Source organism: Streptomyces griseobrunneus, from assembly GCF_046713465.1.
Classification (GTDB): Bacteria; Actinomycetota; Actinomycetes; order Streptomycetales; family Streptomycetaceae; genus Streptomyces; species Streptomyces microflavus.
Map to the genome: position 1 here is coordinate 3,570,792 of NZ_CP177080.1, position 54,250 is coordinate 3,625,041.

Below are 54,250 nucleotides of genomic sequence, written 5' to 3' on the forward strand. Positions count from 1 at the left end.
TGAGTAACAGTGCGCACGAAGGCACGTCAACGCCGCTCCACTCCGTGTCCGTAGCCGGAGTGGTCGTGCGCGAGGACGGGCGACTCCTGGCGATTCGCCGCGCCGACAACGGAACTTGGGAGCTCCCCGGCGGCGTACTAGAACTCGACGAGACCCCGGAGGCGGGCGTTCAGCGCGAGGTCCTGGAGGAGACAGGTATCCACGTCGAGGTGGACGAGCTCACGGGGGTCTACAAGAACACCACTCGGGGCATCGTGGCCCTGGTCTTCCGGTGCAAGCCCGCCGGCGGAAGCGAGCGGACGTCCAGCGAATCGACCGCGGTCGGCTGGCTCACGCCGGACGAGGTCACCGAGTGGATGTCCGAGGTCTACGCGGTCCGGCTACTGGATGCCCTCGACGGGAACGGGCCCCACGTGCGAAGCCACGACGGCAAGCGCCTGACACCGGTGCGATAGAACTTTCCCTACTTCATCAAGGCCCGCGCACGGCGCGGGCGCGCGCCGCCTCTGCGGCGCGGCCTGCCTCCTGTCTCCGCCCCGGCTGGCCGCGCCCGGCGGCGCGCTGCGTGCTCGGGCGGAGCAAGAAGGGCATTCACAGGTCAAAGACATGCCTCCGGCGGGGGCGCTCAGACTCCGGGATGGACGCCGGTCCGTTGGCGAGTGCCGGCGGTTTCGTGGTGAGCGTGGTGGGCTCCCATCCCGTCCGCCTTCGACCCAGGCAGAGCCGAGCAGTCGCGGCCCAGGGCGTCAAGGTCGTTCGTACAGTGGCGCGCTCCACCTTGACGCCCTGAACCACGACCGCTCCACGATGTGTGGGTCGAAGGCAGACGGGATGGGAGCTGGGGTGAGTAGCGGATTCCATCCCAAGCCGCACAAACGACTCAGGAATGCGCAGCGGCTAGGCAAGGGCCTTCCTCCTGGAGGAGGTCTTCCAGCGGAAGTTATCCTCCCCGATGATTCCCGCGTACCGCGGCACAGTAAGTCCGTTCCCGAAAATCGCATACTCCACGCCTGTGCGCTGTATCTGAGCGGTATGCAATATGTCGAACTCAGCACACCTGAAGCCCTTATAGAGATCATCAGTGATGCGCTTATCTGCGTCATAAGTCAAGAACCAGTGAAGATTGGTTTCCCGGAGAACTCTGGCTAGCTCTTCATGATCTTCCCGCGCCAGGGAATCAAGGTAGAGCCGATCTCCCTGCACTAGGTAGGGCGGGTCGACATAAAGAAGAACGTCGGAGCCATTAGGTTCAATATCTTTGATGAAGTTACGAGCATCTTGTTGCGAAAGCGTTACTCTCTCGCCGAACTCCCCGAGGTAACGAATTCGACTGGCCAGCGACTGCTTGTTGAATCGAGCATCAATCTTCCAGTCGCCTGCCTGATCAAGACCGCCGATTGGCCTAGCGCGCAAGATACCCGATCGGTTGCACCTGTTCAAAAAGAAAGTGGAGAACCCGAGTTGCAGATCATCAAATCCATCCGGATTTCGATACACCTCCGAATGTTTGTGCCAGGCCGAAATACTCACCTCCGCCTTCTCGACCATCCGCGAGAACATCTCTGAATGCCGAAAGACGCAGCGCCAAAAGGCGGAAATGCCTTGATCCAAATCATTAATGTAAATTCGTTCAACTTCAGCGTCTACCAGCAGACGCAAAGCAGCACCCGCGCCCCCCGCAAATGGCTCAGCGTATGAACGGGGGCGCGGGCGCTGTCGCGCCATCAGTTGTGAAATATATGGCGCCAATCGCGCCTTTCCGCCTGGATAGCGAAGCGGGCTAATGTACCTCATCGCCCCTTCTTCTCCAGCAGTTCATCCGCGAGAAGCAAGAGAGGCCCGTACGCCATGCTCAACTTCCTTACATCAGATGTGAGTGGGGTACTCGCCCAGGTATGAACAAAGGAGTGCAGTGTCCTCAAAACTAGAGCCCCATCTTCCTGCTGCGAAAACCGCCAGGCATTTGCGAGCTCAGGGTTGTCCTTGCTGGGGTCGACCTGGCTAAGCACAGCCCCGATCCTACCCTTGAGCGTGTCCTGGTTCCGCCGCCAACTCAGCTTCTGAGCAACCTCAGTGACCACGATGTCGACTACAGCTCTGACCATGATCGCCGCAACGTTGGGCATCTCGTCTATCCTCAGCCGCTTCGCCTCGTCCAAGACCTCGGACGTCCTGAGACTAACGTGCCGGAGCACAACACCCTGGAATAGCCTCTTTTCAAAGTCAGCCCGCCGCCGCTTCGCTGGCTTCCCGTCCGAGCCGCCGTTTTCTACAGCCTCCTCGGAAGAAGCAGGAGGGCCGGCCTCTGCTCCCGATTTGGAGTAGGCCTGAGGGATTTCGAGCCTGTCAGCGAGCCGAGGGAGATCATCTTCGACCTGCTGAAGATAGTCCTTCCTTTGCTCCTTGCTCTTGATTTGATCCACAGTCACGGATCCGGCAAGGTCAGAGAATAGCCGCCTAATGAGGGGCTTCATTTTTTCCCGACTGTAGCCACTAAAAACTACATCACCTTCAAACGAGAGACCGAGCCTATTCCTGACGTACGGGTCGGCGAGCATCCGACCCAGGTTGGTGATCCGACCATTCCGCACCGCGTGCGCATCCTTCACCAGATGCACGTCGTCAGCAAACCACTCAGATGCGGCATCGATGAAGAGCAGCGCTTTTCCCGTAGGGGTGGACCTACCGCTAAAGCGAATCTTTTCCGCAGCACTCCAGGGGACGATTCCCACGCCTTTATTGTCACCATCATGCCGGAGCATGATCCAATGCTCGGCCTGCAATCTACTCTCTGCAAGAACGCACGCCACCCTCCGAGGGATGACGTTATCCTTCGAGATCGCCGCAAATTGCTTCTTCAGCTTTTCGGTTGGCGCAAGGCCGGGATTTCCAAGCAGCTTAAGCGCAGCGACTCTTCTATTTCCTTCCACCACAACATTCCGATCGCCTTCGACAACGACGATAGGGAGTTCGGTCGGATTGATGCCGTGCTGGGCGATGTCTTTCGCCAACCGGAGCAACTTCTCGGGGTTCTGACCCAAGAGAGCTGCTAGCGATTCTTCCAGGCTCGATGTCTTTTTCTCATACCGAGGATTTGTTTCATCCAGGACGAGAGAAGTTACGTGCATACTTGTCTGCTTCATGGCGCCCATGGTCCCCGCCAGCCCCCCTGGCCCGCACCCAATTTTTCAGGAACTAGATCATACGTAGTCTCGACATGGTTTGCCTAGATAGGCGAAAACTAGCCAGTGGCTGAATTTCGAGACGGGCTCGCGTGACTGTGGCGAGAGGATGACAGCAGCAGCGACCTTCCGAGTCGCGGCAGGAATACCCAGGTCGGGGTCTCAAGAAGTGCGGATCTACTCGGCGCATAGGCAGCCTCACGACGGGCGGTTGGCACGGCCCCCTGCTCCCGCACCTCTTCGGCTGGAGTGCTTGGCCGGCACAGCATCGATCGGGCTGACTGGCGACGCTGCAGCCATCCTGTTCGCGGACGCGGCCCGGGAGCTGCTGTGCCCCATGCGAGGGACCAGCTCCCGTGTGCTGGCCCCGGCCGTCGAGGCAAGCATATTGCCTGTGCCGGAGGTCGTGGGATGCAGCTCGGCCGTGGCGCCCGCGGCGTTCCGGGCCTTGACCCAGTCGTCCCGAAAGTTGCTCCGCCACGGCTGCCCTCCCTGCGGCACGACGAAGACGTGCCCGTCGCGACCGGGAGCGGCGAAGCGCTCCAGATGATGACCGAATCGCTGAAGGATGATGACACGGGGTTTCGAAGTGTGTCAGATTTGACCCCTTGGGCCTACCCAGTAAGGGGGAGGAATGTTTTCTCAGTCGGTCAGCGAACGAGTGAGTGCGTCTGCTGTAATGCTAATTCTAGGCACGATCGCAGACGTAACTGCCGCCGTGCTTTTTTTGATTTCTTCGGATACAAGGAGCTGGCTGCGTGAACATTACATGGGCCTTACTATTTTTAGCCTGCTACTAGTGGCCGTGGTGCTGGCACTTTCAAATGTTCTAGTATCCCAGCGAGCTAGGATATCCGATCTTGAAGCCCGTTTGGCAGATCCATCCGCCCACGACTCCGACATGTTCCAGGCCTTCAATCAGTACGCATCCCCTCAAAGTAATCTGCTCACCTGGCTACGAAGTGGATTTCTGGTGACTTCCTATGAAGATACTCAGCTCAATCTGCTAGGCCAGTTCATCGATTTTTACGACAGGGATCCCAGGGGATTCGATGATGCCGAACTGAATGCGATGCATACGGAATTGATCCAGAGATTTCGCACTCTTCGCGATCGAATCGGCCCAAACATTTTTCCGGTCCCTCATAGCAACCGATATACGATTCCGCCGGAATGGCGGGATGAGCGCCCTGAACTGCATTGCGAGGCAGTTGAGCAGATCAGCACCGCACATGACGAACTTCTGGAGGCATACGACGCCTTCATTATTTCGGCTCAACGCAAGCGGTTCAAGAGTCACCTGGAGGCACGCAACTAGCGTGGTAGCGGGTCCGGGTGCGCACCCGCAGGGTTGACTACGTACAAACTTCGATATCGCAGGGGAAGCAGCGAAGCGACGGTGAAAAACGCAGTCAGGCCGTCCGAGACCGGCCCTCTCCAAGCTCAGAGGCGGTGCCCGCCGCGTCGTCGCACCTGCCCAACCCCCAAAGCAGAGTTGAGGAACACCAGGGCTGCTACGGGACGGCGGCCCCTTGCGTGCGGTCCCCCGCGGGAGGAAAGTCCTCCTGCCGATCAAGGGGGATGTAATGCTCAGGCTCATGGACTGGTCCGTAGCCGCGATGGGGTGCGCGCTGGTCCTCGCCAATCTCGGCGGCCAAGGTGGGAGCGGACCAAGGCTCAAGAGGGTGCAAGTCGCGATCAGGGCACGCGTTGCTTCTGGGCCTGGCTCCGCCTGTTTATGCAGTGGGAATGATCGGCGCAAAGGTACCCAGCCTATTGCACGCCCCACCCCGAGGTCATGGTCGTGAACACTCTCGACGTCGTGCTGGCGGTCACGGTGGTGGTCTTGGTTCTCCGGACGGTTCGGACACGCGGTCTTCGCACCCTCGGATGATGGCCTTGACCGAGCCGCTGCGGGCAGCCCGGCGTGAGTGTCTAACTGCGTGATAACACCGGCGGACGAGCGCGGACGCCTGCGGAACATCAGTGCAGGTGGCGGGCACTTCAACCCAAGGCGCGACTACCGCCCAAGTTGCTTCGGGACGAAGCAGTCTTCAGGCCGTCCAAGGTTGACGGAAGTCAGCCGGCAAAGCCAGAGGCCCATAGCACCTGATCTGGTCAGAGCCATGGGCCTCTCTTGCCGTGCAGGTCGGCGGGCCGTAGATCAATAGGCGGACTCACGCGGATCGCTCGTTGCCAGGAGGCGACCGCGGCTCGTTGCGATGCGGACGACGTCTCGCAGAGCCCCGGTCAGCTCTGTGATCAGGCACTGCATCTCGTCGAGCGACGTGCCCCGGTCATCGAGAGCTTCTGCGGCCTCTTCCAACAGTTCCCCTGCCGTCCCGAGTTGGATCGCTTCGATGCTGTCCGCGAGGCGGGACATGTAGCCGTCCGGGTCGTCAGTGCTCAGGTAGCAGGGCTTGTCCCCGGGGCCCGACCACGGGAGGAGCCGAAGCTCGTTCGGTGTTGTCATCCTTGGGTTGGCCTCTCGTTGACCACGTGGTGGGCGGTGAAGACGGCGTCGACTCGGTCTCCCGGGAAGGCCAGGAGCGCGGCTTCAACGACGCGACCGGTGGCGTCGGTGGCGATGCGCGTGATCGAGAGAACGGCCATGTTGTTGCCGATGCGGAGGGCCGACGCTTCGTCTGGGGTGGGAGATCGGGCGCAGACCGTCTCTCGGATGGTGGCCGACAACGGGCCGAGGACGGCGAATCTCGTGGCTGCCTTCCGGCACACGGAGTCGTTGTCGAGGACTCCGGCCGGGGCCAGGTCGCGCGGGATGTAGATGCGGGCCAGGCCGTGAGGCGAACCCTGTTCGAGGCTGAGGCAGGTGTACTCCGCAAGAGGGCTGCCCGTTGGCACCTTCAGCAACGTCGTCAGCTGCACGGAGGCCGGAACCGTGCTGCTACGAACCGTGATGCGCAACCTCGGCTCAGCGGCGGTCCAGGGGTCCAGCGTGCCCCAGCCGCTGACGTACATGATCTTGCGGCGGGGGCGACGAACATAGTTCCCCTTGCCGTGGATCTTCTCGACGAGTCCTTCGCCCTGGAGCACGGCGAGAGCACGTCGCAGGGTCACCGTGCTGACCCTGTACTGAGCGGCTAGGCCGGCTTCGGACGGGAGGCGTTCGCCAGGCTTGATGCTGCCCGTTGTGATCTGGTGGCGTAGGTCGTCGGCGATGTCGTGATGGCGTCGGTGCACGGAGCGGGTCACCGCCTTCTCAGCAGTCGCAGGGCGGTGAGTCGGGTGCGGGCGTGTATGGCCAGCAGTTCGCCCGACTCGAAGACCAGTTGCTTGGCCCCCTGGGGAAGCTGGAAGAGGTCTCTCACTCGGCAGGCCTGACCGCCGAGTTGGATGATGTCGCCGCGCTGCACGGTGGCCGCAGTGACCTCGACGGTGGAGACCAGCGCGCCGCCGGGGGCTGGGGTCCTCACGCCATCGCCTCCACGGGCACGAACGGGTCGGGGGCCGAGTGGCACGGGCAGACGCACACCTCGTAGATCACAGGCACGTCCTCCGTCGCCTCAGGCGGGGACGGCTCGGTGCAGGAGTGGTGCGTCCCGATCCAGCAGGCGATCGAGCGGTAGGGGGCGGAAGTCCTGCCCGCCGGGTGCAGTTCTCGGCGAGGAGGCATCAGTGGGCCCCCGCGAGTGCCGACCAGGCATCGGTCGGCAGGTGCGGGGCGACGAGCACCGTGCGCGTCCGTGCACGCTCTTCCCACGCCAGCAGGTACGGCCGGACAAGCGCGACGTCCTCTCCCCTCAGCGGGTAACGGTGGACCGTGCCGACCGGAGCCCGACCCAGGGTGACGGTCGAAGCGTCCGCGGGCGCGGGGTAGGTGGGAGGGGCCAGCGGCCGGGAGGGCGTTAAGGGGCGGCGGTGCCGACCATTGGGGAAGCACCGCGCTCTGGTGCGCGAGATGGCTCGGCGGATACGGTTGAGCATGCTGTTCAGCTCCTATCGCTGATAGCCCGGTCCCCCGACGTCGCGTGTCGTGGGGACCGTTTTACGTACGACCGCCCATAAGGTGCGGCCGTTCAAGCTGGTGGCCACGAGCCCGAATCGATCGGCATCAGCCACCGCGTCCAGGACCTCCCGCCATGAATCGTCGGGGAGCGTGTCCGGTACTTCTGCCTCGACCGTCGTGAACCGGGTGTGCTCCTCAACGCGCGGGCGGAGGCCAGCGGCAGACAAGCGGGCGGCGAGAGCCGCCGCGGTCACTCCCGAAGCGGACACAGCACACCCTCCGTTGCCAGCAATCACTTTCAGTAAAGCTAGTTAACTAGATTAGAGCTAGTGGACTAGATTTTCCATATGTCTGAGCAACCGCCGTACCTCCGCATCGCCGACGAACTCCGGCAGCGCATCGCGGAGCACGTCTGGGAACCGGGCGACCGCCTCCCATCCCGCGCCCAGATCGGCCAGGAGTGCGGCGTGGGCGAGAACGTGGTGCGCAGGGCACAGGAGTTGCTGATCTCCCAAGGCGTCCTGGAAGGCCGGGCCGGATCGGGGACCTACGTCGCCGAGCCCCGGCAGCGCGTGAGAGTCGTCCGGTCGTCGGCACGTGAGCAGCCCAGTGGATCCCCGTTCCGCCAGGACATGAAGGCCCTTCGCCGACAGGGCGACTGGGAGAGCCGGACCGACGCGAAGGTGCCGGCCCCGGCGGAGATCGCGACGCGGCTCGGGATCGCCGAGGGCGAGCTGTGCGTGCGGACGACGTACGAGTTCCTTGCGGACGGGAAGCCGGTTCAGCTGTCGACGAGTTGGGAGCCGTACGCCGTCACTGGCGGCACCCTCGTCGTTCTCCCCGAGGGAGGACCCCACGCCGGGGCCGGGGTCGTGAACCGCATGGCCGCGATCGGAGTCATCATCAGCCACGCGGTGGAGCAGCCCGAACCCCGGCACGCGACCGCCAAGGAAGCATCACTACTCGGCATCCAGAAAGCCGCACTCGTGACGCACATCCGGCGGACGTACTACAGCGACGACGGCCGACCCGTGGAGACAGCGGACATCGTGGTACCCACAGCGCACTGCGAGATCGTCTACGAGATCCCGATCAACCGCTGACGAGCAGCCCCGGCAGCTCAAAAGCCGTGGTCCAGCCGTGCCCCAGCCGTGCCCCTTCCGTGCCCGACAGAGCGGTAAACCAGGGGGAACAGCGGTACCTGACAGGGAACGGGCATGGCAGAGGCCCCCGACCATACGTACTGGTCAGGGGCCTCTCGCCTGCGGTGGGTGTGGGATTTGAACCCACGGTCACATCGCTGCGACGACGGTTTTCAAGACCGCGCAGCGGGAGCAAACCGAGCGGCGCTGACCTGCACTGGTATTGGCAGGCCATCTTATGTCCCACGGGCACAGCAGCAGTCCAGCCGAATCGCATACTGCGCCCGTACCACAGAGCAACCGGCAGGTCGCCCATACTCTGAGCTTGGGAATCGCCTATCAATATGGGAGGTATGGATGCTGAGCGGTGACCATGGCATTCCGGGATGCCGTTGCGATACAGGCCCTCGGAATCGTATTGACCGTAGTCTCCCGGGCGTATGATGCGTATGGCGCGGAGGACGGAACTCCCCTTACGCAGTCAGCTGCCTTCGGCCCTCGGCGGCGAACTGGTCGACCAGGAGGAAGGCTCGGCCTAGCCTATTTAGTGTCAGTTCTAGCCGGTAGAAGTCCACCTCGTTCGCGGAATTCATGTATGGATGCAACTCGCCCCAATCATGACGATCGAAAGGATAGTCGTCATAGTCTGCGTCGTCGTAGGTCTCTGCATGCAGACTCACATCCGCCCATGCGAACATTTTTGGTACTACGTCCACGTAACTCGACAGTCCTAGGAGAACGGTCCAGCTGGCAAGTTGCTCCGGACCTCCACCGTCTTCGTGGTCCACGCCCAGGGAGATCGTACCTCGACCTGAGGACTTATTGACCCACTCCTCGATATCGATTACTAGTCGCGTGCCCTCGGCCAGTCTTTCCATCCACGGTCTAGCAAGCTGTAGTTCGCGAATTCGGAGTGTGTAGGGATCGCCTCCGGCGGCCTGGCTCAACGTAGTCCTGGCCCTCTCGTCGAGCACTTGGGTCTCAGGAACTAGCAACTTCCACCCCCCGCGCGAAGTTTCGGTGAGTGTCTTGCGGTTGACCAACTGCCAATAGCAGCGCTCTCTTTCTGGATGATAGAGAACTACCGCGACTGGCAATGAGTGATTTATCCAGTACTGCACATGCTCGACATCTGGCCTGAACCACCACCCGTCTGGGCTCTGCTCTCTGAACCAACTGGATCCGCTCTTGATCTGGAGGGCCAGCAGCCTGCCTCTGACCTGCTCTGCGTCGACAACCTCAGCGTGCGCGTCGATGCCGTAGTCCTCGGTTGGTTGCTCACGAAAAAGCCAACCAAGCTCGGCCTCGACTGCGAGCTGTGTCCGCGTTACCCCAATGCTGCCGATCTTGGCGGCCGGCTTACGGTGCATCATGCGTCAATCCTGGCCGACGACTACGGTGGGTGTCTGCCGGATGGGAGTGATCGGCTTGCGCCGTCGAGAGTCTGTACAGCAGCCGAGTACCGCAACCACAGCAACCGCCCCCGCCCGCCACCGTCTCTTCGAAGCCTCGTAGCGGCCGGTAAGACAGCCGCTGACCGATCCGGCTAGAGCTACGGATCAGAAGGCAGCGGCGCAAAAGCCAGGCCAATACGCGCGGCGAACAGCGGTCAACCGGGCCGCCTTCCGGGCAATCCCCTGGGGTCTCGCCCTTGTCCTGCCGACCTCGCGCGCGTTCGAGGCACGCGAGAGAGCCAGGGCATTTTGTCAGCGGCTACCAGTACCCTTCGACGGTCAGGCCAGCCATGCTTGGAGGCTTCGTGGAAGCTACCACCCTCATCAGTCCCAACCGGTTGTGGTCGGCACAAGAGCTCTTGGTGCGCCCGAGCCCTCTCCCGACGGTGGCAGGGGTCTACGGGTGGCAGTTCAAGCAGCCACCACGCCCGGACTTGGACGCCGGGCGCCTGCTCTACGTCGGGATAGCCCCGCGGTACATGGCGAACCGGACCAGCGCCCAGAACCTACGCAAGCGGGTGCGCTACCACTACCGGGGCAACGCCGCCGGCTCGACACTGCGACTCACTCTGGGTTGCCTGCTCGGACTTGAGCTGCGACGCGTAGGCAGCGGTAAGCGGATGACCTTCGGCAAGGCAGGCGAAGCCACCCTGAGCCAGTGGATGGCGGACAACGCCCGAGTGTGCTGGATCGAGCAGGACAAACCGTGGGAGCTGGAGTCACAACTCATCTCCCAACTCGACCTCCCACTGAACCTCGACCAAAACCGCCACAACGCGTATCACAGCCGCCTGAAGGAACTACGGGCCCAAGCACGGCAGCGAGCTCGAGAGTTGCCCATCAGCTCCTGAGGTGTGGGGGCTGTCTGGGCCGTCCCTGGGCCGTCCGAGGTTGCTCAAGGGCACCCGATGACGACCAATGGCGACCGCTCACCCCAAGTCGATCAATGCCCCCACCTGCGAAAGCCCTGGTAGGCGAGATCTCTCACAAGACCCAGGGCAAGAAGAAGTAGCTTTCGCGATCATGCCCCCGACCTGCGCATACGGCGCGGGGCGGGGGCATTTTCACGGGCTGGGCGTGCTGGGGACTGCCAAGTTCCGGCGAGGAGCGACCTCACCTGTTTGCGAGCACAGGTATTGACGATCACTCACCGAACCCGGTCTACGTGTAGGAGCGGATGGCCACCGTGACATCCATGGTGAAGGCGTTCGCCCCCGCCGCGGACGGCAGACCCAGGGCCCGGTCGAGCACGCGCCCCAGGGGGCCGCAGCCACTGGTGCGCGGGGCGGTGAACTCCGTGTCCTGGGCGCCGAAGGCGACGATCAGGGGGTCCCTGGATATCACCCGGGTGGGATCGGTGTCCTTGAGCACCAGGTGCACCGCTTCCTCATCACTGCCCACCGAGCAGCCCGACGACGGCCGGGCCGGCAGCCCGTGCGCCCGGCCCAGGGCGAACTTGATGTCGAACTCGCCGCGCCGGGTGTCGTCGGACAGGAAGTCCGAGTAGCCGCCGTACTGCGGGGTGAGCGTCAGCGGGGTGCCTCCCACCCGGATCGGCGCAGCGGTCATCTTGCCGAAGACCTGGCGGAATTCACCGTCCACACGGCCTTCCGCAAAGGTGATCTTCATCGGTTCGGTGAGCGGCTCGTCGATGGCGCCCATGCGCAGGTGCCCCGTGGCGTGCATGACCTCGCAGCGCCAGGTCCCGGGGTCCGCCCCCGCGGGCAGCTCGTCGACGGTCGGGCAGGCGGAGAAGTCGAACTCGGGCAGAGCCGGATCCCGTTCAGCTCCATGTGCGGGTGCGGCAGCGAGGGCAAGTCCGGCAAGCAGGGCTCCCGCGGCAGCACTTGCGAAGCGGCGGACTGTGCGATTCGAGGTCACTCGGTTCGGTGTCATGCATCTCAGCATTGCAGAGATTTCTCTGCAGAGGAAGCTCTGCAGAGAAATTGCTGCTGTCCGGATAGGCTGGCCCCATGACGAAAGAGCGGAGAGCGGAAGCCGCAGAGCGGCGCACGGTCGACAGCCCCGAGGTGCTCAAGGCGCTCTCGCACCCCCTGCGCCTGCGCATCCTGCGCCACCTCGGCGCGGCGGGCCCGGCCACCTCGACCACGCTGGCCGCCGCCCTCGGCGAGAACACCGGGACGCTCAGCTACCACCTGCGCATGCTGGAGCGCAGTGGCCTCATCGAGGACATCCCCGAGCGCTCCACCGGGCGGGAGCGCTGGTGGCGCGGGGTGCGCGGGCTCGACATCCGCAGACCGCCGCAGGGTGAGCTGACGGAGGCCGAGCGCGCCATGGCGGCCGAGCTGGACCGGATGAGGATGGACGAGGACGTAGAGCTCGCCCGGCAGTTCACCGCCGGACAGGCGGAGTCCGAAGGCTGGATGCGGGGTTCACGCAGCCTCACCCACCTCACGAAGGGTGAGCTGGACGCCTTCCATGACGACTATCTGGCCCTGCTCGCGCGCTATGCCCGAGGGCCCGAGGACGCCCCCGCCGACGCGCGACCCGTGCTCCTCCGCTGGTTCGGCCTGCCCGCCGACTGACCGGCCGCCGGGCGGCATGTTCGTCGGCCGGGGGGCTCGTTCGCGCCGCGGGCCGGCGGCTTCGTCAGTAGATGACGACCCTCCAACGCTCCACCCACACCAGCCACATCCCGCCCGACCCCCGCACCTGGACCCTGTCGTCCTCCACCTCCCAGGCGGTGCCGTAGAGCGTGGCCTCGGGGAGGTTCACCCTGACCACGTCGTGGACCACCAGGCCGTCCGGAACCGGGTAGCTCCAGGTATGCGCACATCGGTCGCAGGTGTAGCCCACCGCGTCGGTCCTGTCCGATCCCGGCGCGGACAACGGGGTGCCCTCGCGGACCGCCCGGACGTAGCAACGCGGGCACGGGTCGGCGGTGTGTGCTCCTGCCGATCGGGACATTGTTCGATTCTGTCCCATCGCAGCCCATAACGTTCCGGCACAGAGGGTCGATCTCACGCCCTCGGTTCGGCATCATGCGGAGGGCGGGCGAGCCCGGGGTGGGTCTCGTGGGGCGGGTTGCCCGGTCGGGCGGCCGGTGGACCGGATGATCTGCCACCTTCGAGGAGCTCTCATGGCCCTGGAAAAGTACTCGTACGACCCGTCGTTGCACCGCGCGGGCACCGTAGGACATAGCCGCCGCTGTTCATGGCACGGCCTGAAGGCATGCGCGGAAGAGCCGACCAGCAGCTACCTGACGCCGATCGGGAGGATGGCCGCGTGCCCCCGCGCAGAGCGTCAGATCGAGGACCTGTACGGCAGTCCGTCCTGAGACCGGAGCCCGGACAACTACCGGCCGGCAGGGGGAACGTGGCAGCGGGGCTTCCCCGCCGTCCGGCAGTGGCCGAGGCGCGCACCCCGAGGCCGAACTCCGGCCCCCACGCACTACGGTGACCCTCAAGCGCAAGGGCAAGGGAGATCGGGGAGAGCGATCATGGGCGAGTCTCTGAAGACCTTCGTCGGCGGTGCCGAGGTCGAGGTGCCCAACAGCATCCCGGGCATCCGGGCCGCGCTGCCCGAGGAGAGACGCGAGGAGTTCGATCTCGCCATCAACGGGGCCGGGGTCCATGAGATCCAGGCCGTCATGCGGCACTGGATGCTGGAGGCCGTTCCCGATCCCGAGGCCGAGCAGATCCTGGACCGGCTGGCACAGGACGAGGCCGAGAGGCGGAGCGTCGCTTGAGCTTCCGCATCTCCTACGCGCCGCCCGCCGACGACACCCTGGCCAAGATGCGCGACGGCCTGTCCTTCCGGGACGAGATGGCCCGGACCCTGGGCAGGGAGCCGTACGGGCACGCCTCCTCCGCCGTCAAGAGCGAGCGGGACCGGCGTGAGGCCACCGTCTCCGGGGCCATCGTCCTCTACTACGTATCCCGGTCCGTGCTGACCGTCACCGTCGTACGGCTCGTCCCCCTGCCCTGACCCCGAAGCGCCCGGACAGGGGTGCGCACAGCGGCGGATCGGCGAAGCGGATCAGCCGAGCTTCTCCGCCTGCGCCGCCACGACCTCCGTCGGCACGGTGAACTTCACGCTGCGGCCCCCCATCGCCGCCAGGTTGACCGAGTAGAACGTCGCCACGGTGCCCTCCTTGCGGAGCGCCACCAGCTTGGTCGGGACCTGGTCGTCGCCGTCGCCCATGGCGGTGACCGTCCACGCCGCGGACTCGTCGCCGCCGGTGACCTTCTCCTCGGTGACCGAGACGACCTTCTGCGGTTCACCGGCGATCGTGGCGGTGAAGCCGCTCGCGCAGTCCGCCGCGGCCTTCTTCAGCGCGGCGAACGTGTCCGGACCCGCCGTCCCCTCGTACGAGTGCAGCGCGATGAACGTGGAGGTCAGGTCGAAGGCGGCCTTCAGCACGTCCTCGGCGTCGCCGTCCGTCAGGTCCTCCACCGACTTCTTGGCGTCGGTCTTCTTCGGCTCGCTGACGACCTTGCGCTTGGCCGTGGCGGCCGAGCCCTTCTGCGCGACGCCGTACATCGCGTGGGCGACCGGGAGGCAGGCCTCCTTGTCGACCGTGACGCCACCTTCCGGCATCTCGTCGTCCGGGCCGGTCTTGGCGATCTTGTGGCCCTCGACGTCGCCCTGCTTCAGCGACGCGGTCTCCAGCTCGGCGGCGCTGAGCGCCTTGGCCGAGGTCTTCGGGGCCGAGCCGGCGCCGTTCGCGGCACCGCCCTTGTCGTTCTTCCCGTCCTCCGCGTCGGACGAGCCGCCGCAGGCCGTGACCAGCAGGGTCAGCGAGACCGCACAGGCGGCGAGGGCGGTACGGCGTACGGCAGTGGCGCGCATGGTTCTTCTCTCCGGTTCGGGGAGCAACCGCCCCTCCCCCCGTGCGGCACTTCGACGCCGTCTGGGACGGACCGTCGCAGTGATCCACACTTTATGGTCGAACCTGTGAGCGATGATCGGTCCGGCGGCCCCCTTCCAAGATCGTGATTCCGCTGTGATCATCCTGTGAACGCACTGTGCGGTGCCGCCGCACCCCTCCCCCTCATCCTGCGCACCCTCGGGGTCCGCGACCGCGACCGCGCCTCCTGCACGCCCCTCACCGGCGGCACGTACAACACCGCCACCCGCGTCACGCTCACCGACGGCCGCGACTGGGTGGTGAAGACGCCTCCGCCGCACTCCGCCGGCCTGCGCTACGAGCGCGGCCTCCTCGTCAACGAGGTCACCTTCTACACCGCCGCCGCGCAAGCAGGTGGTCCTGCCGTCCCCCGCGTCGTCCGCAGCGAGCCGGATCCCGCGGCCCCGACCGGCGCATACCTGGTCATGCCCGCCTGCCCCGGCCGCCCCTGGAACGAGTTCGACGGTACGGAGATGAAGGGCGACGAACCCCGGCTGCGCACCGAACTCGGGCGTATCGTCCGCCGATTGCACACCCTGACCGGGCCCGGAGGCTTCGGCTATCCCGCCGAGCCGTTCGGGCCGCTCGCCCCCACCTGGCGTACCGCGTTCACGGCGATGACCGACGCCGTGCTCGCCGACGCCGAGACGTACCGGGCCACACTCCCGTACCCCGTCGACCGCATCCGTACGGTGCTGGCGCACGCCGCCCACGTCCTGGACGACGTCACCCGGCCCGCGCTCGTCCACTTCGACCTGTGGCCGGGGAACCTGCTGGTGACCGGGGAGCCCGGCGCGCGCACCATCGGCGGGGTCGTCGACGGGGAGCGGATGTTCTGGGGCGACCCGGTGGCCGGCTTCGTCTCGCTCGCGCTCTTCGGGGAGCTGGAGCGGGACCGGGACTTCCTCGATGGGTATGCGGAAGTCGGCGGTCGGGGAGTGGAGTTCACCGATTCCTTGCGTCTTCGGCTTGCCCTGTACCGGAGTTACCTCTACCTCATCATGCTCGTCGAGACCGCACCCCGGGGCCTCGGCGCTGAAGCCGCCTGCGAGACACGGGAGTTGGTGGTGCCTCATCTCCTCGAAGCACTGGACGGCGTTCGCGTCGGCAGTGGAGGAGGGGTCTCCCTAGCGTGCGCGTACACCCCGCTGTGCCTCGTACAGGTTGGCCGGCCTGACCACCTCCGGAGTGCCGTACGCCGCCAGCCTCGTGTGCAGGTCGCCGGTGAAGTCGGGGACGTCGATCTGGCCGAACTCCCGCACCTCACTGATCCCGACCGTCGCGCTGTACGGGGCGAGACCGTCGATCCTCATCAGCCCGGCCCGGCCGTTGGTGACCCGGATGTTCCAGTGCGTGAAGCGCGCCCCGAACAGCGGGCCGGCGCTCGCGTCTCCGCCGTGGACCCCGTTGTTGTTCACCGTGATGTCGGTGCGGACGTTGGCGAACGGCATGCCCCGGTGCGAGTCGAACGTGCCCATCTCCATCCGCCCCCGCGACCAGACGTTGCAGCTGGACAGGCCCTCGACGTTGATGCCGTGGAGCTGGGTGCCGGAGGGCGCGGGGGTGGTGCGCTCCGCGATGGTGAAGTCCTCGATCAGGTTGTCGTGCGAGCCCTCACGGCAGTAGTACGGGTGGTGGGCGCCCCGGCCCTCCACCTTCGTACGGCGCAGGGTGCAGGCCGACGCGCCGATCAGGCCGAAGCCGTTGTCGACGTGCCGGACCGTCACGTCGTCCGCCCAGCAGTCGTACGCGCACTGGAACGCGAGGCCGTTGTACCCCTGGTCCAGCAGGTGCGGGGCCTGCGGCTTCTCGACCGCCTCCAGCGTCAGGCCCGCCACGCCCGAACCGGTGAGCGGGGTGACGAGGGTGGTGAGGCGGGGGTCCCACGCGGCGCGGATGTCGAGCGGGAGCGGGCGTTCCAGGGTGATGCGGCGGCCCTGTACGGCGGTGATGCGGACGGGCCACTCGTAGGGGACGTACGAGGTCAGCTTGGTCTTGTCCGCCCAGGTGTACGCCCGCGCCCCCTCGCTCCCGCCCGCCATGTGCTGGAGCAGCGTGTGCCCGGAGTCGTCGGCGAGGCGGAGGAGCACGAGGGCGCCGGGCGTGAGCCCGCGGGCGTCGTCGACCGTGACCGTACGGTCGCCCCGGCGCGCGGGGGCCGGGACGGCGAGGGTGCGCCATGCGTCGCGGCGGTTGCCGGTCCAGCCCTCGAAGGGCCATTCCTTCGCCCGGATCGCGCCGGTCAGCGAGGCCCAGCGCCTCTTCGGGCAGAGCCAGATGAGCCCGCCCGCCCAGGACCAGCTGGACTTGTCGCCGCCGTACCGGCTGCCGTAGACGCCGATCAGCTCGGTGAGGCTGCGGGTCGCGAGCAGCTTCGTGGCGCCGCTGCCCGCGCCGCGCACCACGACGTCGCTGTGGCCGATGCGGATGATGTCGTCGACGCGGTACGTCCCCGCCGGGATGGTCACCGTGCCGCCGCCGCGCTCCCCGGCTGCGGCGATGGCGCGGTTGATGGCGGGGGCGGCGTCGGCCGAGCCGTCGGGGCGGGCGCCGTGGTCCCGTACGACGTCGGTGACGAAGCCGCGGGATCCGGTCGTGCGGGAGCGGCTCGGGAGGGCGGATCCGGCGCGGTAGCCGGCCCGGCCGACGAAGGGGATCTGGGGGTGGGCGAAGGGGGCCGCGGTGAACTCCCGCCAGAGAGCGGCGGAGTCGGCGGGGGCCGGCGCCCCGTGGGTCGCGGCCGCCGTGCCGCTCATTGCGTGCGTCGCGGCCGCCGCCACGACCGCCGCCGCGCTGCCGAGCAGTCCGCGCCTGCTGATGTTCCCGTGGGTCGCCATGATCCGAACCACCTTCTGTTCGCATATCTGAACATGGTTCACGTCTGCGTTGGCGGTGAGCATGACATGGCCCTGCGGCACAGGGAAGGCCCTGTGCCGCAGTGCTGTCCGGTACAGCTTGTGGAGCGGACCCGGTCTCAGCCGTCGGAGGAGCGCTCGATCAGATGGCTGAACGCGTCGAGGTTGCGCGTGGACTCGCCGCGCGAGACCCGCCACGCGTACTCCTTGCGGATCGAGCTCGCGAAGCCCAGTTCGAGGAGGGTGTTGAACGACTCGTCGGCCGCCTCCAGGACCGTGCCGAGCAGCCGGTCCAGCTCCTCCGGGGTGACCACGGAGAGCGGCAGCTTGCCGGCCAGGTAGACGTCACCGAGCGAGTCGATCGCGTAACTCAGGCCGAAGAGGCGGAGGTTGCGCTCCAGGAGCCAGCGGTGCACCTCGGCCTCGTTCTCGTCCGGGTGGCGGACGACGAAGGCGTTGAGGGAGAGGGAGTGCTTGCCGACGATCAGCGAACAGGTCGTCGACAGCTTGCGGGTCCCCGGCAGCGTCACCACGAAATTGCCGGGTGCGGGGCTCTCCCAGGCGAGCCCGGCCTCGTTCAGCGTCGCCTCGATGACCTGGGCCGCTGCTGTTCCATCGGGTACGTCAGCCATGCAGCGAGCGTACGTCAGCCCCCTCCGCGGGGCAGGCGCGGGCAGCTCCTCAGCCGTGGTGGGTACGCGCCCGGCGGCGGTGGTCGGCAAGTGCGGCCGTGTACACGTCGGCCGTCGCCGAGGCCGCCGTGTCCCAGCCGAAGCACTGCGCGTGCGCCGCGGCCGCCGCCCCCATCCGCTCGACGAGCTCCGGCGCGTCCGCGAACCGCCTCAGTGCGAGGGCGTACGCCTCCGGGTCATGGCCGGGTATCAGGAAACCGCTCACCTCGTCGCGCACCGCCACCGGCAGCCCGCCCACCGCCGCCGCGACCACCGGCGTACCGGCCGCCTGGGCCTCGATGGCGACCAGGCCGAAGGACTCGCTGTACGACGGCATGACCAGCACGGACGCGGCGCGGAACCAGTCCGCCAGCCGGTCCTGGCCCACCGGCGGGTGGAAGCGTACGACGTCGGCGATGCCCAGCCGGGCAGCCAGCTTCTGCAGCCCCTCGGGCTTGGCGAGACCGCTGCCGCTCGGCCCGCCGACGACAGGTACGACGATCCGGGATCGGAGGGACGGGTCCCGGTCCAGGAGGACGGCGACCGCGCGCAGCAGCACGTCCGGGGCCTTCAGCGGCTGGATGCGCCCCGCGAAGAGGGGGATCAGCGCGTCCTGCGGCAGCCCCAGGCGGGCCCGGGCGGCGGCGCGGCCGTCGGCCGGGCGGAAGCGTTCCAGGTTGACGCCGGGGTGCACGACGGCGACGGCCGAGGGGTCGGCGTCGTAGAAGCGGACCAGCTCGTCGGCCTCCTCGGCGGTGTTGGCGATCAGCCGGTCGGAGGCGTGGACGATCTGGGTCTCGCCGATGACGCGCGCGGCCGGCTCGGGGGTGTCGCCCTCGGCGAGCGCGGCGTTCTTCACCTTGGCCATGGTGTGCATGGCGTGCACGAGCGGGACGCCCCAGCGCTGGGCGGCGAGCCAGCCGACCTGGCCGGAGAGCCAGTAGTGGGAGTGCACCAGGTCGTAGTAGCCGGGGCGCTGACCGGCCCAGGCCTGCATCACACCGTGCGTGAAGGCGCAGAGCTGCGCGGGCAGGTCCTCCTTGGCGAGCCCCTCGTACGGCCCGGCGTCGACGTGCCGGACCAGGACACCGGGGGCGAGCTCGACCTCGGGGGGCAGCGAGCCGGTGGTCGCCCGGGTGAAGATCTCGACCTCGATGTTGATCGCGGCGAGGCGCTTGGCCAGTTCGACGATGTAGACGTTCATCCCGCCCGCGTCGCCCGTGCCGGGCTGGTGGAGCGGGGAGGTGTGCACGGAGAGCATCGCGATGCGCCGCGGCTTGCGGGAGGACCCGGGGAAGCCGCCGGGGAACCTGATGCGGGGGCCGGTCCGGGTGGAACCGAGCCGGGAGACGTACTGGCTCACGTCGTCGGTCCTCCTCACTCAGGGCATGCCTCGACGGGGCGCGGGGCCCTCCGAAGGGCGAGAACAGCGGAATTCCGCCTTTCATTTCCTCTTTGCCAAATCATTACGGACGCGCGGGGGGAGGCGGCATCCTGCGGACGCCCGCCCTTCCCGGTCGCATACGCTCACCGCATGCGCCAGCGCCCCATCGGCACCGCCACCCGCGGGACCACCAACCCGAACCGGCTGCGCCGCATGGACCGCTGGATCGCCGCCGTGCACGGCCCCGCCCTGCGCCGCGCCGACGCCCCCGTGGCCGTCGACCTCGGGTACGGGGCCGCCCCCTGGACCGCCGTCGAACTCCTGGCCCGGCTGCGTACCGCCGAACCCCGCACCGCCGTGGCGGGCATCGAGATCGACCCGGAGCGGGTCGCCGCGGCGAAGCCGTACGAGCGCGAGGGGCTCACCTTCGTCCACGGCGGCTTCGAGATCCCGCTGGAGGAGCGGCCCACGCTCATCCGGGCCGCGAACGTGCTCCGGCAGTACGACGAGGACCAGGTCGCCGAGGTCTGGGCGCGGCTGTGCTCCCGGCTCGCCCCCGGCGGGCTCCTGGTCGAGGGGACCTGCGACGAGATCGGGCGCCGGCACGTCTGGGTGGCGCTGGGGCCCGAGGGGCCGCGCACGGTCAGCTTCGCGACCCGGCTCGGCTCGCTGGAACGCCCCTCCGATCTCGCGGAGCGGCTGCCGAAGGCGCTGATCCACCGGAACGTTCCGGGCGAGCCGGTCCACGCGTTCCTGCGCGACTTCGACCGGGCCTGGGCGGCGGCCTCCCCCTATGCGTCGCTCGGCGCCCGGCAGCGCTGGATCGCCGCGGTGCGGGCGCTGTCGGCCGACTGGCCGGTGACGGACGGCGTACGGCGGTGGCGCCAGGGCGAGGTCACCGTCGCGTGGGACGCCCTGCGGCCCGACGGCCGCTGAACGATCACCCGACAGGGCGAAAGTATGCTCTTCCGGGGAACGACGGGAACGCCGACTGCGTGCCGTTCGTCCTGGGGGTGGGGATCGCGAGGCGCCGGACACCGACTGCCTCTGTTGCTTTACGGGACGACATGGCACGATCGCGACGTCGCCTGAACGTTACTGATGGTAAGTCAGATGCACGCTATCCGGCTTCTGTTGCTTTTGTCTTGATTTCGTTCTTGCTGGGGGAGCTCGTGAACCGACGCCACTGCGCCGCCGCGGCCATCACGCTGGTCTGTGCGCTGAGCCTGCTGACCGTTCCGGTCCAGGCGATGGCCGCCCCGACGCCGGACTCGACACCGTCCCCCTCCGCCTCCGCCCCCTCTTCGCCGGGGCCGTCGTCCGAGAAGGACCTCGAAAAGGTCCGCGAGCAGATCGAGACGCTCTACCGGCAGGCCGCGGCGGCGACGGACGCGTACAACCTCGCCGAGGAGCAGACGAAGAAGCAGTCCGGCGAGATCGTGAAGCTGGCCAAGGCGATCGTCGACGGCCAGGCCCGCATAGCCGAGCTGAAGGACCGCGCCGGCGCCCAGGCGCGCGAGCAGTACCGCAACGGCGGCCTGCCCCCCGGCGCCCAACTGGTCCTCAGCGACGACCCCCAGCTCTTCCTCGACGGCGTCAACAAGGTCCGCACCAGCCAGCAGGCGAACAAGACGGTCCTGGCCGAGCTGAACCGGACCCAGGAGGACCTGGAGACGTATACCCAGGACGCGAGCAGCAACTGGCACAAGCTTGAGACGAACCGGGTCAAGCAGGCCAAGGCCAAGAAGAAGATCAACGCCCGGATAGCCGCGGCGGAGAAGCTCGAATCGGAGCTGGAGACGGAGGAGCGCGCCCGGCTCCGCCAGCTGGAGCAGGAGGCCGCGAACAGGGCCCAGTCCGCCTGGCTCGCCACCCGCCCGGTCCAGGACGTCGAGGCCATCAGCGGCGAGGCGAGCGCGGCCGGCAAGGCGGCCATAGCCTTCGCGACCGCGCAGATCGGCAAGCCGTACGTATGGGGGGCCACGGGCCCGGGCTCGTACGACTGCTCGGGGCTCACCATGAAGGCCTGGGCGGCGGCGGGCCGGCCGATCCCGCGCACCTCGCAGGAGCAGTGGCGGCTGCTCCCGCGCATCGACATCAAGGACATGCGCCCCGGCGACCTGATCATCTACCACGCCGACGCCAGCCATGTCGCGATGTACGTCGGCGACGGCACGATCGTGCACTCCCCGCGCCCAGGCCGCCATGTCACGCCGGCGGGCGCCGGGTCGATGAAGATCCTCGGTGTGGTCCGGCCGGACAAGTAGGGGCTCGGCCTCCCTGCTCCCCTCGGCCGAGGGACCCTCTCCCCCGGCCCGAGGGATCTTCTCCTTCCTCTCCTTCCCTCACGCACTCCCTCCTGAGGAACGTGAGCGGCGCCACGCGGCAGGGGTGGGCGCGGGCGTGCGCGGGTGATGTTTGTCATGGCCTCTCCCCCGCCCCCGCCGTGCCCCATCCCGCCGGATCCGTGCCAGGACGCGGCTTATGACGGCGCATATGACAGGGGCCGATCCCTGTGCGCCATTCCGTTCCCCCGCCGTCGACCGCTATCGTCCCCGTCTGGCGGATCGTCGATCGTCGTCCCGCCGCGCCCTCGGGGGGAGGGAAGGAAACCCGAACCGATGCCCGTACCCGTGCCCGTACCGCAGCAGCGCGACGTTCCCGCTGCGGAGACCAACCATGGCGGCGACCTCACCGTCCTGGTGATCGAGGACGACCCGGCGGGCAGCATCACGGGACCCGAACTCTCGGCAGCGGCCGGAACCCGGGTCCGTATCCGTACGGCCCGCAACCTCACCGAGGCGGGGCGGCTGCTCACCGACGACGTCGACTGCATCCTGCTGGACCTCGCACTGCCCGTGCCGGCCAGCTCCACCACGGCCACGCCCACCGCCGCTTCCACCACCGCCGCGCCCGGCGCCGAGCACCGCCCGGTGCCCGCCCCCGGCCGGGCCGACGAGCTGGCCGTCCTCACCCACGTACTGCGGATCGCCCCGCTCCACGCGGTCCTCGTGCTCACCGCGCAGGACGACACGGAGCTGGCGGCCGAGGCGGTACGGGTCGGGGCGCAGGACTACCTCTTCCGGGGCGAGCTGGACGCGCGGGTGCTGAGCCGCGCGATCCGGTACGCCGTCGAGCGCAAGCGGGCCGACATCGCCCAGCACCAGCTGACGGAGTCCGGGCTGCGCGCCCAGGAGAACGCCCGGCTGGAACGCGGCCTGCTGCCCACCCCGCTCCTGGAGGGCTCCGACCTGAGCTTCGCCGCCCGCTACCGGCCGGGCCGCAGCCGTGCCCTCCTGGGCGGCGACTTCTACGACACCGTGCGCACCCCGGACGGCACGGTCCACGCGATGATCGGCGACGTCTGCGGGCACGGCCCGGACGAGGCGGCGCTCGGCGTCGAGCTGCGGATCGCCTGGCGGGCCCTGACGCTGGCCGGGCTCTGCGGCGATCAGCTGCTCTCCACGCTCCAGCAGGTGCTGGAGCACGAACGGCAGAGCGAGGAGATCTTCGCGACGCTCTGCACCGTCGACATCGCCCCCGACGGGCGCCGCGCCGGACTCTGCCTGGCCGGCCACCCCGCGCCGCTGCTGGCCCGCCACGGCCGGCCGGCACGGCTGCTCCCGTACGAGGACGGCGGCCCGGCGCTCGGGCTGCTGCCGCGCGCCCGGTGGCCGCGCCGCCAGGTCGAGCTGGGCGGGGAGTGGAGCCTGATGATGTACACGGACGGGCTGATCGAGGGCCGCGTCGGCGCGGGCAGCAGTCAGCGGCTCGGCCAGGACGGCATGGTCGCGATGGTCAACAGCCGGCTGGAGCAGGGGCTGACGGGCGAGGACCTGCTGGAGGCCGCGGTCGCCGAGGTGCGGGAGCTGAACGGCGGCGAGCTGACGGACGACGTGGCGGTGCTGCTGCTGGGCCGCGACCCGGAGCGGATACGGCGACGGGGCCGGAGCGCCTCGCGCCCCGGCCCCGTATCGACCGCTCCCGCTACCGCTCCTGCCGCGAGCGCTCAGCGCCCGCCGTTGTACGGCCCGTAGGGCCCGTCACTGCTGGAACCGTCCCGGCGGCCTCCGCCGCCACCGCCCGAGACCTCCTTGAGCGCGGGCCGCACGTCGACCATGAACACGATCGACGCGACCACACCCGCGAGCTGGAGGAAGAGCATGGGGATGAGCAGGTTCACGGCGACGGCGACGCCGAGGATGACCAGCCAGAAGGACTTCTTCTTCTTGTCGGCGGCACGGTACGCGTCCTCCCGGGCGGTCGCCGCGAAGACGAAGGCGACCACGGCCAGCACCAGCATGCCCAGGTAGAGCAGCTGGAGGAGTGTGCCGAATCCTGAGAGCAACATGGTGTGTACCGCCTAGTGAGTGGATGAGCGCCCTGCGGCCAAGGTACCGGGACAACGAACCGGCCACCGGTAAAGGTGCCCGCCCCGCGCCCCGGTCACTCGTACGTACCGAACAGACCCGTCGGGTTCACTTCCCGGCGGGCGGCGTGGTCTTCCTGGCGGCGGGCTTGCGCGGGGCGGGAGCCTTCTTGGCGGGCGCGGCCTTGGCCTCGGCGGGCGCGGGCTTCGTCCCGGCGGGAGCAACCTTGGCCGGCGTGGCGGGCTTCGCGGCGGGCGCGGGCTTGACCGCCGTCGGCTTCACGGCAGCAGCCGGGTTGGGCTCGCTCTTCGTCGCGGGCTTCGGGGCGGGCGCGGCCTTCGGCTCGGCCTCCACGACGGCGGCGATCTCGACGATCTCGTCGGCCGTCTCGCCGCGCCAGGTCCGCACGGCCTGCTCGCCGTGCTCGGCGACCTTCTCGTACGTCTCCCGGGCCCGGACCGCGTACTCGGCGGCGATGCCCACGCTGCGCAGCGCCAGGTCCTGAGCACTTTCGCCCAGCTTCTTGAGGTCGGCGGCGTCGAGCGAACCGAACACCTCGGTGACCTTCGCCTGCACGGTGGCCTGGGCCTCCTTGGCCTGCGTGGTCACCTTCTCCTGCACGACCTTGGGGTCGGTGTTGCGTACGGCCTCGAACCGCTCGGGCGCCTCGGCCCGCAGCTGCTCGATCAGCGCCGGGACCTTACGCGCCTGCTGCACGGCCAGGTCGGCGGTGCCGGCGGCGAAGTAGAGGGGGGTGCGGTCGGCGAGGGTCTTACGCAGGTCATCGGTGATGGCCATGACTGTGGTCCTCCCGGATCATCAGAACCAGCTGCTAGCTGTGAGGGTTGTCGTCTTTCCTGGCATCTGCCTTGAGCGTCTCGTCCACCCCGGGCGTCTCGTCCGTCCCGTCCGGCTCGGGCACGAACCCGTTCTCGCGACGGAAGGAGTCGTAGATCTGCAGCAGGACGTTCTTCTGCCGCTCGTTGATCGACGGATCGGCCAGAATGACCGCCCGCGTCTCCAGCTCCTCCCGCTCCCGCTCGTCGAGGATTCCCGCCCGTACGTAGAGGGTCTCGGCCGAGATCCGCAGCGCCTTGGCGACCTGCTGCAGCACTTCCGCACTGGGCTTGCGCAGGCCCCGCTCGATCTGGCTGAGATACGGGTTCGACACCCCGGCGGCCTCGGCGAGCTGCCGCAGCGAGAGCTGCGCGGCACGGCGCTGCTCCCGGAGGTACTCACCGAGATTGCCGACGTTGAGTGATGCCATGACTCGATACTGCACACCCATGCTAACTATTGCAAGCACATGCTTGCAAAAGTGTCGCGTGCCACGCAGGATGCGGCTGCATGACTCTCTCCTCCCGCGTCGCCATGCCGGGCCAGGTCCGGTCCGTGGCCGCACAGGATGCGTCCGGCCGCTGTATGTGACCAGCTACGGGGTGAGCCCGCTGGAGACGGTCGTGACGATGGTGGACCTGGGGGCGCGGCGGCCTGGCAGCGCGCGTACGCCGGGACGGGGCGGCCTCAGTCCCGGCTTTCGGCGGACGGCACGCTCTGGGTCGCGTACCCACATCAGGGCGGCCGGACTCTGGAGGGCTTCCTCCCCGACGGATCCACCCACCGGAGTGTCGTCCCGGCGCGCAAGGCCGGGGAGGAGGTCAGCGCGTTCGTCCTGCTCGACGACGGGTTCTGCATCACCTGGGCCGGCGCGTCCCGCATGCTGCGGATGTCGGAGGACGGACAACCCGCTTCCCCCTCACCCCGCGTCGCCCGGTACACGTGGGAGGGCGACTGCCTGTGGTCGACGCCGATCGCACTCGGCGCCGTATCTCATCCAGGCGTGCTGGGGGTGGGGGTGGAGACCGGCTGGGAGGTACGTCCTCTGCGGCCCTGGGTGCCGGATGAAGTGGGTGTCGATCACTGGGAGCCGCTGCTGGTCTCGGGCGACAGGGTCGCGGTCAGTTTCGCCGATGCCCGGGGAGGACTCGGGAGAACCTTCTTCCTGGACCTGGCCGGTGGCGCGATCGTCTCGGCCACCTCACCCGCTCCCACGGGCCGGAAGGCGATAGCCGGTCCGGGCGAGTTCTTGATCGGGTCCCAGGGATATGGAGAGTTCACCACAGGTCGCTACGACCGTGATGGCGGCACGACAGCCCGGTGGGCCAGTCATGGCGCGATGCTCGCGGACGGCCGGGGCACCATCTGTGGCCCTGAGCTGGCGAACCACCTGCCGTCCACGTCCCGGTTCCGGCGGCTGGCGCCGGACAGCACACTCGTGGACGGGCCTCCGCTGACGGGGTACTGCACGTCCTTTCCGGCGATGGACCGCGAGGGCACCGTGGTGTTCTGGCGTGACGGCAAACTCCTCGCCGTCGACGCGGGCCTGAAGGCACACGAGTTGTTCGCGATGGATGACAGCCGGGACGCCATGGGCCGCACCCTGCTGTTGAGGGAGGGGCGCGTGGTCGTGTCACTGGGCAGCGAGGTTCTCACCTTCCACAGCCCGCTGGGACCCCTGGCAGAGGGGCCCTGGCCTTGCGGGGACGCGAATCTCCTGGGCAACCCCGTGCTGGGCTGACGCTCTCGGCCATCCATGCCGTCGCCCCCACCAACTCGCAGCCCAACGGGGCCAGTCGTGGTCCGTGGGCGGTAGCCACCTTTTTGTGGGTACTGGGCAACGGCCGGCGGCGGGCCGATCCTGGTGGAGGGCGGTCGGAGGGCTGCCGGGGCGGGGTGAGGTGAAGGAAGGGGGCTTGGTGCGTCAGGACGCCGACTGGGGTTCGGTGAGCCTCTCCAGGCGGCGGTGGCCCCAGTCCGAGAGGGCGTCCAGGAGTTCGGAGAGCTCTTGGCCGTGCGCCGTCAGGGAGTACGTCGTCCTCAGCGGCAGGACGTCGTGCACCTCCCGGTGCACCAGCCCGTCGGCCGCCATCAGCACATCACTGTCCACCTGCGGTTCCGGCCGGATCGCCGGGCGGTCGACTGCGGTGACCCGGAGGGTGTCGACGCGGTGGCGCAGCCGGGTGGGCAGGACCTGGCGGACCGTGTTCAGCGCGCGGGCCGCCGCCTCCTCGATGCCCGCGCCGGTGGTGGTCGCGATCTGGAGCGCCACCGCCAGGGCCACGGCCTGCTCGTCGTCGAAGAGGAGCGGCGGCAGCTCCGTACCCGCGTCGAGGCGGTAGCCGCCGTCCGGGCCCTTCATGGCCACGACCGGGTAGCCCAGCTCACGCAGCCGGTCCACATCGCGGCGTACGGTACGCGGGCTGACGTCCAGCCGTTCGGCCAGCAGCGCACCCGGCCAGTCCCGGCGCGCCTGGAGCAGGGAGAGCAGCGACAGCAGCCGCGCTGAAGTCTTCGGCATGACATCCATGGTGCACGGAGTAGCGGACACAACCTGTCCGCTTCTCTTGGGATGGTGGATCCGTGCCCGAGAAACGCGTACGAGCCGAGAACGCGTACGAAGCGAAAGGTCCGATCCCGATGACTTCCCCCGAGCCCACCTCACCCGCCCTCGCCCACGACGACGAGCGCGCCGACCTCCTCGCCGAGCTGGCCGACGCGCGCGGCGCCCTGATCGGTACCGTGCGGGGGCTCAGCGACGAGCAGATCGCCGAGCGGCCGACCGCCAGCGCGCTCTGCCTGGGCGGGCTGGTCAAGCACGTCGCCTCCACCGAGGAGAGCTGGCTGCGCTTCGTCGTCGAGGGCCCCTCCGCGATGTCCTTCGATCTGCCCGAGGGTGTGACCTGGGAGGACTTCGGGGCCGGTACCGCGCGCGCGTACCCGCAGTGGGCCATCGACCGGCAGAACGACTTCCAGGTGCTGCCCGGTGAGACCCTGGCCGGCATTCTCGCGCGGTACGAGGAGGTCGCCACCCGAACCGAGAAGGCCGTCGCCTCCCTCACCGACCTGTCCGTCACGCATCCGCTGCCCGAGGCGCCCTGGAACGAACCCGGAGCCGTACGCAGCGTCCGCCGCGTGCTGATCCACGTCATCGCCGAGACGACCCAGCACGCCGGGCACGCGGACATCCTCCGCGAGGCGATCGACGGGCAGACCTCGACGTGAGCCGTTCGCCCGCCGGCCGCAAGACTGCCGGCCGAGAGCCTGTCAGTCGAAAGCCCGCCGCCCGTACGCCTGTTCTCGACGGCCGCGCGCTCAACCGGGCCACGCTGGCAAGGCAGTTGCTGCTCGACCGGGCCGACCTGCCGGCTCTCGACGCCGTCTCGCACCTCTGCGGGTTGCAGGCGCAGGAGCCGCAGGAGCCTTTCACCGGGCTCTGGTCACGGCTGCGCGGGTTCCAACCGGGCACGCTCAACGGCCTGTTGACCGGACGGCACGTCGTACGGACCCACCTCATGCGCCGGACCGTGCACCTCGTCACCGCGGAGGACGTCCTCGCCTGGCGGGCCCGCCACAACGCCATGCTGCGACAGCGGGTGCTCGGGGTCTACAGCCACGAGCTCGCCGGGGTCGACCTCGACGAACTCGCGGCGGCGGGGCGGGCGGTACTGGCCGACGGCGAGCCCCGCTCCATGGCCGAGCTCGCCCGCGCGGTCGCCGACCGCTGGCCGGAGCCGGGGACGCGGCCGCTCGGCGAGATGCTCGTCGCCGGTGTCCTGCCGATGGTGCAGCTGCCGCCGCGCGGGATGTGGCGGACGAAGGCGGGGGTGCGCAACGCCCTGGTCTCCTCCTGGCTGGGGCGCGAGGTCGACCCGCTGCCCCCGGACGACGGTTCGGACCCGGTGGGGCAGGAGATCGTACGGCGCTACCTCGCGGCGTACGGGCCCGCCGCCACCGCCGACGTACGCGCCTGGTCCGGTCTCGCCGGGCTGCCGGGCGCGGTCGCCGCGCTCCGCGGGGAGCTGGTCACCTTCCGCGACGAGCGCGGCCGGGAACTGCTGGACCTCCCCGACGCGCCGCGCCCGGACGGCGACACTCCCGCGCCGGTACGGTTCCTGCCGGCGTTCGACAACGCGATCCTCGGCTACGACGACCGCACCCGGATCATCGACGACGCCGACCGGGGCCTGTCGGTCGCCGGTATCCGGGTCGTCCTGGTCGACGGCCGGGTCTCCGCGACCTGGGACGTGGAGGCGGAGACGGGCGCGGGCCCTCGCCGGGACACCGTGGCGGTCACTCCGCTGCGGCCGCTGTCCCGCGCCGAACGGACCGCTGTCGGCGAGGAGGCGCGGGAGCTGGCGGGCTTCCTCTCCGACGGCGAGAGCCATCGCGCACGGGTGGACTCGTCGGCGTAGCTCAGTCGGTCCCCCGGAATATGTGCTGGTCAGGGGCGTCCAGATCCTCCCCGGCCAGCAGGGCGGGCCGCACGGTCCCCGACGGACGCGCCGGGCGCGGGGGGCCCGCGGCCGCCCGCGGCGGATACGCCGGCGGGTCCGGTGCCAGGGGTTGCAGCGGCGGCAGCGGTTGCCGTGGTGGCCGCAGCGGGGTGGGGTCGTGGTCGAGCATGAGGTACTGCATGGCGCCTCCCGTGTTCATACGGCCGCCCCCGCAGGCCGACGCTGCGGGAGAGCCGCGTCGCGTGCGAGGAGGCACTCCTCCAGGAATCCGCAGACCCGCAGGTGGTACGTGCGGGCCGCCCAGCCGAGGCTGATGTTGTGGCCCGCGTCGGGCTGGCGGTCGACGCGCACCGGGGCCGACGCGAAGGGCCGGGTCAGGTCCGCCACCGCCTCCTCGTCGTGCCGCCACCACTGCTCCTGCTCGGCGAACGTGAACCGGACGGGGACCCGTACCCGTGCGGCGAGCTCCGGATACCGCTCCGGCCACGACGGCCCCTGCGCCGCCTCGGTCTCCGGGACCGGGGAGAGGAGCGCCTGCCCCAGCCGGAAGGCGTCCGGCGGGTAGAGACGCAGGGCGCCCCAGTGCTTGCGCCACTCGCCCTGACCGCCGGGGCCGGGGAGTTGGTGCGGGGCGACGGCGAGGCGGTTGCCGAGCCCGGAGATGTCCAGGCCGATCAGCGCGTCACCGAATGCGTCGCCGGGCGGGCCACCGGTCGGGCCACCGGACGCGTCGGCGGCCGCCAGCGCGAGCTTGCCCCCGTAGCTGTGGGCGACGAGGAACAGCCCGGCCCCGGTGGCGTACCGCGTCGAGAAGTCCGCCAGCGCGGCCCGCAGTACCGGTGCCGCGTCCTCCAGGGCCATGCCGCGGGGCAGCCGTGCGGCGGAGAGTCCGTAACCGGGGCGGTCGACGGCGAGCACGGTGTAGCCGAGCTGGGCCCCCAGGGCGAGGAGCGAGAGACCGGGGCGGGCCCGGCTGTCGAAGTAGCCGGCGCGCATGCCTCCCCCGTGCAGGGCGACGAGGACGGCACGCGGCGCCACGTCCACCGGCTCGGCGAGCAGGGCGGACAGGGTGAGGCCGGCGGCGTGCAGGGTGGTCGCGCGGATCTGCGGTACGGGGGTGGTGGGGGCGGAGACGATGGCAGGGTCGGGGCCAGTGGCTGGGGCGGGGGCCGTGGCAGTGGCTGGGGCTGGGGCGGGGGCGGTCGGCGACAGCTGGGGCATCGGAACTCCTTTCGCACGGAAGGGCGTTGGGGGAGGCGGAGGGGCGGCCCGTGGTCGGGGTCCGGCTCAGCCCGTACCGCTCCCCGACGCCCGCCAGCCGCGCGGGTCCCGGTGCGGGGCCGCCCGCTCCGGGCGCCGCCAGCCGGCCGTGCGCGAGGGGCCCGCGCAGTCGTCCCCGTACGGATGCGCTGCCGCCATCCGGCTCAGCAGGACCGCGGTCAGGGCGGCGAGGTCGGCCGCGGTGGGCTGCCCCCGCACGATCCGGAAGGTGGTGGCGGTCTCCCCGCCGGGCACGGTCAATGCGGCGGTCCCTACGCCGGGCGCGGTGACCGTGGTGGTCTCCTCGCAGTGGGCACTCACTGCGGTGGACTGTCCGCCGGGCACGGTGACTGCGGTGGCCTGGCCGCCCGACGCCCTCACTGTGGCGGTCTCCCCGCCGTACGCGCTCACTGCGGCGGGTTGCCGTGCTTGCGCGACGGCAGGTCGGCGTGTTTGTGGCGCAGCATCGCCAGCGACCGGATGATGATCCGCCGGGTCTGGCGCGGGTCGATCACGTCGTCCACCAGCCCGCGTTCGGCCGCGTAATAGGGGTGCATCAGCTCGACCTGGTACTCCTTGATCTTCTGCTGCCGCACCGCCTCCGGGTCGTCGGCGGCGTTGATCTCGCGGCGGAAGATGACGTTGGCCGCGCCCTCCGCGCCCATGACGGCGATCTCGTTCGAGGGCCAGGCGAGCGCGAGGTCGGTGCCGATGGAGCGGGAGTCCATGACGATGTACGCGCCGCCGTAGGCCTTGCGCAGGACCAGGGAGATCCGGGGGACCGTGGCGTTGCAGTACGCGTAGAGCAGCTTCGCGCCCCGCCGGATGATCCCGTTGTGCTCCTGGTCCACGCCCGGCAGGAAGCCCGGCACGTCGACCAGCGTGACCAGGGGGATGTTGAACGCGTCGCAGAACTGCACGAACCGCGCCGCCTTCTCGGAGGCGTTGATGTCGAGCACCCCCGCCGAGGAGATGGGCTGGTTCGCGACGATCCCCACGACCTCGCCGCCCATCCGGGACAGGGCGCAGACGATGTTGGTGGCCCAGGCCGGGTGCACCTCGAAGTAGTCGCCGTCGTCGACGAGTTCCTCGATCACGGTCCGGATGTCGTAGACCCGCTGCGGATCGTCGGGCACCAGCTCCAGCAGCCGGTCGGTGAGCCGGTCCGCCGGGTCGGTCGTCGGTCCGCCCGGGGGCAGGTCCCGGTTGTTGGCCGGCAGCAGCGACAGCAGGTGGCGGACGTCCTCCATGCAGGCGCGGACGTCGTCGTACGCGAAGTGCGCCACGCCGGAGGCCGACGCGTGGACATCGGCTCCGCCCAGCCCGTTCTGGGTGATCTCCTCGCCCGTCACGGACCGCACGACGTCCGGACCCGTGATGAACATCTGCGAGATCCCGCGGACCATGAAGACGAAGTCGGTCAGCGCCGGCGAGTAGGCGGCGCCGCCCGCGCACGGGCCGAGCATGACCGATATCTGCGGGATCACGCCGGACGCCTTGGTGTTGCGGAGGAAGATGCCGCCGTACCCGGCGAGCGCGGAGACGCCCTCCTGGATCCGGGCGCCCGCACCGTCGTTGAGCGAGACCAGCGGGGCCCCGGCGGCCAGGGCCATGTCCATGATCTTGTGGATCTTGGCCGCGTGCGCCTCGCCCAGCGCCCCTCCGAAGATCCGGAAGTCGTGCGCGTACAGGAAGACGGTCCGCCCGTGGACCGTGCCCCAGCCGGTGATGACCCCGTCCGTGTAGGGGCGCTTGTCCTCCAGGCCGAAGCCGGTGGCCCGGTGTCTGCGCAACGGCTCGACCTCGTTGAACGTGCCCTCGTCGAGGAGCAGGTCGATCCGTTCTCGGGCGGTCAGTTTGCCCTTGGCGTGCTGGCGCTCGGTGGCCAGCGGATCGGGGCCCTTCCTGACCTCCTCCTTGATCAGGCCGAGCTCCTCCAGGCGCTCCATGGCCGTCCAGTGGCCACGTGCGGGCGGACGGGGGGCGGTGGCCTGGGAGGTGGCGGCCTGGGGGGCAGTGGTCTCGGGGGTGGTCTTCTCGTCGGTCGACATGGGTGCACGCTCCTCAACGTGAGCTTCGGGTGATCGTGCTGCCGGAACGTGGGCTTCGGGTGACCGTGCTGCCGGGGTTCGCGCCCGGGGCGCCTTCGCCGTACGGGAGTTCGGCGGGCAGCCACCGGACGGTGACGTGGTCCGGGCGGTCGCCGGGCACCGCGATCGCCGCCGCGTGCTCCGGCCCGGCGGGCAGGTCCAGGACCGCCCAGCGGGCGGGCCTGCGACGGAGGTCGGAGCCCAGGTAGTCGGTGCGCGGGTGGCGGGACAGGCCGGTGCCCAGGGCCTTGAGGTACGCCTCCTTCCGGGTCCACAGCCGGCCGAAGTGCGCCCGGCGCTCGCCCGGCGGCGCGGCTGCCAGCTCCGCCTGCTCCCCGGGGTGCAGTGCGCGGGCGCACGCCTCGACGGTCTCCAGGGACGGCAGCCGTTCGACGTCGACCCCGATCACGCGCGGGGCGACCGCGACGGCGATCAGACCCCGGCTGTGCGCCAGGGAGAAGTGCAGGGGCGGTCCGCCGCCGGCCTGGACCACGGCGGGGCGGCCGTGCGGCCCCGCGCAGCCGGGACAGGGCTCCCGTACGAACGTGAGGGCGGAAGGCGGCCGGTCGAGGTAGCCGCCCAGCAGCTGCCGCAGCGCCGTGTGCGCGGTCGCGTAGGCGGCCCGGTCGGCAGGACGCGCGAAGGAGGCCGCGCGCCGGAGTTCGGCGGCGCTGAGTCCGGGGGGCCGGAGAGCGGTGCTGAGTCCGGGGGGCCGGGGAGCGTGGTGGTCTGCGGGCGGACGGCCGGGCAGCGGCGGGCGTACGAGCCAGACGTCCACGTGACCGGGGGCGGGACGGGTGGGGACAGGATCGGGGGCGGGGGCGTGCGCGGTGTCCATGGGTGTCCCTGGGGTCCGAGGGCCGGGGCGGGGGCGTACGTGCGGTGGGCCCGCGCTCCCCGCGGCCGGTCAGGGCGGTCCCGTACTCCGGGAGCGCAGGCCGGTGAGGGCGGTGAGCAGGCCGAGGCCGCCGACCGCGGCGACCAGGGTCAGCGCCGGGCGGCAGGCCTCGGCGAACTCGGCCGGGGCCGCCCCCGCCGGTGGCGCGGACCCGGTGATCAGCGCGGCCACGAGGGCCACCGAGAGCGCGGCGCCCACCTGCACGGCGGTCTGGTAGAGGCCGCTGCCCGCGCCCCTTTCGGCGGGCGGGAGCTGGGAGGTCGCCTGGCTGTTCAGCGCGGCGAAGGAGAGCACGAACCCGGCTCCCACCAGCAGCATCGTGGGCAGGATTCCGGTGGCGTACGCCGGTGGCCAGGGCGTGCGCAGGAGCAGCAGGTACCCGGCGAACGGGAGGAGCGCCCCGGCGGCGATCAGACGCGGTGCGCCGAAGCGGGCGACGATCCGCCCGGAGAACAGCGCGGTCACCACGAGGGGAGCGGCGGCCGGCAGGAAGGCGGCCGCGGTCCGCAGCGGGGACCAGCCCGCCAGGCTCTGGAGCTGGTGGGTCAGGACGAACAGCAGCCCCAGGTAGGAGCCGTTGAGGCAGGCCGCGCCGAGCGCCGAGCGGATCATCGCGCGGCTGCGGAGGGCTTCGAAGCGGATGAGTGGGTGGGCAGAGGCACGTTCGAGGGCGACGAAGAGGGCGAGCAGTCCTGCGGCCGGGGCCAGCAGCCCGGTCGAGCGGAGGTCGGCCCAGCCGTGCGCGGGTACGGAGGTGATGCCCTGGACCAGGGCGAGCAGGCCGGCCAGGAACGCGGCCGCGCTCGCGAAGCCGTAACGCCGGAGAGGTGGGCGGGGCGGGCGGCCCGACTGGTTGCCGGCCGTGGTGCCGGGTGGCCGGCCCGCCCCGTCGCCGGGAGTGATGCCGGGTGGCCGGCCCGCCCCGCCGCCGGGAGTGATGCCGGGTGGCCGGCCCGCCCCGCCGCCGCCCGTGCCCGGTGGCGGCCCCCCTCCGTCCTCCTCCCCCGCCCCCGGGATCAGCCGCAGCCCCAGGACGAACAGCACCAGGACCGCCGGGGCCGGGAAGGCGAATGTCAGCCGCCAGCTGAAGCCGGTCAGCCAGCCGGAGAGCAGAAGTCCTGCCGTGAATCCTCCGGCGCCGAAGAGGGTGTACACGGAGAGGGCCCGGTTTCGCTGCGGGCCCTCGGGGAAGGCGGTCGCGATGATCGCGAGCCCGGTCGGAGCGGTCAGCGCCGCGCAGAAGCCCTTCACCACCCGGGTGGCGGTGAGGAGCGAGGGGTCCTCGGCGAGGGCGCCGACCAGTGAGGCGGCGGCGAAGCCGACGAGGGCGGCAAGGTAGACCCGGCGCCGCCCCAGCAGCGCCACGGCACGGGCGCCGAACAGCATCAGGCCGCCGAAACCGACGGCGAATCCGGTGATGGTCCACTGCATCGTGGTGAGGGGCGCACCGAGGTCCGTGCCGATCGCGGGCAGCGCCACGAGCGCCACGGACACTTCGAGCGCGTCGATGAGCATGTTGCCGGCGAGCACGACCAGCAGCCCCCACATCCGGGGGCTCCAACGGGCGTGCGCCGGAGCGGGTGCGGTGTGCGAAGGGAGGAGGGGAGAGCTGGTCATGATCCGGCGGCTCCTGCGGGTCGGCAGAGGCGGAGACGGGAAAGGCGGGCAAAAGGGGGGACGGTGGGGGTCAGCCCAGCAGGGTGCCACCGCTCGCGTCGACGAACGAACCGGTGACCCAGCGGGCGTCGTCGGAGACCAGGAAGGCGATGACGTCGGCGACGTCCTCGGGTTCGCCCACCCGGTTGAAGGTGGAGAGCCCCGCCATGGCCGTGACGGCTTCCGGGATGTCGAAGACCGGGTTGCTGTTGCGGGTGATGCCGGGCGCGACGGAGTTGATGGTGATGTTGCGCGGGCCGAGGAGCTTGGCGAAGTGCAGGGCGAGCATCTCGACGGCGCCCTTGCTCATCGCGTAGGCGATCTCGTCCGGGTTGGCGAACCGGGTGAGGCCGGAGGAGATGTTCACGATCCGGCCGCCGTCGGGGATGTTGGTCAGCGCCCGCTGGATGATGAAGAAGGGCGCCTTCGCGTTCACCGCGAAGATGCGGTCGAACTGCTCGGGGGTCGTGTCCTCGGCCGCGACCCCGCCCATCACCCCGGCGTTGTTGACCAGGATGTTCAGCTCCGTGGAGCCGGTGCGCTCCTTGAGGCCCTCTTCGAGCCCGAGGAAGAGTTCGTGGACGCCGCCGGGCGCCCCCAGCTCGGCCTGGACCGCGAAGGCGCGTCCGCCGTCCTTCTCGACGCGCTCCACGGTCTCGGCCGCCGCGTCCGCGCCGGTCGCGTAGTGGACGGCGACGAGCGCCCCTTCCCGTGCCAGCCGTTCGGCGGTGGCCCGGCCCATGCCCCGGCTCGCGCCGGTGACCAGCGCCGTCTTTCCGGTGAGCTTGCCCATGTTCTCTCTCCTGACGATGTGTGACCTGGTGTGTGGGGTGGTGCGTGGGGCGTTGTGTTGTTGGGTGGGCGCGGTCTTCGAGGTGACCGGCGGGGGTGGGGAGGCCGGGGACTCCGGGGAGGGCTGCGCGCGCTGGGCGTCCCGTACGAACCAGGTGGCGAGCGCCGCTTCGAGGCCCGCTGCCGATGTACCGGCCCAGGCGACGTATCCGTCCGGCCGGACCAGGACCGCGTCCACGCCGTCGAACACCTCAGCCGGATCGCCCGGTTCCCCCGGCCCGCTCGGATCTCCCGGCCCGCCCGCCGGCCGGAACACCGTCACGGCGTCCACGCTCCGGCCGAACGGCCCGGCCACCCCCGTGAGCAGCTCCCGCCGCTCCTCCTCGTCCGCCGTCACCAGCAGCACCCCGCGGGCGCCCCGCAGCAGGGCCGCCGTATGCACGGGCGAACCCTCGGATTCGGGGCCGTACACCGAAAGGCCCCCGGACGGGCGTAGGTTGAGGGATATCGGCGGCAGCCTCCACCCCGCCGACCCGTGCGGGCCGCCGCCCGGCCGCCCCGCGTCCGTCAGCGACCCGCCGTACCGGATGTCCAGGCCGCTGACCATCCCGGCCAGCCTGGCCCGTACCGCCTCGTACGGGAGCAGCTCGCCGATCACCGAGCGCAGGCCCGTGACCTCCGGTCCGCCGAGCAGCAGCCGGGCCTGGGCGCGGATGTTGGAGAGGACCTGGCGGCCCACCTCGTACCGCTCCTCGTGGTACGAGTCCAGCAGGCGGGCCGGGGCCCGGCCGCGGGCCGCCGCCGCCAGTTTCCAGCCCAGGTTGACCGCGTCCTGGAGGCCCAGGTTGAGGGCCTGGCCACCGATCGGCATCTGGGCGTGGGCGGCGTCCCCGGCGAGGAGGACCCGGCCGTGGCGGTAGCGCCCGGCCTGCCGGGAGACATCGCCGAACGCGTTGACCCACAAGGAGGTTCCGGCCGACAGGTCCTCGCCGGTGACGTTGTGCCAGGCGTCCACGATGTCGGCGAAGCAGGCCTCGGCGGCGCGGGGCGTACGGCCGAACTCGTGGACCATCACCCGGGTGACGCCGTCGGGCCTGCGGGCCGCGATGGCCAGCCCGCGCGGCAGCCGTTCGAAGCGGCGGCCGCGGATGTCGATTCCGGCGATGTCGGCGCGGATCAGCTCCCGTTCGGCGTCGTTCCCGGGGAACGCGATGGCGGCGAGCCGGCGCACGGTGGACTCCTCGCCGTCGCACCCGACGACGTACGGGGCCGTGATCCGTACCGGCACACCGCCCGGCCCCGCCGCCTCGACCACGGCCCGGTCCGGGTGCTGTTCCAGGCCGGTGACCCGGTGGCCGCGCCGCACCTCGGCGCCGAGCCGGACGGCCCAGGCTCCGAGGACAGCTTCGGTACGGGTCTGCGGGACCTTCCACTGCCCCGGGTACGGTCCCGGCAGCCGCAGGTCCAGCGGGAGGCCGCCGAAGTGGCCCATGGGCTCGTCCGGCGGGGTTCCGATCTCGTCCAGCAGCCCGCGCTGGTCGAGGATCTCCATGGTGCGGGCGTGCAGGGTGGAGGCGCGGGACTCGGTCGTCGGGGCGCCGAGCCGGTCCAGCACGATCACGTCGGCGCCGCCGAGCCGCAGCTCCCCGGCGAGCATCAGCCCGACGGGGCCCGCGCCCACGACGACGACATCGGTGTCCATGACCGCTTCCATGTCGGCGTCCGCGGTGATGACCGCGTCCGCTTCCGTGGTGACGGGGGCCCGCACGGCGTCAGCGCCGCGCTTCGGCGTAGTCCTTGGCGTGGCCGAGAGTGGCGCGGCTGTTGGTGCTGAGCGCCGCCTTCACGTACTCCCGCGCCTGCGCGACGTCCGCCTCCGGCCCGAGGATCTTCTCGATGTTCTCGGCCCGGATGACCACGGTGTGCTGCGAGGTGGCGGCGACCCCGGTACCGGTCTCCCGGAAGGTCCAGACACCGGTGTGCAGGTTCATCAGGGCGGGCAGGGTGGTCTGCTTGTACGCGATCTTCTCGCCGTTCAGGCAGACCCGGTACGACTTCGTCGTGTGCACGGAGCCGTCCTTGGCGCGGGTGTCCATCTCCAGGGTCTGGAGGCCGGGGCTGTCCTCGGTGAGCCGGACGACCGCCACGTGCGGCAGCCGCTCCGACCAGAGCCCGGCCTCGTTGATGAAGTCGTAGGCGTCCTTGGCGGAGCCGGCGATCTCGACGGTGTCCTCGAAGGCGAAGGTCAACTCCTCCGAAGCGGTGGCCAGTTCGACGTTGGTCTTCAGGGCGGCCAGCTCGGAGAGCGAGTTGCGGTCGACGGCCTCCTCGATCCAGGCGAGCCCGGCCGGGTCGTCGTCCACGGCGGTGTAGTCGTGCTGGAGCCGGATCCGCGACTCGGTGGCGGAGAGCGGCTCGATGATCCAGGTGCCGCCCATCGTGGCGACGGGCGGGGTCGAGACCTGCTGGCGGAAGGTGATGCGCATCGCCTCGCGGTCCAGGAAGCGGCGCGAAGTCCAGTTCTTGGCCTCTCCGTTGGCCGTGGCCCAGATCCGGATGAGCTCCTCGCCCTCGGAGCGCTCGATGTGGTCGACGTAGATGGTCGGCGGGAAGATCCGCGGCCAGTTCTCGACCTCGGCGATCAGCCGGTACACCTCCGCGGCCGGGGCGGAGACCGTGATCTCGTGCTCCACCTCGCGCGGTCGGGAGTCGGTCATGCTCTTCATCTCCTCGGGGGTCGTGGAACTCAGGTCGTCTTCCGGGTGGGGGCGCGGCTCAGAAGTTGCCGAGGCCGCCGCAGACGTTGAGCGCCTGCGCGGTGATGGAGGCCGCCGTGTCGGAGGCGAGGTAGCCCACCAGGCCCGCCACCTCCTCGGGCGTGGAGTAGCGGCCGAGCGGGATCTTCGCGGTGAACTTCTGCATGATCGCGTCCTCGGACGTGTCGTACGCGGCCGCGTAGCCGGCCCGTACACGCTGCGCCATCGGCGTCTCGACGTACCCGGGGCAGACCGCGTTCACGGTGATGCCGGTGGGCGCGAGCTCGTTGCCGAGCGCCTTGGTGAAGCCGACGACGCCGTGCTTGGAGGCGGAGTAGGGGGCGCCGAGCACCACGCCCTGCTTGCCCGCCGTGGAGGCGATGTTGATGATCCGGCCGCGGTCCTTGTGGCGCATGCCGCCGGTGTTCAGGGCGGCCCGGGTCAGCCGGAAGACGCTGGTGAGGTTGGTCTCCATGACGTCGTTCCACAGCTCGTCGTCCAGGTCGGCGGTGACCCCGCCGCCGCTGCGGCCCGCGTTGTTGACGAGGACGTCGACCGTGCCGAACCGTTCCACCGCCGTCCGCACGAAGGTGTCCACGGAGTCCGGCGAGCGCACGTCGAGCACCGTGCCGTCGGCCTCCAGGCCCTCCTCGCGCAGGTACTTGACGGTGGCGGCGACGTTCTCGGCGTCACGGGCGCCGATGAAGACGCGGTGCCCCTGGGTGGCCAGCAGCCGGGCCACCGCCAGGCCGATGCCGCTTGTGGCGCCGGAGATGAGGGCGACGGGTCGGTCGTTTCCGGGCATGACTGCTCCTTCGGAGATGCGAGGGGTACGGGATGGGTTCAGGAAGTGCGGGTGCGGGCGCCGTGGAAGGTTCCGGGGGCCGGTCAGGCGGGTGCCGTCTGCCCCAGGTGCTCGTTCACGACCTCGACCATGCGGCGCGGCGTCCGCACGTCACTGACCACCGAGTCGTCCAGCGTGATGCCGTACTCGCGCTCGATCCGCCCGCACGTCTCCAGGATCGCCAGGGACTCGTACCCCAGCTCCTCGAAGTCCGCGTCGAGGATGTCGCCGTCGAAGTCGACGCTCTCGTCGGCGCCGGCCCCCTCGCGCAGGATGCGCTTGAGGCTCTCCAGGGTGAAGGTCTGGTTGTTGTCCATGTCTGCTTCCGCTTTCTCTCTCAACTGCTGGGACGGGAATTCAGAGCGCGCTCGCCACGACCGCCGAGTTGAACCCGCCGTGCCCCCGGGCGAGCACCAGGGCGTTGCGGACCGGGAGCACCCGGGGCTGCCCGGTGATCAGGTCGAGCTCGTGGGCGGGGTCCGGTTCGACGTTGACGGTGGCCGGGACGAGCCCCTCCCGCATGGCGAGGAAGGCGGTCGCCACATCGAGGGGCGCGGCCCCCGAGTAGAGGCGCCCGGTCATCGTCTTCGGCGCGGTGACCGGCACCCCGCGCGGCCCGAAGACGGCGTTCAGAGCCTCGGCCTCCGCCCGGTCGAGCTCCGGGACCGCCGCCGCGTCGGCGAACACCACGTCGATGTCGCCCGGCACCAATCCCGCGTCGTTCAGGGCCAGTTCGATGGCCTTGCGGAGCCCCGGCGGGCGGCCGGAGCCGGGGGCCGGGTCGAAGGTGGAGCCGTACCCGGCGATGTGTCCGTAGACCGTGGCACCGCGCTCCCGGGCCGCCGCCTCGTCCTCCATGATCAGGATGGCGCCGCCCTCGCCGGGGACGTGCCCGGCGGCGGCCGCGTCGAAGGGGACGTACGCGGAGTCCGGGTCGTCCCCGGTGGCGAGTCGGCCGCCCGCGAGCTGGGCGACCCAGCCCCAGGGGCAGATCGAGGCGTCCACCGAACCGGAGACGACCAGGCTGGTCCCCTTACGGATCTGGCGCCGGGCCTGGGCGAGCGCGTCCAGGCCGCCCGCCTGGTCCGAGACGACGACCCCGCTGGGGCCCTTCATGCCGTTGCGGATCGAGATCTGGCCGCTGTTGACCGCGTAGAACCAGGCGAAGGACTGGTACGCGGAGACGTACTGGCTGCCTTCGGCCCACAGCTTCTGCAGCTCGCCCTGGCCGAACTCGAAGCCGCCGGAGGAGCTGGCGGTGACCACGCCCATGGAGTACGCGGGCAGGTCGGCCGGGACCACCCCGGCGTCCGCGAGCGCCCAGTCGGTGGCGACGAGGGCCAGGCGCGTCATGTGGTCGGTCTGGGCCATCAGCCGGCTCGGCAGATGCTCGGACGCGGTGAACCCCGGCACCTCCCCGGCCAGCCGCGCCGGATACTGCGAGGGGTCGAAGCGGGTGATGCGGCCGATGCCGCTCTTGCCGACCCGGACCGCGTCCCAATAGGCCTCGGTGCCGAGCCCGTTGGGGGCGGTGATGCCGAGCCCCGTCACCACCGCACGCGGGGCGCCCGTACGCGTGCCCGTACTCATGACTCTCTCCTCTCCGGCCGGGCCAGCACCATGGCGCTCTGGAAGCCGCCGAAGCCGCTGCCGACGGTCAGGACCGTGTCCGTACGGTGCTCACGCGCCGTCAACGGCACGTAGTCCAGGTCGCATTCGGGGTCCGGGGTGTGCAGGTTCGCCGTGGGAGGCACCACGTGGTGCTCCATGGCGAGGACGGACGCGGCGATCTCGATCGACCCGATCGCACCCAGCGAGTGCCCGACCATCGACTTGATCGACGAGACCGGGGTGCGGTACGCGTGGTCGCCGAGGCTCTTCTTCAGCGCGGCCGTCTCGTGGCGGTCGTTCTGCTTGGTGCCGGAGCCGTGCGCGTTGACGTAGTCGACGGCCTCGGCGTTCAGCCGGGCCTCGGACAGCGCCACGGTGATCGCCTCGGCCATCTCCGCCCCGTCCGCGCGCAGGCCCGTCATGTGGAAGGCGTTGCAGCGCGAGGCGTACCCGGCGATCTCGGCGTAGATGTGCGCCCCGCGCCGGCGCGCGCTCTCCAGCTCCTCCAGGACGAAGACCGCCGACCCCTCCCCCAGCACGAACCCGTTACGGGTCCCGTCGAACGGCCGGGACGCGTGCTCGGCGTCGTCGTTGCGGGGGGTCGTCGCCTTGATGGCGTCGAAGCAGGCCAGGGTGATCGGGGAGATCGGCGCGTCCGTCGCCCCGGCCACCATCACATCGGCGGAGCCCTCACGGATCAGCTCCACCGCCTGCCCCACCGCGTCGATGCCCGAGGTGCAGCCGGTCGAGACGACGGTCGCGGCGCCCTCGGCCCCGACCGCCCAGGCGACCTCGGCGGCGAAGGAGCTGGGCACCAGGTAGTTGTAGAGGTGCGGGACCGCGTAGGTGTGGTCCACGTGCGAGAGCCGGCCGCCGTCGCTGACCACCCGGTACTCCTCGTCCAGGCCCATCGTCGCGCCGACCGCGCTGCCGATGGTGACGCCCGTGCGGTACGGGTCCAGCGCGGTCAGGTCCAGGCCGCTGTCGGCGACCGCCTCCCGCGTCGTGACGACCGCCAGCTGCGCGGCCCGGTCCATCCGGCGGATCTCCTGCGGGCTCAGCCCGTGCGCCTCCGGGTCGAAGTCGATCTCGGCGGCGACCCGGGAGCGGAACGCGGAGGGGTCGAAGAAGGTGATGCCGCGGGTCGCGGTGCGCCCCTCGCTCAGCAGGCTCCAGAAGCTCTTGGCCCCGATGCCGTCGGGGGCGGTGACGCCGACCCCCGTGATGACCACCCGCCGGGCCCCGGTGATGACCTCGCGCCGGGCGTTCACCCTCGTCCCTCCCAGTCGTAGAAGCGGGTGGCGAGGGCGTCGGCCGGGGACCGCCAGGTCGCCGGGTCGTACGCCTCGATGAACGGCTTGAGGTCGTCGCTGATCCGCTGGAAGCGCGGGTCGGTCTTCGCCGCCTCGATCAGCTCGCCGCCGTTGTCGGTGTCGAAGTCCTGGAGGTGGAAGTAGAGGTCGCGGTAGGAGAAGAGCTGGCGGCGGCGGGTGCCCATCAGGTGCGGCATGTCGCTGCCGTCGAAGTCGCGGAAGAGCCGGGCTACCTCCTGGCTGGAGCCGGGGTTCATCCGGGCCACGATCAACGTGCTGTGCATGGGGTCTCCGTAAGGTGTCGGGCGGCCCCGGGGGGCCGTGGAGGGTTCAGCGCGCGGGGCCGAACCAGCGGTCCAGCGCCATCGGCAGATCGGCGAAGCTGCCCGGCGCCGCCCACGCCACATGGCCGTCGGGGCGCAGCAGCAGGGCGCTGGTGTCCCCGAGGCAGCCGGCGGTGGGGCCGGGCACGGTGGCGGTGACGAGGTCGACGCGGTCCACCCAGGGGGCGGCCCGGCGGCGCAGCTCGGCGTTGTCGGCCAGGTCCAGCAGCACGCCCCGGCCGCGGCGCAGGGCCTCGGTGCTCGACGCCGGCTGACCGGGCCCTTCGAGGGGGACGTGCGGCAGCCGCAGGCCGAGCAACGGGTGCGCGCCGCCGTCGAGTTCGTAGTGGATGTCGAGGCCGCCGACCATGGCCGCGAAGTGCTTGCTGACCTCGGGGTAGCGGATGAGTTCGTGCAGGACGTCGCGCAGGGGCTGTACTTCCGCGCCGCTGAGGAACAGCAGCCCCTGGGCCTGGGTGTTCATCAGCAGCCGCTTGCCGACGGGGTGCCGCTCGGCGTGGTAGGTGTCGAGCAGCGCCTCCGGGGCGCGGCCCCGGACGACCGCCGCCAGCTTCCAGCCGAGGTTCACGGAGTCCTGGATGCTGGTGTTCATGCCCTGCCCGCCCGCGGGCAGGTGGATGTGGGCGGAGTCGCCGGAGAGGAAGATCCGGCCGCGCCGGTACTCGGTGGCGTGCCGGGTCGCGTCCCCGAAGGAGGAGACCCAGACCGGCTCGGCGTGCGAGATGTCGTCGCCGGTGAGCCGCTGCCAGGCGTCCGCGACCTCCTGCCAGCTCGGCGGCGTCTCGCGGCGCTGCGGCGGGGTGCCGCGCTCGCAGACGATCAGCCGGGTCGTGCCGCCGGGCAGCGGGCCGACCATCACCATGCCGCCGGCCAGGGTCTCGCCGATCATGCGCGGGGCGAGGGTGATGCCCTTGACGTCGGCGAGGAACATCTCCATGGTCGCGGCGGTGCCGGGGAAGTCGAACCCGGCGGCCTTGCGTACGGTGGATCGGCCGCCGTCGCAGCCGACCAGGTAGTCGGCGCGCAGGGTGTGGACGCCTTCCGGCCCCCGCACCTCGACCTCGACGCAGTCCTCCTTGTCGGTGACGGAGAGGAGTTCGTGGCTGCGGCGGATGTCCGCGCCGAGCTGGGTCGCCCACTCCTCCAGCACGGTCTCGGTGGCGGACTGCGGGATGGTCTTGGCCGCCTGGTGGGCGCCCCTGAGGACCCCGAAGTCGACGGGCAGGCCACCGAAGTGGCCCACGTTGCTGATCTCGATGTCCCCGAAGCGGGAGAGCAGGCCGCGCTGGTCGAAGATCTCCATGGTCCGGGCGGTGAAGCCCAGGCCACGGGATTCCCCGGTGCGTGCCGCCAGCTTCTCCAGCACGATGACATCGGCGCCCGCGAGGCGCAGTTCACCGGCCAGCATCATGCCGGCCGGGCCCGCGCCCGCGACGATCACTTGTGCGTCCATCGGTCCTCCTCGTGACATCCCGCCGAGGGGCGGGGGGACGGGTCCTGCGGTGCGCGTGAAGAGAGGTGTCCGCATCACCCGCGGAAACGGGTCAGGGGGTGCCCGCCCGGTTCACCTGCGGAAGCGGGCCAGCCCCTGGTTCGCCGCGTGGGCGGCCGCCGCGAGGCGGGGGTCGGGGGCGAGTGCCTGGTGGCGTACGGCGACCTCGGCGAGCTTGATGGCGTGCTCGTCGCCGATGGCGACGGCGGTGGCGAATACCTCGCCGAGGTCCGGGACGCCGCCGAACCCGACCGGGCGCGGTGTCAACGGAGTTGTGGAGAACCAGTCGAGCATCGAGGCGCTGACGTCCCGGGCGACCAGGTACGAGGGGCGGCGCTGGGCGGCCGGCAGATGCTCGACGACCAGGCGGACGGCCGCCGGGGCGGTGATGGAGTGGATCAGCGGCACGGGGTGGCGCTGGGGTGCGGAGGCGTAGATACCGGCGTACTCGGCCACCAGCCCGTCGAGCGCGGCGGCCGCCCTGTCGGTGTCGCCCGTAAGCGGATCCCCGCCACCGTCGCCCGTACGCGGATCCTGCTCGCCGTCTCCCGTACGCGAATCCCGGTCGTCGTCGCCCGTACGCGGGTACTCATCGCCCTCGCCCGTGCTCGGGTACTCGTCGCCCGGCCGGATGCCGTGCGTATGGCTCGCGTACCGCGCGGCCCAGTAGCCGAGTCCTTGCGCCAACTCCTGCCGGTACGCCAGGTTCTCCTCCCCAGACCTGGAGATGGCCCGGACCGCGTGGGCGGTCCTGATGACCCCGTGGGTGAGGACGCCCGACATCCCGGGCAGCAGCCGCGGCCACCACCGGGCGAGCACCTCCGGCCAAGGGGCCAGGGCCAGTTCGCGCTCGAAGAGGGCGGTCCAGTCGGCCACCCGGCTGAAGTCGCCGAGCGCTGACCGCCAGTCGTCCGCGTCCGCCGGGTCGATCGCCCACCGGGCGTCGGGGACATCGTGGTACGTGTGGGTGCGGAGGTTCCGGTCGACCCAGCGGGGTACGTCGTCGGCGTACCCCATGTAAGCCAACGCCTCGGCCGCCATCGGCGCGTGGTTGACGAACCGGGGCCCGTGCTCGAACCCGACTCCGCGCAGCCGCTCCAGGGCTCCGCCCACGGCATCGGTGTAGGTCAGTGGGGACATGGGGTGTGCCCTCAGTCCTTGATGTCGCAGATGGCGGCGCCCGTCGACACGGTGGACCCGGTGGCGGGCAGCCCGCTGACGGTGCCGGAGCGGTGGGCGGTGAGGGGCTGTTCCATCTTCATGGCCTCCAGGACGACGATCAGCTCGCCCTCCTCGACCTTCTGGCCCTCCTCCACGGCCACCTTGACGACGGTGCCCTGCATCGGGGAGGCGAGGGTGTCGCCGGAGGCCGCTGCCGTACGCGTTCCGCCGCCGCGCGGCCGGGACCTGACGGGTCCGGCCGGTGCGGGGGCGGTCCGGGCGAGGGCGAGGAAGGACGGCAGGACCACTTCGAGGCGCTGGCCGCCGACTTCGACGACGATCCGTTCACGGGCGGATTCCGTGTCGGTCGCTTCGGCCGGTGTGCCGAACGGCTCGATGGTGTTGGTGAACTCGGTCTCGATCCAGCGGGTGTGGATGGTGAAGGGGGCGGAGGTGAAGGCGGGGTCGGTGACGACGGCGCGGTGGAAGGGGATGGCGGTGGCCATGCCCTCGACCTGGAACTCTGCGAGCGCGCGGGCGGCGCGTTGGAGTGCCTGCTGCCGGGTGGCGCCGGTGACGATGAGTTTGGCGAGGAGGGAGTCCCAGGCCGGCCCGATCACGGACCCGGTCTCGACGCCCGCGTCGAGGCGGACACCCGGGCCGGTCGGCGGGGCGAACGTGGTCACCGTGCCCGGGGCGGGCAGGAACCCGCGGCCGGGGTCCTCGCCGTTGATACGGAACTCGAAGGAGTGCCCGCGCACGGCCGGGTCGCCGTAGCCGAGCTCCTCACCGTCGGCGATACGGAACATCTCCCGCACGAGGTCGATACCGGTGACCTCTTCGGTGACGGGGTGCTCGACCTGGAGGCGGGTGTTGACCTCCAGGAACGAGATCGTCCCGTCCGCCCCGACGAGGAACTCCACCGTGCCGGCGCCGACGTAGCCGGCTTCCTTCAGGATCGCCTTGGACGCCGCGTACAGCTCCTCGTTCTGCTCGGCGGACAGGAAGGGGGCCGGGGCCTCCTCCACCAGCTTCTGATGACGGCGCTGGAGCGAGCAGTCACGGGTCGAGACGACCACCACGTTGCCGTGGGTGTCGGCCAGGCACTGGGTCTCCACGTGCCGGGGCTGGTCGAGATAGCGCTCCACGAAGCACTCGCCCCGCCCGAACGCGGCAACCGCCTCGCGGACGGCGGAGTCGTACAGCTCCGGGATCTCCTCCAGCGTCCGGGCCACCTTCAGCCCCCGCCCGCCACCACCGAAGGCGGCCTTGATCGCGATCGGCAGCCCGTTGGCCTCGGCGAACGCCACCACCTCACCGGAGCCGGACACCGGGTCCGGCGTACCGGCCACCAGCGGGGCACCCGCACGCTGCGCGATATGACGGGCCGCGACCTTGTCCCCCAGGTCCCGGATCGCCTGCGGCGGCGGCCCGATCCACGTCAGCCCCGCATCCAGGACGGCCTGCGCGAACTCGGCGTTCTCCGACAGGAACCCGTACCCCGGATGGATCGCGTCCGCCCCGGAATCCTCGGCGGCCTGCAGCACCTTGGCCATGTCCAGATAACTGGCGGCCGGGGTGTCACCGCCCAGCGCGAACGCCTCGTCGGCCGCCCGGACATGCAACGCGTCCCGGTCCGGATCGGCGTAGACCGCCACGCTCGCGATCCCCGCATCCCGGCACGCCCGAGCAACGCGGACAGCGATTTCGCCACGGTTGGCGATGAGCACCTTACGCATGTCAGCCGGCCCGGGCCGGGCTCGCTGCCGGGTCCTGGGGTCCGGCCTGGCCGAAGCGGCCGCCCATGGACTCCAGGGGCCCCAGGGTCCCGTCGAAGAAGATCAGCGGTTCCTGCTCGCTGCCCGGCGCGGCCAGCTCCAGCACCTCGCCGACCACGATGTCGTGGTCCCCGCCGGAGTGCACGGCCACGGTGGAGCAGGTCAGATACGCCAGGGCCTCGCTGAGGACCGGCGGGCCGTCGGGGGCGAAGTGGTGCGGGACGCCGTGGAACCCCTCCGGACGGCGGGCGGCGAAGGCCCGGGCCAGCTCCTGCTGGCCGCCCGCGAGGAAGTTGACGGCGAACGTCCCGTGCCGGCCGATCACGGCGTGCATCCGCGATTCCTTGTGCAGGCAGAAAAGGACCAGGGACGGGTCGAGGGAGACCGAGGTGAAGGAATTCACCGTCGTTCCTTCGGCTTCGCCTTCGGTTCCGGCGGTGATGACCGTCACCCCGGTTGCGAAAAGGCCGCAGATCCGGCGGAATTCCTTCGGTGCTATCGGCTGTTTCACCTGGCTGTGGGTCAGTGAGCGCGCTGCGGACATGGGCAATCCCTTTCCTGATCGGCTGCTGGTCTCGGAGCGTGCGTGCGCGCGTGCCTAGAGAAGCTTTCGCACCTTGGACCCGGCCTTGACGATGCCGAGGAGGAATTCCCGTCCGACGCTGTTCATCTCCGGGGGAGCCTGGACCGACGCCCAGTAGAGGAAACGGGCCATGGTCGCGACCGACGGATGGATGAACCGCTTGTTCTCGTCCTTCCAGCCGAAGACGGGATTGACGATGGGCGATTCGTCGAGGAGCTTGAAGATGATGTCCGCGGCCTCGTCCCCGGTCAGGGCGCCCGCCTCGTACTTCTCGCAGGCCTCCGCCGTCGTTTCGAGGAGGATCTTGAACTTGTCGCTCTGCGGCCACCACAGTCCGGGGTAGTCGTTCTGCTCCAGCTCCCGGAAGTGGCGCTGGTCCTTGTCCTTGAAGTGCTTCAGCCGGGCCCGGGTCAGGCGCATGGTGCCCGGGGTGATGAAGGAGCCCCACACCCGGAAGACGGCGTTCCAGAGGCGGAAGTGGGAGAAGGCGATGAACGAGCTGTTGACGATCTCGTCGTTGTACTGGAGCAGGCCCTGCTCCAGGCGCTCGACGTACTCGAAGCGCTCTGCCGAGTAGTCGCCGTCCTTGAAGGCCTCCAGCAGCCGGGAGGTGAGGGCGTCGACCACTTCGAGGGTGTTGGACAGGCCCCGGGAGAACAGCGGGTCCAGGAAGCCGGCCGCGTGCGACATCAGGCACCAGCGGTCGCCGATGGTCTGCTTCGAGGAGTACTGGAGCCGGTCCGTCGACACCCACTCCCGGACCTTGCTCGCACCGACGAACTGCCGCTTGACCGCCGGGTACTTGTCGAGGAAGAGCTCGAACTCCTGCTCAGGGGTGAGGTCCTTGGGCTTGGGGTAGGTGCGCTCGTCCATGGTCAGGCCGACGCTGCACAGCGGGTTGCGCGAGTCCTTGTGGTTGTCGAACGGGATGATCCAGAACCAGCCGCGCTCGATGAGGTGGTGCATCGTGCCGGTGTGCCAGTCGGCCGGCGGCCGCAGCTCCTTGGGGTGGCCGCTGACGTCGTCGAACCGCTTCACGCCCACGTAGTGCGTGAACATGGAGCGGGAGTGGTGCTTGAAGCGGGCCGGCTGGTCACGCAGGTCGAACTTCTGGGCCAGCGGCGAGCGGAACCCGGAGGCGTCCACCACGTACTGCGCGCGGAACGACTCGGGCTCCGCGCCGGGGGCTCCGCTGCGGCCGGTGACCGTGACGCCGTCGTCGTCGAGGTCGACGTCGCTCGCCCGCCAGCTCTGCTTCGCCACACAGCCGTACTTCACGGCGACGTGGAACATGAAGGAGTCGCTGTCCTGCCGGAACATGTGGCTGTTCTGATGGAAGATCTTGGGAAGCGCCAGCTGGGTGGCCTCGCGCGGGTCGGGCTCCTGGCCCACCTCGTGCTTCATGAAGCCGAAGTGGGCCTTGGTCCCGAAGGTCGGCGCGATGTCCAGGGTGGTCTGCTTCACGCTGGCCAGGCTCTTGAGTTCGGGGAGGTCGTGGCGTTCGGCGAGAATGTGGATCCATTCGACGAGCTGGGGGGTCATCGACTCACCGACCGCGAAACGCGGATGGGTGGTGGCGTCGACGAGAAGAACCCTGGCTCCGTGCTTCGCGAGAATGGCTCCGGTCACCGATCCGGCGATACCGGAACCCAGGATGATGACGTCGTACGTCGCTTCCTGGGGTATGCCGTCCGCTCCTTTGGGCCTTTCGTTCGTCTGGGTGACCACGGGCCGTCTCCTTCGTCAGGTGGGGTGCGATCCGGTGCGAAAAGAGGGCACAAAAAACGGGCCCTTCCGGTGGCCTTGAATGGCCTTGGGGAGGAGCCCGTAAAACGGCACGACTGAACCGCTGAAGAAAGCGTGACAGGAATTGTGCGGGCGGTCAACCCCCGCTGGGAAAAGGCAGGTTAAGGGCGAGCCGGACGGGGCTCAGCCACGCCTTCCGGCCGCTTCGGAGACACCGGGGTGGGCGGGTTCGAGGAGCTGGACGAGCAGGGCCCTCAGCTCGTCCTCGCCACCGGGGCCGAGCAGTACGGCGGTGTCCGCGGCCAGCAGGTCGACGGCCTCGGCGACCGCCTTCAGCTGGGTGTGCCCGAGCTCGGTGAGCTCCAGGGCGTGCCGGCGCCGGTCGTGCGGGTCGCGCCCGCGGTGGACCATCCCGCCGTCGACGAGCTCGTCGACGAGCTGGGAGGTCGCGGGCCCGGTGATGGCCAGCTCCTGGGCCAGCCGCTGCTGCGGACAGGGCCCGTGGGTGGCGAGGATGGACAGCGGCCCGTAGTGGCGGACCCGCAGGCCGGTCCCGGCCAGTTTCTCGTCGCCGAGCCTGCGCAGCCGGTGGTGGGCCTGCTCGACGAGGTGCTCGGTGCCCTGCACGAGGTCCTGGGTGCCCTGGGGGAGCAGCCGGGCCAGGAGGGTGTTGAGGCGGGTGACCTGTTCCGGGGTGAGGGCGGCGGTGAGCCGCGCGTCCCGCTCGGCGACCGCGCGGCGGCCCGCCTCCACGGCGGAGCGGCCCTCGTCGGTGAGGGAGAGGATGTACTGGCGGCGGTTGTCCGGGTTACGGGTGCGGAGCACCTGGCCGCGGCCCTCCAGGCGGTCGATGACGCCGACCATGATGGTGCGGTTGATGCCGAGGCGCTCGGCGAGGTCGAGCTGGGAGACCCAGTCGCCGCCGGTCAGCGCGTCCAGGACGAGGAAGTCCCGGGAGCCGTCCTCGGGGCCGTCCGCGAAGGTCGTGAACTGGGCGAACACGCGGCGCAGCAGGTAGCCGATGAATCCGGTGAGCCCTTCCGGGAGTACGCCGGGCACCTCGGCCGTGGCCTCGGTCTCCGAGATGGGGCCTCGCGTCGCGTCGGGCTCGCCTCGCACGATCGTCATCTCCCCTTCGGAACCGGGTAACCGAGTATACGGCGGCCGGCCCCGGCCGGACCGGGCCCGGACGCCCGGGCCCCTCCCTCCCTCCGGACGCGCCTGACCCCGCCCGGAGGGAGGGAGGGGCCCGGGCGGGGCGGAGGAGAACCGGCGGCGGCCCGCTCGGGCGGGCCGCGGCCGGTCCGCTAGTGAGGCTGCGACTGCGGAGCCGTGGCCTTGATGGTGCCCAGGGTCACGATCAGGGCGGCCAGGTAGATGCCGCCGCCGATGAGGAGCCCGTAGGAGTAGCCGGTGGTGAGCGCTTCGGACCGGTCGCCGGGCAGCCTGCCCTCGGTGATGACGGAGGCGGTCGCGGCGAGGATGGCGAGGCCGACCGCGCCACCGATCTGCTGGCTGGTGTTGATCAGGCCCGCCGCGATCCCGGTGTCCTCCGGGGAGACCCCGCGGACGCTGATGATGGTGACGGTGACGAAGACCAGGCCGAGGCCGAACCCGCAGACCAGCTGGGCGGGGAGCAGGACGGCGAAGGCGTTCTGGCCGGGCTCCAGGAGGCTGAGCCAGACCATGCCGGCGATACCGATGACGAGCCCGACGGCGATGACCGAGCGCTCGGGGACCTTGGCCAGCAGCTGGGGCCCGACGCCGCCGGCCGCGATGCCGATCCCGATGGCGAAGGGGAGGTAGGCGAGGCCGGTGATCATCGGCTCGTACCCCTTGACGATCTGCATGTAGAGCGTCAGGAAGTAGAAGGTGGCGAACATGCCCGCACCGACCAGGAACATCACCGCGTTGGCTCCGGCGCGGCTCTTGTCGGCCAGGACGGCGCCCGGCACCATCGGGGCCCGGCTGGAGCGCTGGATGGCGATGAAGGCGACGATCAGCACGATCGCGACGGCCAGGGCGATCAGGGTGGTGGAGTCGCCGAGGCCCTTCTCCCCCGCCCGGTTGATGCCGTAGACGAGCGAGCCGAAGCCGAAGGTGGCGGTGAGCGCGCCGGGCACGTCGACCTTGCCGCGGTCGCGCTCGCCCTCCTTGAGGACGCTGGTCCCGATGAGTACCGCGATGGCGATCGGGATGTTGATGTACATGACCCAGCGCCAGCTGAGGAACTCGGTCAGCGCCCCGCCGAGGAGCAGGCCGACGACCGAGCCGAGCCCGCCCATCGCCCCGTACACACCGAGCGCCTTGTTGCGCGCCGGGCCCGCCGGGAAGGTGGAGGCCAGCAGGGAGAGGGCGGTGGGTGCCGCGATCGCGGCTCCGACGCCCTGGAGGACACGGGCGATGAGCAGCACCTCGCCGCTGCCGGCGAGGCCGCCGAGGAGCGAGGCGAGGGTGAAGACCACGAGTCCGGTACGGAAGACCCGGCGGCGGCCGAAGAGGTCGCCGGCCCGGCCACCGGCCAGCAGCAGTCCGCCGAAGGCCAGGGCGTAGGCGGTGATGACCCAGCCGAGGTTGGCGTCGGAGAGGCCCAGCGCGTTCTGCATGCTCGGCAGGGCGACGGCCACGATGGTGTTGTCGAGGACGAGCATGAGCTGGGCGGCCGCGATGACCGCCAGCGCGAGTCCGAGCTTGTCACCGGACGGGGCCGGTGCGGCGGAGCCCGGGGGCGTGCCGGTTCCCGGTGGAGCGGCTTCGGTTCTGTCCTGCATAGACATGAACGTCTCCAGAGGTGATTCGGGGAGGTGGGTCCGGCCCCTCCCGGCCCCAGGAGCGGGACGGGCCGGCCCGGGGGACGGGGTTCAGCGTCCGGCGGCGTCCTTGACGGCCCAGATGTCCAGGTCCTCGTAGGCGGCCCGCCACTCGGTCTCGTATGCGGCGCGCAGAGGCGGCGGGAGCTTGCCGAGGATGGTGGCGACCCGGGCGGCGTCGATGTCGTCCAGGAGCCAGGGGAGGTAGCGGTTGGCATCGCTGCCGATCCGGTTCTTCTGCTCGACGCTGAAGGCCGTCCACTCCTCCGGGCTCATGGTCAGGTCCATGAGCGCGAGCGCCTCCCGCTCCTCGTGGTCGAGGTGGGCGCGGAGGTCGGTATGGAGCGTGTCGACCAGGCCGCCGAGGCGTTCGGCACCCGCGTCGCGGTCGGCCAGGGCCGCGTCGATGTCCGTCAGCAGCGGGTCGATGACGGCGTGTTCGGCCTCCATCGCGTCGAGGAGCGCGATCTCGGCCTGCGCGTCCCGGCCGCCCAGCGCCTTGTACATCGCCGGCCACACGGTGAGGTCCTCGGACGTGTGGTGGGCGGTGAGGAACTTCTTGAACAGCTCCCAGCCGACCGCGGTGCTCAGCACGTGCCGCGGGTCCTCGTCCACCCGGGAGGTGATCCGTGCGATGCGCTCCAGTTCGCGGCGGAGCGCGTCGTGGATGGCGAACATCATCGTCATGTCGAGGTTCTTGAAGTCGCCCATCGTCTCTTCCCTCTCCCTGCATGGGTCCGGCGTGAGAAAAGGCTATCGTCAACCTGCCTAACTATCAAGCTGGGAACCATCAGAGATCCAAGCACTCTAGGAGGTGGGGCCCGCTCCCCCGGCCCGGGCGCCCACGGCGTCCGGCGTTCCGTCCGGCTGCCGGGAGTCGTCCGCCGGCTCGTCGGCGGGCCTCCCTTCCACCTCCAGCTCCTCCTCCGGCATCCCCTTGCGGATCCGGTTGAGCGCGGGCGAGGTCGCGGCGGTGGTGATCAGCGCCATCAGCACGAGGATCGTGAACAGGTCCTGGCCGATCACCCCGAGGCCGAGCCCGACGTTCAGGACGATCAGCTCGGTCAGCCCGCGGCAGTTCATCAGCGCCCCGATCGACATCGCGTCCCGCCACGACTGGCCGGAGAGCCGTGCGGCCCCGGTCCCGCCGCCCCACTTCGCCAGCACCGCCACCGCCAGGACCGCCCCGGCCCAGAGCCACTGCACCGGGTCCGCCGCCAGCAGCGACACATCCGCCCGCAGCCCCGTGGTGACGAAGAACAGTGGAAGCAGTACGGGAACGGAGAAGGCCCTCAGCCGCGCCGCCTGGAACTCGATGACCCGGCTGCCGCGCGGCGTGACCGCACCGAAGATGAAGGCGCCGAACAGGGCGTGCACCCCGATCAGGTCCGTGGCCAGGGCGCTCAGGCACAGGCCGCTGAAGAGCAGGACCAGCACCAGGCTGTCGGTGGACGTCCGCTCGGCGCGGGCGGTCAGCCGCGCCAGCACCGGCCGCAGCACACCGAACATGAAGAGGGCGAAGCCGACCGCGAACAGCGCGGTGGTGACCGCCTCCATCGGGGAGCCGGCCGCCGACACGGCGACCACCGCCGCCAGCAGGCACCAGGCGGTGACGTCGTCGAACGCGGCACAGGCCAGCGCCAGCACACCCACCCGCGTCCGGTACATCCCCCGGTCCGCCAGGATCCGGGCCATCACCGGGAAGGCCGTGATGCTCATGGCCACCGCGATGAACAGGACGAACGGCAGCCGGTCCACGCCCTCGGGCGCGAAGGAGTCGTACATACCGAGAGCCAGGAGCGTGCCGAGCCCCAGCGGCAGGGCGACGCTCACCATGGAGACCAGCGCGGCGGTACCGCTCTGGGCGCGGAGCGAGCCCAGCTGGATCTCATGCCCGACGAGGAACATGAAGATGAGCAGTCCCAGG

Annotated in this window: 54 protein-coding genes, 1 tRNA gene and 2 pseudogenes (2 of these 57 only partly in view); 15 read left to right on the plus strand and 42 right to left on the minus strand. The window is 70.1% G+C overall.

What is annotated here, in order from left to right:
• Positions 1-455 carry the 3' portion of an NUDIX hydrolase gene (locus tag ACK8N7_RS16200; protein ID WP_500442914.1) on the plus strand. The gene continues 13 nt to the left of window position 1, outside the view, so 455 of the gene's 468 nt are visible here — the last part of the coding sequence; its start codon lies off the left edge, out of view; it ends in the stop codon at positions 453-455.
• A 442-nt stretch (positions 456-897) separates the two neighbouring features.
• Here ACK8N7_RS16200 and ACK8N7_RS16205 read toward each other — a convergent pair whose 3' ends face one another.
• From ACK8N7_RS16205 to ACK8N7_RS16215, 3 genes and pseudogenes are all read right to left on the minus strand, one after another.
• Positions 898-1,794 (minus strand): DNA adenine methylase, encoded by an 897-nt coding sequence (locus ACK8N7_RS16205; RefSeq protein ID WP_500442916.1) that lies wholly within the window; start codon positions 1,792-1,794, stop codon positions 898-900.
• Positions 1,791-3,143, minus strand: coding sequence for a hypothetical protein (locus ACK8N7_RS16210; RefSeq protein WP_500442918.1), 1,353 nt, complete (start codon positions 3,141-3,143; stop codon positions 1,791-1,793). The genes ACK8N7_RS16205 and ACK8N7_RS16210 overlap by 4 nt, the downstream gene beginning before the upstream one ends.
• A gap of 351 nt (positions 3,144-3,494) precedes the next feature.
• A pseudogene (locus ACK8N7_RS16215) lies at positions 3,495-3,737 on the minus strand (site-specific integrase); the annotation flags it as partial.
• A gap of 79 nt (positions 3,738-3,816) precedes the next feature.
• On the opposite strand from ACK8N7_RS16215, the gene ACK8N7_RS16220 reads away from it, so the two are divergent.
• Complete coding sequence (locus ACK8N7_RS16220; protein ID WP_405389664.1) at positions 3,817-4,500, plus strand: hypothetical protein; 684 nt, start codon at positions 3,817-3,819, stop codon at positions 4,498-4,500.
• An 846-nt stretch (positions 4,501-5,346) separates the two neighbouring features.
• On the opposite strand, the gene ACK8N7_RS16225 is transcribed toward ACK8N7_RS16220, so the two are convergent.
• From ACK8N7_RS16225 to ACK8N7_RS16245, 5 genes are all read right to left on the minus strand, one after another.
• Positions 5,347-5,655: a hypothetical protein gene (locus tag ACK8N7_RS16225; protein ID WP_500442920.1), complete on the minus strand. Its 309-nt coding sequence runs from the start codon at positions 5,653-5,655 to the stop codon at positions 5,347-5,349.
• Positions 5,652-6,395, minus strand: a complete 744-nt coding sequence (locus ACK8N7_RS16230; RefSeq protein WP_500442922.1) for a GntR family transcriptional regulator — start codon at positions 6,393-6,395, stop codon at positions 5,652-5,654. The genes ACK8N7_RS16225 and ACK8N7_RS16230 overlap by 4 nt, the downstream gene beginning before the upstream one ends.
• Entirely contained in the window at positions 6,392-6,616 is a 225-nt protein-coding gene (locus ACK8N7_RS16235; protein WP_500442924.1) for a hypothetical protein, read from the minus strand. Before ACK8N7_RS16235 ends, ACK8N7_RS16230 begins: the two co-directional genes overlap by 4 nt.
• Entirely contained in the window at positions 6,613-6,816 is a 204-nt protein-coding gene (locus tag ACK8N7_RS16240; RefSeq protein WP_500442926.1) for a hypothetical protein, read from the minus strand. Before ACK8N7_RS16240 ends, ACK8N7_RS16235 begins: the two co-directional genes overlap by 4 nt.
• A 323-nt stretch (positions 6,817-7,139) precedes the next feature.
• Positions 7,140-7,418 (minus strand): hypothetical protein, encoded by a 279-nt coding sequence (locus ACK8N7_RS16245; protein WP_500442928.1) that lies wholly within the window; start codon positions 7,416-7,418, stop codon positions 7,140-7,142.
• Positions 7,419-7,496: 78 nt separating this feature from the next.
• On the opposite strand from ACK8N7_RS16245, the gene ACK8N7_RS16250 reads away from it, so the two are divergent.
• A complete protein-coding gene (locus ACK8N7_RS16250; protein ID WP_500442930.1) occupies positions 7,497-8,252 on the plus strand; it encodes a GntR family transcriptional regulator in 756 nt (251 codons plus the stop codon).
• Between the two features lie 162 nt (positions 8,253-8,414).
• On the opposite strand, the gene ACK8N7_RS16255 is transcribed toward ACK8N7_RS16250, so the two are convergent.
• Together ACK8N7_RS16255 and ACK8N7_RS16260 are read right to left on the minus strand one after the other, a co-directional pair.
• Positions 8,415-8,504 (minus strand) — tRNA-Ser (locus ACK8N7_RS16255).
• Between the two features lie 260 nt (positions 8,505-8,764).
• Positions 8,765-9,664, minus strand: coding sequence for a DUF4365 domain-containing protein (locus tag ACK8N7_RS16260; RefSeq protein ID WP_500442931.1), 900 nt, complete (start codon positions 9,662-9,664; stop codon positions 8,765-8,767).
• 560 nt (positions 9,665-10,224) lie between these two features.
• Here ACK8N7_RS16260 and ACK8N7_RS16265 point away from each other — a divergent pair.
• A complete protein-coding gene (locus tag ACK8N7_RS16265) occupies positions 10,225-10,596 on the plus strand; it encodes a GIY-YIG nuclease family protein (protein ID WP_392707407.1) in 372 nt (123 codons plus the stop codon).
• 310 nt (positions 10,597-10,906) lie between these two features.
• Here the strand turns inward: ACK8N7_RS16265 and ACK8N7_RS16270 are convergent, their stop codons facing one another.
• Entirely contained in the window at positions 10,907-11,641 is a 735-nt protein-coding gene (locus ACK8N7_RS16270) for a hypothetical protein (protein WP_500442933.1), read from the minus strand.
• Between the two features lie 77 nt (positions 11,642-11,718).
• On the opposite strand from ACK8N7_RS16270, the gene ACK8N7_RS16275 reads away from it, so the two are divergent.
• Positions 11,719-12,291 (plus strand): ArsR/SmtB family transcription factor, encoded by a 573-nt coding sequence (locus ACK8N7_RS16275; protein ID WP_403217011.1) that lies wholly within the window; start codon positions 11,719-11,721, stop codon positions 12,289-12,291.
• Positions 12,292-12,355: 64 nt separating this feature from the next.
• Here ACK8N7_RS16275 and ACK8N7_RS16280 read toward each other — a convergent pair whose 3' ends face one another.
• Entirely contained in the window at positions 12,356-12,673 is a 318-nt protein-coding gene (locus ACK8N7_RS16280; protein ID WP_500442934.1) for a hypothetical protein, read from the minus strand.
• A gap of 532 nt (positions 12,674-13,205) precedes the next feature.
• Here ACK8N7_RS16280 and ACK8N7_RS16285 point away from each other — a divergent pair.
• Together ACK8N7_RS16285 and ACK8N7_RS16290 are read left to right on the plus strand one after the other, a co-directional pair.
• The gene (locus ACK8N7_RS16285; RefSeq protein WP_500442936.1) at positions 13,206-13,454 is read left to right on the plus strand and encodes a hypothetical protein; all 249 of its coding nucleotides are present in this window, start codon (positions 13,206-13,208) and stop codon (positions 13,452-13,454) included.
• Positions 13,451-13,693 carry a hypothetical protein gene (locus tag ACK8N7_RS16290; protein WP_031124586.1) on the plus strand — a complete coding sequence of 81 codons (243 nt, stop codon included), beginning with the start codon at positions 13,451-13,453 and terminating at the stop codon, positions 13,691-13,693. The genes ACK8N7_RS16285 and ACK8N7_RS16290 overlap by 4 nt, the downstream gene beginning before the upstream one ends.
• A 51-nt stretch (positions 13,694-13,744) precedes the next feature.
• Here ACK8N7_RS16290 and ACK8N7_RS16295 read toward each other — a convergent pair whose 3' ends face one another.
• Complete coding sequence (locus ACK8N7_RS16295) at positions 13,745-14,557, minus strand: hypothetical protein (protein ID WP_403217017.1); 813 nt, start codon at positions 14,555-14,557, stop codon at positions 13,745-13,747.
• Between the two features lie 204 nt (positions 14,558-14,761).
• Between ACK8N7_RS16295 and ACK8N7_RS16300 the strand changes: the two are divergent.
• Positions 14,762-15,715: pseudogene (locus ACK8N7_RS16300) on the plus strand (phosphotransferase family protein); the annotation flags it as partial.
• A 27-nt stretch (positions 15,716-15,742) separates the two neighbouring features.
• On the opposite strand, the gene ACK8N7_RS16305 reads toward ACK8N7_RS16300, so the two are convergent.
• The 3 genes from ACK8N7_RS16305 to mshA all read right to left on the minus strand — a co-directional run bounded on the left by ACK8N7_RS16305 (position 15,743) and on the right by mshA (position 19,504).
• Positions 15,743-17,452, minus strand: coding sequence for a glycosyl hydrolase family 28-related protein (locus tag ACK8N7_RS16305; RefSeq protein WP_500442938.1), 1,710 nt, complete (start codon positions 17,450-17,452; stop codon positions 15,743-15,745).
• Between the two features lie 137 nt (positions 17,453-17,589).
• Entirely contained in the window at positions 17,590-18,102 is a 513-nt protein-coding gene (locus ACK8N7_RS16310; RefSeq protein ID WP_015610281.1) for a type III secretion system chaperone family protein, read from the minus strand.
• 49 nt (positions 18,103-18,151) lie between these two features.
• Positions 18,152-19,504: a D-inositol-3-phosphate glycosyltransferase gene (gene mshA / locus ACK8N7_RS16315; protein ID WP_403217021.1), complete on the minus strand. Its 1,353-nt coding sequence runs from the start codon at positions 19,502-19,504 to the stop codon at positions 18,152-18,154.
• Positions 19,505-19,675: 171 nt separating this feature from the next.
• On the opposite strand from mshA, the gene ACK8N7_RS16320 reads away from it, so the two are divergent.
• From ACK8N7_RS16320 to ACK8N7_RS16330, 3 genes are all read left to right on the plus strand, one after another.
• Positions 19,676-20,461: a class I SAM-dependent methyltransferase gene (locus ACK8N7_RS16320; protein ID WP_403217023.1), complete on the plus strand. Its 786-nt coding sequence runs from the start codon at positions 19,676-19,678 to the stop codon at positions 20,459-20,461.
• A gap of 236 nt (positions 20,462-20,697) precedes the next feature.
• Complete coding sequence (locus ACK8N7_RS16325) at positions 20,698-21,792, plus strand: C40 family peptidase (protein WP_403217025.1); 1,095 nt, start codon at positions 20,698-20,700, stop codon at positions 21,790-21,792.
• Positions 21,793-22,146: 354 nt separating this feature from the next.
• A complete protein-coding gene (locus ACK8N7_RS16330; RefSeq protein ID WP_500442942.1) occupies positions 22,147-23,562 on the plus strand; it encodes a PP2C family protein-serine/threonine phosphatase in 1,416 nt (471 codons plus the stop codon).
• Here the strand turns inward: ACK8N7_RS16330 and ACK8N7_RS16335 are convergent.
• The 3 genes from ACK8N7_RS16335 to ACK8N7_RS16345 form a co-directional block, all read right to left on the minus strand.
• Positions 23,535-23,876 carry a DUF2516 family protein gene (locus ACK8N7_RS16335; protein ID WP_403217029.1) on the minus strand — a complete coding sequence of 114 codons (342 nt, stop codon included), beginning with the start codon at positions 23,874-23,876 and terminating at the stop codon, positions 23,535-23,537. The two genes, ACK8N7_RS16330 and ACK8N7_RS16335, sit on opposite strands and share 28 nt — an antisense overlap.
• Before the next feature lie 127 nt (positions 23,877-24,003).
• A complete protein-coding gene (locus ACK8N7_RS16340; RefSeq protein ID WP_403217031.1) occupies positions 24,004-24,693 on the minus strand; it encodes a hypothetical protein in 690 nt (229 codons plus the stop codon).
• A gap of 34 nt (positions 24,694-24,727) precedes the next feature.
• Positions 24,728-25,162 (minus strand): helix-turn-helix domain-containing protein, encoded by a 435-nt coding sequence (locus tag ACK8N7_RS16345; protein ID WP_403217033.1) that lies wholly within the window; start codon positions 25,160-25,162, stop codon positions 24,728-24,730.
• A gap of 138 nt (positions 25,163-25,300) precedes the next feature.
• Here ACK8N7_RS16345 and ACK8N7_RS16350 point away from each other — a divergent pair, with 138 nt between their 5' ends.
• A complete protein-coding gene (locus ACK8N7_RS16350) occupies positions 25,301-26,473 on the plus strand; it encodes a hypothetical protein (RefSeq protein WP_500442945.1) in 1,173 nt (390 codons plus the stop codon).
• A gap of 183 nt (positions 26,474-26,656) precedes the next feature.
• Here ACK8N7_RS16350 and ACK8N7_RS16355 read toward each other — a convergent pair whose 3' ends face one another.
• Entirely contained in the window at positions 26,657-27,253 is a 597-nt protein-coding gene (locus tag ACK8N7_RS16355; protein ID WP_500442947.1) for an HTH domain-containing protein, read from the minus strand.
• A 119-nt stretch (positions 27,254-27,372) separates the two neighbouring features.
• On the opposite strand from ACK8N7_RS16355, the gene ACK8N7_RS16360 reads away from it, so the two are divergent.
• Both ACK8N7_RS16360 and ACK8N7_RS16365 read left to right on the plus strand, forming a co-directional pair.
• Entirely contained in the window at positions 27,373-27,957 is a 585-nt protein-coding gene (locus tag ACK8N7_RS16360) for a DinB family protein (protein ID WP_403217044.1), read from the plus strand.
• A gap of 116 nt (positions 27,958-28,073) precedes the next feature.
• Positions 28,074-29,147 carry a winged helix DNA-binding domain-containing protein gene (locus ACK8N7_RS16365; RefSeq protein ID WP_500445761.1) on the plus strand — a complete coding sequence of 358 codons (1,074 nt, stop codon included), beginning with the start codon at positions 28,074-28,076 and terminating at the stop codon, positions 29,145-29,147.
• Position 29,148: 1 nt separating this feature from the next.
• Here the strand turns inward: ACK8N7_RS16365 and ACK8N7_RS16370 are convergent, their stop codons facing one another.
• From ACK8N7_RS16370 to ACK8N7_RS16450, 17 genes are all read right to left on the minus strand, one after another.
• Positions 29,149-29,370 (minus strand): hypothetical protein, encoded by a 222-nt coding sequence (locus ACK8N7_RS16370; protein WP_500442949.1) that lies wholly within the window; start codon positions 29,368-29,370, stop codon positions 29,149-29,151.
• A gap of 14 nt (positions 29,371-29,384) precedes the next feature.
• The gene (locus ACK8N7_RS16375; RefSeq protein WP_500442951.1) at positions 29,385-30,410 is read right to left on the minus strand and encodes an alpha/beta hydrolase; all 1,026 of its coding nucleotides are present in this window, start codon (positions 30,408-30,410) and stop codon (positions 29,385-29,387) included.
• 66 nt (positions 30,411-30,476) lie between these two features.
• Positions 30,477-30,860 (minus strand): acyl-CoA carboxylase epsilon subunit, encoded by a 384-nt coding sequence (locus ACK8N7_RS16380; protein ID WP_500442953.1) that lies wholly within the window; start codon positions 30,858-30,860, stop codon positions 30,477-30,479.
• Positions 30,857-32,500: an acyl-CoA carboxylase subunit beta gene (locus tag ACK8N7_RS16385; protein ID WP_403217050.1), complete on the minus strand. Its 1,644-nt coding sequence runs from the start codon at positions 32,498-32,500 to the stop codon at positions 30,857-30,859. The genes ACK8N7_RS16380 and ACK8N7_RS16385 overlap by 4 nt, the downstream gene beginning before the upstream one ends.
• A 13-nt stretch (positions 32,501-32,513) precedes the next feature.
• Positions 32,514-33,377 (minus strand): 4'-phosphopantetheinyl transferase family protein, encoded by an 864-nt coding sequence (locus tag ACK8N7_RS16390; protein ID WP_500442955.1) that lies wholly within the window; start codon positions 33,375-33,377, stop codon positions 32,514-32,516.
• Positions 33,378-33,446: 69 nt separating this feature from the next.
• Positions 33,447-35,054 (minus strand): MFS transporter, encoded by a 1,608-nt coding sequence (locus ACK8N7_RS16395; RefSeq protein WP_500442957.1) that lies wholly within the window; start codon positions 35,052-35,054, stop codon positions 33,447-33,449.
• A gap of 70 nt (positions 35,055-35,124) precedes the next feature.
• The gene (locus ACK8N7_RS16400; RefSeq protein WP_500445762.1) at positions 35,125-37,599 is read right to left on the minus strand and encodes an SDR family oxidoreductase; all 2,475 of its coding nucleotides are present in this window, start codon (positions 37,597-37,599) and stop codon (positions 35,125-35,127) included.
• Between the two features lie 58 nt (positions 37,600-37,657).
• Complete coding sequence (locus ACK8N7_RS16405) at positions 37,658-38,602, minus strand: aromatase/cyclase (protein ID WP_319348275.1); 945 nt, start codon at positions 38,600-38,602, stop codon at positions 37,658-37,660.
• 58 nt (positions 38,603-38,660) lie between these two features.
• Positions 38,661-39,446 carry a 3-oxoacyl-ACP reductase FabG gene (gene fabG / locus ACK8N7_RS16410; RefSeq protein WP_500442958.1) on the minus strand — a complete coding sequence of 262 codons (786 nt, stop codon included), beginning with the start codon at positions 39,444-39,446 and terminating at the stop codon, positions 38,661-38,663.
• 83 nt (positions 39,447-39,529) lie between these two features.
• Complete coding sequence (locus ACK8N7_RS16415) at positions 39,530-39,802, minus strand: acyl carrier protein (RefSeq protein ID WP_015610255.1); 273 nt, start codon at positions 39,800-39,802, stop codon at positions 39,530-39,532.
• Between the two features lie 40 nt (positions 39,803-39,842).
• A complete protein-coding gene (locus ACK8N7_RS16420) occupies positions 39,843-41,075 on the minus strand; it encodes a ketosynthase chain-length factor (RefSeq protein WP_500442960.1) in 1,233 nt (410 codons plus the stop codon).
• Positions 41,072-42,367 carry a beta-ketoacyl-[acyl-carrier-protein] synthase family protein gene (locus ACK8N7_RS16425; protein ID WP_403217058.1) on the minus strand — a complete coding sequence of 432 codons (1,296 nt, stop codon included), beginning with the start codon at positions 42,365-42,367 and terminating at the stop codon, positions 41,072-41,074. Before ACK8N7_RS16425 ends, ACK8N7_RS16420 begins: the two co-directional genes overlap by 4 nt.
• Positions 42,364-42,693: a TcmI family type II polyketide cyclase gene (locus ACK8N7_RS16430; RefSeq protein ID WP_403217060.1), complete on the minus strand. Its 330-nt coding sequence runs from the start codon at positions 42,691-42,693 to the stop codon at positions 42,364-42,366. The genes ACK8N7_RS16425 and ACK8N7_RS16430 overlap by 4 nt, the downstream gene beginning before the upstream one ends.
• A gap of 46 nt (positions 42,694-42,739) precedes the next feature.
• Entirely contained in the window at positions 42,740-44,206 is a 1,467-nt protein-coding gene (locus tag ACK8N7_RS16435) for an FAD-dependent monooxygenase (protein ID WP_403217062.1), read from the minus strand.
• Positions 44,207-44,317: 111 nt separating this feature from the next.
• Positions 44,318-45,385, minus strand: a complete 1,068-nt coding sequence (locus tag ACK8N7_RS16440) for a hypothetical protein (protein ID WP_500442963.1) — start codon at positions 45,383-45,385, stop codon at positions 44,318-44,320.
• Positions 45,386-45,396: 11 nt separating this feature from the next.
• Positions 45,397-47,145, minus strand: a complete 1,749-nt coding sequence (locus tag ACK8N7_RS16445) for an acetyl/propionyl/methylcrotonyl-CoA carboxylase subunit alpha (protein WP_500442965.1) — start codon at positions 47,143-47,145, stop codon at positions 45,397-45,399.
• A 1-nt stretch (position 47,146) separates the two neighbouring features.
• On the minus strand, positions 47,147-47,635 hold the full coding sequence (locus tag ACK8N7_RS16450) for a flavin reductase family protein (protein WP_403218046.1): 489 nt from the start codon (positions 47,633-47,635) through the stop codon (positions 47,147-47,149).
• On the opposite strand from ACK8N7_RS16450, the gene ACK8N7_RS16455 reads away from it, so the two are divergent.
• Complete coding sequence (locus ACK8N7_RS16455; RefSeq protein WP_403218050.1) at positions 47,574-47,786, plus strand: hypothetical protein; 213 nt, start codon at positions 47,574-47,576, stop codon at positions 47,784-47,786. The genes ACK8N7_RS16450 and ACK8N7_RS16455 overlap by 62 nt on opposite strands.
• Here ACK8N7_RS16455 and ACK8N7_RS16460 read toward each other — a convergent pair.
• The 5 genes from ACK8N7_RS16460 to ACK8N7_RS16480 all read right to left on the minus strand — a co-directional run.
• Positions 47,783-49,495, minus strand: coding sequence for an NAD(P)/FAD-dependent oxidoreductase (locus ACK8N7_RS16460; protein WP_500442967.1), 1,713 nt, complete (start codon positions 49,493-49,495; stop codon positions 47,783-47,785). The two genes, ACK8N7_RS16455 and ACK8N7_RS16460, sit on opposite strands and share 4 nt — an antisense overlap.
• A 201-nt stretch (positions 49,496-49,696) precedes the next feature.
• Complete coding sequence (locus ACK8N7_RS16465) at positions 49,697-50,641, minus strand: MarR family winged helix-turn-helix transcriptional regulator (protein ID WP_403217977.1); 945 nt, start codon at positions 50,639-50,641, stop codon at positions 49,697-49,699.
• 179 nt (positions 50,642-50,820) lie between these two features.
• Complete coding sequence (locus tag ACK8N7_RS16470) at positions 50,821-52,290, minus strand: MFS transporter (protein WP_500442969.1); 1,470 nt, start codon at positions 52,288-52,290, stop codon at positions 50,821-50,823.
• Between the two features lie 84 nt (positions 52,291-52,374).
• Positions 52,375-53,034: a hemerythrin domain-containing protein gene (locus tag ACK8N7_RS16475; RefSeq protein WP_403217979.1), complete on the minus strand. Its 660-nt coding sequence runs from the start codon at positions 53,032-53,034 to the stop codon at positions 52,375-52,377.
• A 96-nt stretch (positions 53,035-53,130) separates the two neighbouring features.
• Positions 53,131-54,250, minus strand: partial view of a cation:proton antiporter gene (locus tag ACK8N7_RS16480; RefSeq protein ID WP_403217980.1) — the 3' portion only. 230 nt of this gene lie beyond the right edge of the window; the window shows 1,120 of its 1,350 coding nt (coding positions 231-1,350); its start codon lies off the right edge, out of view; the stop codon is at positions 53,131-53,133.

What these genes read in the sequence shown, in the direction of transcription:
- ACK8N7_RS16205 (WP_500442916.1), bottom strand. Translation starts at nt 1,794, where the DNA reads ATGAGGTACATTAGCCCGCTTCGCTATCCAGGCGGAAAGGCGCGATTG.
- ACK8N7_RS16210 (WP_500442918.1), bottom strand. Translation starts at nt 3,143, where the DNA reads ATGAAGCAGACAAGTATGCACGTAACTTCTCTCGTCCTGGATGAAACA.
- ACK8N7_RS16220 (WP_405389664.1), top strand. Translation starts at nt 3,817, where the DNA reads ATGTTTTCTCAGTCGGTCAGCGAACGAGTGAGTGCGTCTGCTGTAATG.
- ACK8N7_RS16225 (WP_500442920.1), bottom strand. Translation starts at nt 5,655, where the DNA reads ATGACAACACCGAACGAGCTTCGGCTCCTCCCGTGGTCGGGCCCCGGG.
- ACK8N7_RS16240 (WP_500442926.1), bottom strand. Translation starts at nt 6,816, where the DNA reads ATGCCTCCTCGCCGAGAACTGCACCCGGCGGGCAGGACTTCCGCCCCC.
- ACK8N7_RS16250 (WP_500442930.1), top strand. Translation starts at nt 7,497, where the DNA reads ATGTCTGAGCAACCGCCGTACCTCCGCATCGCCGACGAACTCCGGCAG.
- ACK8N7_RS16260 (WP_500442931.1), bottom strand. Translation starts at nt 9,664, where the DNA reads ATGATGCACCGTAAGCCGGCCGCCAAGATCGGCAGCATTGGGGTAACG.
- ACK8N7_RS16265 (WP_392707407.1), top strand. Translation starts at nt 10,225, where the DNA reads ATGGCGAACCGGACCAGCGCCCAGAACCTACGCAAGCGGGTGCGCTAC.
- ACK8N7_RS16270 (WP_500442933.1), bottom strand. Translation starts at nt 11,641, where the DNA reads ATGACACCGAACCGAGTGACCTCGAATCGCACAGTCCGCCGCTTCGCA.
- ACK8N7_RS16275 (WP_403217011.1), top strand. Translation starts at nt 11,719, where the DNA reads ATGACGAAAGAGCGGAGAGCGGAAGCCGCAGAGCGGCGCACGGTCGAC.
- ACK8N7_RS16280 (WP_500442934.1), bottom strand. Translation starts at nt 12,673, where the DNA reads ATGTCCCGATCGGCAGGAGCACACACCGCCGACCCGTGCCCGCGTTGC.
- ACK8N7_RS16285 (WP_500442936.1), top strand. Translation starts at nt 13,206, where the DNA reads ATGGGCGAGTCTCTGAAGACCTTCGTCGGCGGTGCCGAGGTCGAGGTG.
- ACK8N7_RS16295 (WP_403217017.1), bottom strand. Translation starts at nt 14,557, where the DNA reads ATGCGCGCCACTGCCGTACGCCGTACCGCCCTCGCCGCCTGTGCGGTC.
- ACK8N7_RS16305 (WP_500442938.1), bottom strand. Translation starts at nt 17,452, where the DNA reads ATGGCGACCCACGGGAACATCAGCAGGCGCGGACTGCTCGGCAGCGCG.
- ACK8N7_RS16310 (WP_015610281.1), bottom strand. Translation starts at nt 18,102, where the DNA reads ATGGCTGACGTACCCGATGGAACAGCAGCGGCCCAGGTCATCGAGGCG.
- ACK8N7_RS16320 (WP_403217023.1), top strand. Translation starts at nt 19,676, where the DNA reads ATGCGCCAGCGCCCCATCGGCACCGCCACCCGCGGGACCACCAACCCG.
- ACK8N7_RS16330 (WP_500442942.1), top strand. Translation starts at nt 22,147, where the DNA reads ATGCCCGTACCCGTGCCCGTACCGCAGCAGCGCGACGTTCCCGCTGCG.
- ACK8N7_RS16335 (WP_403217029.1), bottom strand. Translation starts at nt 23,876, where the DNA reads ATGTTGCTCTCAGGATTCGGCACACTCCTCCAGCTGCTCTACCTGGGC.
- ACK8N7_RS16340 (WP_403217031.1), bottom strand. Translation starts at nt 24,693, where the DNA reads ATGGCCATCACCGATGACCTGCGTAAGACCCTCGCCGACCGCACCCCC.
- ACK8N7_RS16345 (WP_403217033.1), bottom strand. Translation starts at nt 25,162, where the DNA reads ATGGCATCACTCAACGTCGGCAATCTCGGTGAGTACCTCCGGGAGCAG.
- ACK8N7_RS16350 (WP_500442945.1), top strand. Translation starts at nt 25,301, where the DNA reads ATGCGTCCGGCCGCTGTATGTGACCAGCTACGGGGTGAGCCCGCTGGA.
- ACK8N7_RS16355 (WP_500442947.1), bottom strand. Translation starts at nt 27,253, where the DNA reads ATGCCGAAGACTTCAGCGCGGCTGCTGTCGCTGCTCTCCCTGCTCCAG.
- ACK8N7_RS16360 (WP_403217044.1), top strand. Translation starts at nt 27,373, where the DNA reads ATGACTTCCCCCGAGCCCACCTCACCCGCCCTCGCCCACGACGACGAG.
- ACK8N7_RS16370 (WP_500442949.1), bottom strand. Translation starts at nt 29,370, where the DNA reads ATGCAGTACCTCATGCTCGACCACGACCCCACCCCGCTGCGGCCACCA.
- ACK8N7_RS16375 (WP_500442951.1), bottom strand. Translation starts at nt 30,410, where the DNA reads ATGCCCCAGCTGTCGCCGACCGCCCCCGCCCCAGCCCCAGCCACTGCC.
- ACK8N7_RS16385 (WP_403217050.1), bottom strand. Translation starts at nt 32,500, where the DNA reads ATGTCGACCGACGAGAAGACCACCCCCGAGACCACTGCCCCCCAGGCC.
- ACK8N7_RS16390 (WP_500442955.1), bottom strand. Translation starts at nt 33,377, where the DNA reads ATGGACACCGCGCACGCCCCCGCCCCCGATCCTGTCCCCACCCGTCCC.
- ACK8N7_RS16395 (WP_500442957.1), bottom strand. Translation starts at nt 35,054, where the DNA reads ATGACCAGCTCTCCCCTCCTCCCTTCGCACACCGCACCCGCTCCGGCG.
- ACK8N7_RS16400 (WP_500445762.1), bottom strand. Translation starts at nt 37,599, where the DNA reads ATGGAAGCGGTCATGGACACCGATGTCGTCGTCGTGGGCGCGGGCCCC.
- ACK8N7_RS16405 (WP_319348275.1), bottom strand. Translation starts at nt 38,602, where the DNA reads ATGACCGACTCCCGACCGCGCGAGGTGGAGCACGAGATCACGGTCTCC.
- fabG (WP_500442958.1), bottom strand. Translation starts at nt 39,446, where the DNA reads ATGCCCGGAAACGACCGACCCGTCGCCCTCATCTCCGGCGCCACAAGC.
- ACK8N7_RS16415 (WP_015610255.1), bottom strand. Translation starts at nt 39,802, where the DNA reads ATGGACAACAACCAGACCTTCACCCTGGAGAGCCTCAAGCGCATCCTG.
- ACK8N7_RS16420 (WP_500442960.1), bottom strand. Translation starts at nt 41,075, where the DNA reads ATGAGTACGGGCACGCGTACGGGCGCCCCGCGTGCGGTGGTGACGGGG.
- ACK8N7_RS16430 (WP_403217060.1), bottom strand. Translation starts at nt 42,693, where the DNA reads ATGCACAGCACGTTGATCGTGGCCCGGATGAACCCCGGCTCCAGCCAG.
- ACK8N7_RS16435 (WP_403217062.1), bottom strand. Translation starts at nt 44,206, where the DNA reads ATGGACGCACAAGTGATCGTCGCGGGCGCGGGCCCGGCCGGCATGATG.
- ACK8N7_RS16440 (WP_500442963.1), bottom strand. Translation starts at nt 45,385, where the DNA reads ATGTCCCCACTGACCTACACCGATGCCGTGGGCGGAGCCCTGGAGCGG.
- ACK8N7_RS16445 (WP_500442965.1), bottom strand. Translation starts at nt 47,145, where the DNA reads ATGCGTAAGGTGCTCATCGCCAACCGTGGCGAAATCGCTGTCCGCGTT.
- ACK8N7_RS16465 (WP_403217977.1), bottom strand. Translation starts at nt 50,641, where the DNA reads ATGACGATCGTGCGAGGCGAGCCCGACGCGACGCGAGGCCCCATCTCG.
- ACK8N7_RS16470 (WP_500442969.1), bottom strand. Translation starts at nt 52,290, where the DNA reads ATGTCTATGCAGGACAGAACCGAAGCCGCTCCACCGGGAACCGGCACG.
- ACK8N7_RS16475 (WP_403217979.1), bottom strand. Translation starts at nt 53,034, where the DNA reads ATGGGCGACTTCAAGAACCTCGACATGACGATGATGTTCGCCATCCAC.